At 68.2% G+C, this 55,221-nt stretch carries 53 protein-coding genes (1 of these 53 cut by a window edge); 24 read left to right on the forward strand and 29 right to left on the reverse strand.

The annotated features are described in order from the left end of the window. The first annotated feature begins 5 nt into the window (after nt 1-5). Nucleotides 6-902: a polysaccharide deacetylase family protein gene (locus ACREYQ_RS25465; protein WP_432260757.1), complete on the forward strand. Its 897-nt coding sequence runs from the start codon at nt 6-8 to the stop codon at nt 900-902. 195 nt (nt 903-1,097) lie between these two features. Here ACREYQ_RS25465 and ACREYQ_RS25470 read toward each other — a convergent pair whose 3' ends face one another. The 4 genes from ACREYQ_RS25470 to ACREYQ_RS25485 form a co-directional block, all read right to left on the reverse strand. Then, entirely contained in the window at nt 1,098-3,491 is a 2,394-nt protein-coding gene (locus ACREYQ_RS25470; RefSeq protein WP_432260758.1) for a heavy metal translocating P-type ATPase, read from the reverse strand. A 107-nt stretch (nt 3,492-3,598) separates the two neighbouring features. Further along, on the reverse strand, nt 3,599-4,009 hold the full coding sequence (locus tag ACREYQ_RS25475) for a VOC family protein (RefSeq protein ID WP_432260759.1): 411 nt from the start codon (nt 4,007-4,009) through the stop codon (nt 3,599-3,601). A gap of 129 nt (nt 4,010-4,138) precedes the next feature. Then, the gene (locus tag ACREYQ_RS25480; RefSeq protein ID WP_432260760.1) at nt 4,139-5,590 is read right to left on the reverse strand and encodes a heavy metal sensor histidine kinase; all 1,452 of its coding nucleotides are present in this window, start codon (nt 5,588-5,590) and stop codon (nt 4,139-4,141) included. Continuing rightward, the gene (locus tag ACREYQ_RS25485) at nt 5,587-6,276 is read right to left on the reverse strand and encodes a heavy metal response regulator transcription factor (RefSeq protein WP_432260761.1); all 690 of its coding nucleotides are present in this window, start codon (nt 6,274-6,276) and stop codon (nt 5,587-5,589) included. The genes ACREYQ_RS25480 and ACREYQ_RS25485 overlap by 4 nt, the downstream gene beginning before the upstream one ends. Before the next feature lie 199 nt (nt 6,277-6,475). Here ACREYQ_RS25485 and ACREYQ_RS25490 point away from each other — a divergent pair, with 199 nt between their 5' ends. After that, entirely contained in the window at nt 6,476-6,925 is a 450-nt protein-coding gene (locus ACREYQ_RS25490) for a hypothetical protein (RefSeq protein ID WP_432260762.1), read from the forward strand. Nucleotides 6,926-7,137: 212 nt separating this feature from the next. Here ACREYQ_RS25490 and ACREYQ_RS25495 read toward each other — a convergent pair whose 3' ends face one another. Beyond that, complete coding sequence (locus ACREYQ_RS25495; protein WP_432260763.1) at nt 7,138-7,464, reverse strand: H-NS family nucleoid-associated regulatory protein; 327 nt, start codon at nt 7,462-7,464, stop codon at nt 7,138-7,140. A 271-nt stretch (nt 7,465-7,735) separates the two neighbouring features. Between ACREYQ_RS25495 and ACREYQ_RS25500 the strand changes: the two genes are divergently transcribed. Then, on the forward strand, nt 7,736-8,011 hold the full coding sequence (locus ACREYQ_RS25500) for a hydroxyquinol 1,2-dioxygenase (RefSeq protein ID WP_432260764.1): 276 nt from the start codon (nt 7,736-7,738) through the stop codon (nt 8,009-8,011). Between the two features lie 24 nt (nt 8,012-8,035). On the opposite strand, the gene ACREYQ_RS25505 is transcribed toward ACREYQ_RS25500, so the two are convergent. Beyond that, entirely contained in the window at nt 8,036-8,899 is an 864-nt protein-coding gene (locus tag ACREYQ_RS25505) for a 3-keto-5-aminohexanoate cleavage protein (protein WP_432260765.1), read from the reverse strand. Next, nucleotides 8,896-9,039 (reverse strand): hypothetical protein, encoded by a 144-nt coding sequence (locus tag ACREYQ_RS25510; RefSeq protein ID WP_432262696.1) that lies wholly within the window; start codon nt 9,037-9,039, stop codon nt 8,896-8,898. Before ACREYQ_RS25510 ends, ACREYQ_RS25505 begins: the two co-directional genes overlap by 4 nt. A gap of 71 nt (nt 9,040-9,110) precedes the next feature. Between ACREYQ_RS25510 and ACREYQ_RS25515 the strand changes: the two genes are divergently transcribed. Together ACREYQ_RS25515 and ACREYQ_RS25520 are read left to right on the forward strand one after the other, a co-directional pair. Beyond that, nucleotides 9,111-10,049 carry a LysR substrate-binding domain-containing protein gene (locus ACREYQ_RS25515; RefSeq protein ID WP_432260766.1) on the forward strand — a complete coding sequence of 313 codons (939 nt, stop codon included), beginning with the start codon at nt 9,111-9,113 and terminating at the stop codon, nt 10,047-10,049. Continuing rightward, nucleotides 10,046-12,280 (forward strand): cation:proton antiporter, encoded by a 2,235-nt coding sequence (locus ACREYQ_RS25520; RefSeq protein WP_432260767.1) that lies wholly within the window; start codon nt 10,046-10,048, stop codon nt 12,278-12,280. Before ACREYQ_RS25515 ends, ACREYQ_RS25520 begins: the two co-directional genes overlap by 4 nt. A gap of 196 nt (nt 12,281-12,476) precedes the next feature. Here ACREYQ_RS25520 and ACREYQ_RS25525 read toward each other — a convergent pair whose 3' ends face one another. Together ACREYQ_RS25525 and ACREYQ_RS25530 are read right to left on the reverse strand one after the other, a co-directional pair. Then, nucleotides 12,477-13,826: a type II toxin-antitoxin system HipA family toxin gene (locus ACREYQ_RS25525; protein ID WP_432260768.1), complete on the reverse strand. Its 1,350-nt coding sequence runs from the start codon at nt 13,824-13,826 to the stop codon at nt 12,477-12,479. 2 nt (nt 13,827-13,828) lie between these two features. After that, nucleotides 13,829-14,080: a helix-turn-helix domain-containing protein gene (locus ACREYQ_RS25530; protein ID WP_432260769.1), complete on the reverse strand. Its 252-nt coding sequence runs from the start codon at nt 14,078-14,080 to the stop codon at nt 13,829-13,831. A gap of 297 nt (nt 14,081-14,377) precedes the next feature. Here ACREYQ_RS25530 and ACREYQ_RS25535 point away from each other — a divergent pair, with 297 nt between their 5' ends. Together ACREYQ_RS25535 and ACREYQ_RS25540 are read left to right on the forward strand one after the other, a co-directional pair. Next, complete coding sequence (locus ACREYQ_RS25535) at nt 14,378-15,256, forward strand: NAD(P)-dependent oxidoreductase (RefSeq protein WP_432260770.1); 879 nt, start codon at nt 14,378-14,380, stop codon at nt 15,254-15,256. A gap of 145 nt (nt 15,257-15,401) precedes the next feature. Then, complete coding sequence (locus tag ACREYQ_RS25540; protein WP_432260771.1) at nt 15,402-15,578, forward strand: glycine zipper 2TM domain-containing protein; 177 nt, start codon at nt 15,402-15,404, stop codon at nt 15,576-15,578. Nucleotides 15,579-15,643: 65 nt separating this feature from the next. Here the strand turns inward: ACREYQ_RS25540 and ACREYQ_RS25545 are convergent, their stop codons facing one another. Together ACREYQ_RS25545 and ACREYQ_RS25550 are read right to left on the reverse strand one after the other, a co-directional pair. Then, nucleotides 15,644-16,477 (reverse strand): glycosyltransferase family 2 protein, encoded by an 834-nt coding sequence (locus ACREYQ_RS25545; protein WP_432260772.1) that lies wholly within the window; start codon nt 16,475-16,477, stop codon nt 15,644-15,646. Nucleotides 16,478-16,528: 51 nt separating this feature from the next. Continuing rightward, nucleotides 16,529-16,789, reverse strand: coding sequence for a phosphopantetheine-binding protein (locus ACREYQ_RS25550; RefSeq protein WP_078200395.1), 261 nt, complete (start codon nt 16,787-16,789; stop codon nt 16,529-16,531). 292 nt (nt 16,790-17,081) lie between these two features. Between ACREYQ_RS25550 and ACREYQ_RS25555 the strand changes: the two genes are divergently transcribed. The 9 genes from ACREYQ_RS25555 to ACREYQ_RS25595 all read left to right on the forward strand — a co-directional run bounded on the left by ACREYQ_RS25555 (nt 17,082) and on the right by ACREYQ_RS25595 (nt 26,973). Next, on the forward strand, nt 17,082-17,819 hold the full coding sequence (locus ACREYQ_RS25555) for an acyl carrier protein (RefSeq protein ID WP_432260773.1): 738 nt from the start codon (nt 17,082-17,084) through the stop codon (nt 17,817-17,819). Between the two features lie 49 nt (nt 17,820-17,868). Further along, entirely contained in the window at nt 17,869-19,584 is a 1,716-nt protein-coding gene (locus tag ACREYQ_RS25560) for an AMP-binding protein (RefSeq protein WP_432260774.1), read from the forward strand. Further along, complete coding sequence (locus ACREYQ_RS25565; RefSeq protein ID WP_432260775.1) at nt 19,578-20,552, forward strand: acyl-CoA synthetase; 975 nt, start codon at nt 19,578-19,580, stop codon at nt 20,550-20,552. Before ACREYQ_RS25560 ends, ACREYQ_RS25565 begins: the two co-directional genes overlap by 7 nt. 17 nt (nt 20,553-20,569) lie before the next feature. After that, a complete protein-coding gene (locus ACREYQ_RS25570; RefSeq protein WP_432260776.1) occupies nt 20,570-21,187 on the forward strand; it encodes a LolA-related protein in 618 nt (205 codons plus the stop codon). Then, nucleotides 21,184-23,589, forward strand: coding sequence for an MMPL family transporter (locus ACREYQ_RS25575; protein WP_432260777.1), 2,406 nt, complete (start codon nt 21,184-21,186; stop codon nt 23,587-23,589). Before ACREYQ_RS25570 ends, ACREYQ_RS25575 begins: the two co-directional genes overlap by 4 nt. Continuing rightward, nucleotides 23,586-24,425, forward strand: a complete 840-nt coding sequence (locus ACREYQ_RS25580) for a polysaccharide deacetylase family protein (protein ID WP_432260778.1) — start codon at nt 23,586-23,588, stop codon at nt 24,423-24,425. Before ACREYQ_RS25575 ends, ACREYQ_RS25580 begins: the two co-directional genes overlap by 4 nt. A gap of 66 nt (nt 24,426-24,491) precedes the next feature. Next, complete coding sequence (locus ACREYQ_RS25585; RefSeq protein ID WP_432260779.1) at nt 24,492-25,694, forward strand: beta-ketoacyl-[acyl-carrier-protein] synthase family protein; 1,203 nt, start codon at nt 24,492-24,494, stop codon at nt 25,692-25,694. A 9-nt stretch (nt 25,695-25,703) separates the two neighbouring features. Beyond that, nucleotides 25,704-26,516, forward strand: coding sequence for a beta-ketoacyl synthase chain length factor (locus tag ACREYQ_RS25590; protein WP_432260780.1), 813 nt, complete (start codon nt 25,704-25,706; stop codon nt 26,514-26,516). Next, complete coding sequence (locus ACREYQ_RS25595) at nt 26,509-26,973, forward strand: hydroxymyristoyl-ACP dehydratase (RefSeq protein ID WP_432260781.1); 465 nt, start codon at nt 26,509-26,511, stop codon at nt 26,971-26,973. Before ACREYQ_RS25590 ends, ACREYQ_RS25595 begins: the two co-directional genes overlap by 8 nt. 6 nt (nt 26,974-26,979) lie before the next feature. On the opposite strand, the gene fahA is transcribed toward ACREYQ_RS25595, so the two are convergent. The 3 genes from fahA to ACREYQ_RS25610 form a co-directional block, all read right to left on the reverse strand. Continuing rightward, nucleotides 26,980-28,242 carry a fumarylacetoacetase gene (gene fahA, locus ACREYQ_RS25600; RefSeq protein ID WP_432260782.1) on the reverse strand — a complete coding sequence of 421 codons (1,263 nt, stop codon included), beginning with the start codon at nt 28,240-28,242 and terminating at the stop codon, nt 26,980-26,982. Between the two features lie 142 nt (nt 28,243-28,384). Then, a complete protein-coding gene (gene hmgA, locus ACREYQ_RS25605; protein WP_432260783.1) occupies nt 28,385-29,704 on the reverse strand; it encodes a homogentisate 1,2-dioxygenase in 1,320 nt (439 codons plus the stop codon). A 456-nt stretch (nt 29,705-30,160) separates the two neighbouring features. Then, nucleotides 30,161-30,544, reverse strand: coding sequence for a helix-turn-helix domain-containing protein (locus tag ACREYQ_RS25610; RefSeq protein ID WP_432260784.1), 384 nt, complete (start codon nt 30,542-30,544; stop codon nt 30,161-30,163). Between the two features lie 338 nt (nt 30,545-30,882). Here ACREYQ_RS25610 and ACREYQ_RS25615 point away from each other — a divergent pair, with 338 nt between their 5' ends. From ACREYQ_RS25615 to ACREYQ_RS25625, 3 genes are all read left to right on the forward strand, one after another. After that, nucleotides 30,883-31,488, forward strand: coding sequence for a TetR/AcrR family transcriptional regulator (locus tag ACREYQ_RS25615; protein WP_432260785.1), 606 nt, complete (start codon nt 30,883-30,885; stop codon nt 31,486-31,488). Nucleotides 31,489-31,664: 176 nt separating this feature from the next. Further along, on the forward strand, nt 31,665-32,651 hold the full coding sequence (locus ACREYQ_RS25620) for an alpha/beta fold hydrolase (protein WP_432260786.1): 987 nt from the start codon (nt 31,665-31,667) through the stop codon (nt 32,649-32,651). A gap of 14 nt (nt 32,652-32,665) precedes the next feature. Next, on the forward strand, nt 32,666-32,998 hold the full coding sequence (locus ACREYQ_RS25625) for a DUF2917 domain-containing protein (RefSeq protein WP_432260787.1): 333 nt from the start codon (nt 32,666-32,668) through the stop codon (nt 32,996-32,998). Nucleotides 32,999-33,123: 125 nt separating this feature from the next. Here ACREYQ_RS25625 and ACREYQ_RS25630 read toward each other — a convergent pair whose 3' ends face one another. From ACREYQ_RS25630 to ACREYQ_RS25645, 4 genes are all read right to left on the reverse strand, one after another. Further along, nucleotides 33,124-33,465 (reverse strand): DUF3325 domain-containing protein, encoded by a 342-nt coding sequence (locus tag ACREYQ_RS25630; protein ID WP_432260788.1) that lies wholly within the window; start codon nt 33,463-33,465, stop codon nt 33,124-33,126. Beyond that, nucleotides 33,449-35,086: a PepSY-associated TM helix domain-containing protein gene (locus tag ACREYQ_RS25635; protein ID WP_432260789.1), complete on the reverse strand. Its 1,638-nt coding sequence runs from the start codon at nt 35,084-35,086 to the stop codon at nt 33,449-33,451. The genes ACREYQ_RS25630 and ACREYQ_RS25635 overlap by 17 nt, the downstream gene beginning before the upstream one ends. Further along, the gene (locus ACREYQ_RS25640; RefSeq protein WP_432260790.1) at nt 35,083-35,406 is read right to left on the reverse strand and encodes an iron uptake protein; all 324 of its coding nucleotides are present in this window, start codon (nt 35,404-35,406) and stop codon (nt 35,083-35,085) included. The genes ACREYQ_RS25635 and ACREYQ_RS25640 overlap by 4 nt, the downstream gene beginning before the upstream one ends. A gap of 70 nt (nt 35,407-35,476) precedes the next feature. After that, the gene (locus tag ACREYQ_RS25645) at nt 35,477-37,759 is read right to left on the reverse strand and encodes a TonB-dependent siderophore receptor (protein WP_432260791.1); all 2,283 of its coding nucleotides are present in this window, start codon (nt 37,757-37,759) and stop codon (nt 35,477-35,479) included. A gap of 276 nt (nt 37,760-38,035) precedes the next feature. Here ACREYQ_RS25645 and ACREYQ_RS25650 point away from each other — a divergent pair, with 276 nt between their 5' ends. Further along, a complete protein-coding gene (locus ACREYQ_RS25650; protein WP_432260792.1) occupies nt 38,036-38,464 on the forward strand; it encodes a hypothetical protein in 429 nt (142 codons plus the stop codon). A gap of 54 nt (nt 38,465-38,518) precedes the next feature. Here ACREYQ_RS25650 and aliA read toward each other — a convergent pair whose 3' ends face one another. The 4 genes from aliA to badH are packed head-to-tail and all read right to left on the reverse strand — an operon-like array spanning nt 38,519 to nt 42,964. Then, nucleotides 38,519-40,162 (reverse strand): cyclohexanecarboxylate-CoA ligase, encoded by a 1,644-nt coding sequence (gene aliA, locus ACREYQ_RS25655; RefSeq protein ID WP_432260793.1) that lies wholly within the window; start codon nt 40,160-40,162, stop codon nt 38,519-38,521. 42 nt (nt 40,163-40,204) lie between these two features. Further along, nucleotides 40,205-41,356 (reverse strand): cyclohexanecarboxyl-CoA dehydrogenase, encoded by a 1,152-nt coding sequence (aliB, locus tag ACREYQ_RS25660; RefSeq protein ID WP_432260794.1) that lies wholly within the window; start codon nt 41,354-41,356, stop codon nt 40,205-40,207. Between the two features lie 23 nt (nt 41,357-41,379). Beyond that, a complete protein-coding gene (badI, locus tag ACREYQ_RS25665; protein ID WP_432260795.1) occupies nt 41,380-42,162 on the reverse strand; it encodes a 2-ketocyclohexanecarboxyl-CoA hydrolase in 783 nt (260 codons plus the stop codon). Nucleotides 42,163-42,196: 34 nt separating this feature from the next. Continuing rightward, a complete protein-coding gene (badH, locus tag ACREYQ_RS25670; RefSeq protein ID WP_432260796.1) occupies nt 42,197-42,964 on the reverse strand; it encodes a 2-hydroxycyclohexanecarboxyl-CoA dehydrogenase in 768 nt (255 codons plus the stop codon). A gap of 139 nt (nt 42,965-43,103) precedes the next feature. Between badH and ACREYQ_RS25675 the strand changes: the two genes are divergently transcribed. After that, a complete protein-coding gene (locus ACREYQ_RS25675) occupies nt 43,104-43,622 on the forward strand; it encodes a MarR family winged helix-turn-helix transcriptional regulator (RefSeq protein ID WP_432260797.1) in 519 nt (172 codons plus the stop codon). 20 nt (nt 43,623-43,642) lie between these two features. On the opposite strand, the gene ACREYQ_RS25680 is transcribed toward ACREYQ_RS25675, so the two are convergent. Both ACREYQ_RS25680 and ACREYQ_RS25685 read right to left on the reverse strand, forming a co-directional pair. Further along, nucleotides 43,643-44,245, reverse strand: coding sequence for a nucleotidyl transferase AbiEii/AbiGii toxin family protein (locus ACREYQ_RS25680; RefSeq protein WP_432260798.1), 603 nt, complete (start codon nt 44,243-44,245; stop codon nt 43,643-43,645). A 55-nt stretch (nt 44,246-44,300) separates the two neighbouring features. Continuing rightward, nucleotides 44,301-44,804 (reverse strand): helix-turn-helix transcriptional regulator, encoded by a 504-nt coding sequence (locus tag ACREYQ_RS25685; RefSeq protein WP_432260799.1) that lies wholly within the window; start codon nt 44,802-44,804, stop codon nt 44,301-44,303. Nucleotides 44,805-45,148: 344 nt separating this feature from the next. On the opposite strand from ACREYQ_RS25685, the gene ACREYQ_RS25690 reads away from it, so the two are divergent. Then, nucleotides 45,149-45,442 (forward strand): GYD domain-containing protein, encoded by a 294-nt coding sequence (locus ACREYQ_RS25690; RefSeq protein WP_432260800.1) that lies wholly within the window; start codon nt 45,149-45,151, stop codon nt 45,440-45,442. A 96-nt stretch (nt 45,443-45,538) separates the two neighbouring features. On the opposite strand, the gene fdhF is transcribed toward ACREYQ_RS25690, so the two are convergent. The 5 genes from fdhF to ACREYQ_RS25715 all read right to left on the reverse strand — a co-directional run bounded on the left by fdhF (nt 45,539) and on the right by ACREYQ_RS25715 (nt 53,561). Continuing rightward, the gene (gene fdhF, locus ACREYQ_RS25695; protein WP_432260801.1) at nt 45,539-48,352 is read right to left on the reverse strand and encodes a formate dehydrogenase subunit alpha; all 2,814 of its coding nucleotides are present in this window, start codon (nt 48,350-48,352) and stop codon (nt 45,539-45,541) included. 26 nt (nt 48,353-48,378) lie between these two features. Beyond that, complete coding sequence (locus ACREYQ_RS25700; RefSeq protein ID WP_432260802.1) at nt 48,379-50,088, reverse strand: NADH-ubiquinone oxidoreductase-F iron-sulfur binding region domain-containing protein; 1,710 nt, start codon at nt 50,086-50,088, stop codon at nt 48,379-48,381. Between the two features lie 180 nt (nt 50,089-50,268). Then, nucleotides 50,269-51,588, reverse strand: a complete 1,320-nt coding sequence (gene oxlT / locus ACREYQ_RS25705; RefSeq protein WP_432260803.1) for an oxalate/formate MFS antiporter — start codon at nt 51,586-51,588, stop codon at nt 50,269-50,271. Nucleotides 51,589-52,282: 694 nt separating this feature from the next. Then, nucleotides 52,283-52,501 carry a hypothetical protein gene (locus ACREYQ_RS25710; protein WP_432260804.1) on the reverse strand — a complete coding sequence of 73 codons (219 nt, stop codon included), beginning with the start codon at nt 52,499-52,501 and terminating at the stop codon, nt 52,283-52,285. Between the two features lie 136 nt (nt 52,502-52,637). Further along, nucleotides 52,638-53,561 (reverse strand): LysR family transcriptional regulator, encoded by a 924-nt coding sequence (locus ACREYQ_RS25715; protein ID WP_432260805.1) that lies wholly within the window; start codon nt 53,559-53,561, stop codon nt 52,638-52,640. A 324-nt stretch (nt 53,562-53,885) separates the two neighbouring features. Between ACREYQ_RS25715 and ACREYQ_RS25720 the strand changes: the two genes are divergently transcribed. Beyond that, nucleotides 53,886-54,827: a LysR family transcriptional regulator gene (locus ACREYQ_RS25720; RefSeq protein WP_432260806.1), complete on the forward strand. Its 942-nt coding sequence runs from the start codon at nt 53,886-53,888 to the stop codon at nt 54,825-54,827. Nucleotides 54,828-54,931: 104 nt separating this feature from the next. Continuing rightward, nucleotides 54,932-55,221 carry the 5' portion of a LysR family transcriptional regulator gene (locus tag ACREYQ_RS25725; protein ID WP_432260807.1) on the forward strand. 16 nt of this gene lie beyond the right edge of the window, so only the first 290 of its 306 coding nucleotides appear in the window; it begins with the start codon at nt 54,932-54,934; its stop codon lies off the right edge, out of view.

Raw genomic sequence — 55,221 nt, forward strand, 5'->3', positions numbered from 1 at the left:
CGCAGATGGCACGCATTGCCCTGAAGGTCGACGTCGACACGCTGCGCGGCACGCGCGAAGGCGTGCCGAAGCTGCTGTCGATGCTGGCCGCCGCGCAGGCACAGGCCACCTTCCTGTTCAGCCTGGGGCCCGACCATACCGGCTGGGCGCTGCGGCGCGTGTTCCGGCCTGGCTTCCTGAAGAAGGTGTCGCGCACCTCGGTGGTGTCCAACTATGGTTTGCGCACGCTGATGTATGGCGTGCTGCTGCCGGGGCCGGATATCGGCCGCAAGGGCGCCGCCGCGATGCGCACGGCGCGCGCGGCCGGCCATGAGTGCGGCATCCACACCTGGGACCACGTCTACTGGCAGGACAACGTGCGCGAGCGCGATGCCGCTTGGACGCGCCGGCAGATGCAGCAGGCCTTCGCGCGCTACCGCGAGATCTTCGGCGAAGCGCCCGCTACGCATGGCGCCGCCGGCTGGCAGATGAATGAAGACGCGTTCCGGCAGATCGATGACTGGGGCATGGCCTATGCGTCCGACGGGCGCGGCACTGCACCCTATATCCCCACCATCGATGGCATTGCCTGCCGTCACGTGCAGATGCCGACCACGCTGCCGACGCTGGACGAACTGATCGGCACCGACGACCTGACCGAGGACAACGTCCACACCGCGCTGCTGAAGCTGACCGAGGGCACGCGTGACCATGTGTTCACGCTGCACACCGAGCTGGAAGGCGGCAAGCTGGCGCCGGTGTTTGAACGGCTGCTGGCGGGCTGGCGTGCGCAAGGGCACGAGCTGGTATCGATGGCGACGTGGTATCGCGGGCTGGACCGGCAGGGACTGCCGGAGTTGCCGGTGACGTGGGGAGAGATCCCGGGTCGCAGTGGCGAGTTGATCGTGCAGCCGCAGGGCTGACGGTAGTTCCGACTGCTGAGTTTCCAGATTGCCGACGGGGGGCTCCCTCTCCCGCTTGCGGGAGAGGGTTGGGGAGAGGGCCGGAGTATCGACGAAGTAAGGCGTGTCGGTCTGCCAGTGCCTGCCCTCTCCCCCGGCCCCTCTCCCGCAGGCGGGAGAGGGGAGCAAACCGAGCGGGTTTCGTGACACGGTAGCCTACCCCCCGCGCCGCCCGGCCCCCACCCGCAGCCCGTTGAACACCACCAGCAGGCTCGCGCCCATATCGGCGAACACCGCCATCCACATCGTTCCCATCCCCAGCACCGTCAGCACCAGGAACACGGCCTTGATGCCTAGCGCCAGCGCGATATTCTGCTTGAGGATGCCGGAGGTGCGGCGCGACAGCCGCACAAAGGCCGGGATCTTGCGCAGGTCGTCGTCCATCAGCGCCACGTCGGCGGTTTCGATGGCGGTATCGGTGCCGGCGGCGCCCATGGCGAAGCCGACATCGGCACGCGCCAGCGCCGGCGCATCGTTGATGCCGTCGCCCACCATGCCGATGCGGCCGCCGCGCGCATGGGCGGCGTCGGACAATGCCGCGATCGCGTCGGCCTTGTCTTGCGGCAGCTGGTTGCCGCGGGCCTCGTCGATGCTGACCTGCGCGGCGATGGCCTGCACCGTGTGCGGGTTATCGCCCGACAGCATCAGCGTCTTCACGCCAAGTTCATGCAGCTCGGCAATGGCCAGCCGGCTGGTTTCGCGCACGGTGTCGGCCACGGCAAACAGCGCCAGCGCAGTGGCCGCGCCCTTGCTGTCCACGCGTGCCAGCAGCACCACGGTCTTGCCTTCGCGCTCGAGCGCTTCGAGGCGCGCTTCCAGTGCCGGCGAGCAGGCGCCCATCTCGTGCACCAGGCGATGGTTGCCCAGGCGGTATTCCACGCCCTGCACCGTGCCGCGCGTGCCGCGGCCCGCCAGGGCCTCGAACGCATCCACCGGCAGCGTGGCGATGCCGTCGGCGACAGCCGCCGTGGCCACCGCGCGCGAGACCGGATGGTCCGAGCGCGCCGCCAGGCTGGCGGCAATGGCGCGCGCGTGCGGTGCATCGTCGGCCAGCAGCGCATGGTCGGTCTGCGCCGGCTTGCCATGCGTGATGGTGCCGGTCTTGTCCAGCGCCACCCAGGCCAGTTGCCGGCCCTGCTCCAGGTACACCCCGCCCTTGACCAGGATGCCGCGCCGCGCGGCCTCGGCCAGGCCGCTGACAATGGTCACCGGCGTGGAGATCACCAGCGCGCACGGGCAGGCGATCACGAGCAGCACCAGCGCCTTGTAGATCCAGCCGACCCAGCCGCCGCCGGTCAGCAGCGGCGGCACCACCGCAACCGCCAGGGCCATCGCAAACACCGTGGGCGTATAGATGCGCGCGAACTGGTCGACAAAGCGCTGCGTGGGGGCGCGGCTGCCTTGCGCGGCTTCCACGGCGTGGATGATGCGCGCCAGCGTCGAATCGCTGGCGGGTGCGGTCACAGTGTATTCAAGTTCGCCTGACTGGTTGATCGAGCCCGCGTAGAGCGCATCGCCTTCGGCCTTGTCGACTGGCACGCTTTCGCCGGTGATGGGGGCCTGATCCAGCGCGGACTGGCCGCGCACGACCTTGCCGTCGAGCGCGACGCGCTCGCCTGGCCGCAGCCGCACCAGCGTGCCCACGGCAACGCCGGCGGCGGGCACGGCCTCCCAGCTGCCATCGGCACGCCGCACCGTGGCCTGTTCCGGCGCCATCGCCATCAGGCCCCGGATGGCATTGCGCGCGCGGTCCAGCGACGCCGCCTCGATGCGCTCGGCCAGTGCGAACAGCACCATCACCATCGCCGCTTCGGGCCACTCGCGCAGCAGCAGCGCACCGGTGACGGCGATGCTCATCAACGCGTTGATATTCAGGTTGCCGTTGCGCAGCGCGATCCAGCCCTTGCGGTAGGTGGTCAGGCCACCCAGCGCCACCGCCGCCAGCGCCAGCACGGCGGGCAGCCACGGCAGCCCGAGGCCCAGCCATTCCGCTGCTTCTGCCCCTGCCGCGACCACGCCGGCCAGCGCGAGCGGCCACCAGGGCTTGCGCGCGGCGGTTTCCGGCACGACTTGCTGCGCGGCCTCGGGGCTCAGCGGCACCGGCTGCATGCCCAGGCTTTCGATCGCCCTGGCCAGCGGCCGCGGCGACGGCAGCGTGTGGTGCACCGTCAGCACCCGCTGGATCAGGTTGAATTCCAGCGCGGCCACGCCCGCCATGCCGCCCAGCTTGTTGCGGATCAGCGTTTCCTCGGTCGGGCAGTCCATCGCGTCGATGCGCCACACGGCGGTGCTGGCCCCCGCAGGGATGTCGACCGGTGCCGCGGGCGCCAGCGCAATGGTGGACGAGCAGCCGCCGCCGCAACAGGCATCAGCCGCCGGCGCGTGGGATGCGGCCGGTGCGTCGGCATGGTCATGCCCATGGTGTTGGTCATGGCCGTGGCCGTGATGGTGATGTGCGTGATCGTGACCGCCATGCCCTTGGCCGGCGCCATCGTGCGCCCGGGCGGCGTGATCGGGAGGAAGAGCATCTTCCGGTGACGTGCGAGCCATGTCTTGTTGTTCCCGCTGATTTGACCTGATGACATTGAAGACCCTGTAGCGGCTACAGAGTCAAGCGGCATGGCAGCACCATGCGTCTGCCATGCCGCACCGGCGGGTCAATGCTCGCAGTTGACCATCCACGACATGCCGAAGCGGTCCACCAGCATGCCGAAGCCTTCGGCCCAGAAGGTCTTCTGGTATGGCACCACGACCTGGCCGCCTTCGCTCAGGCCATTGAAGATGCGCTGGCCTTCGTCCTTGCCGACCGCGCCCACCGACAGGCTGAAGCCGCTGAACGCCGGACGCTCGCCGCGCCGGCCGTCGGATGCCATCACCTGGTTCTCGCCGAACTGGATATTGGCGTGCATCACCTTGTCCTTCCAGTCATCGGGAACCTCCATGCCCTGGCCCTGCGGCGCATCCTTGTAACGCATGGCAAACGTGACCTGCGCGCCCAGCACCTTGCCGTAGAAGGCCATGGCTTCATCGAAGCGGCCGCCGAAATCCAGATAGGGTTGCACTTGCATGTCGCTCTCCTCGTGGGTTGTCCATCGGGTTGCATTGCATGGCAGATGGCCGGACGCCCGGGTACGGGCGCGGCCGGCACGCGCGCCATTATGCGCGCGTGCCAGGCGCGCGCAAGTGACCGGACGGGCTCAGGCAACGCTGGCGGCGGATGGCACCGCAGGGGCCACGCTCGCCCCGGCGGGGAACTTCAGCGTGAACACGGTCATGCCTTCGGTGCTGCGAACCGTCACGCTGCCGCCGTGCAGCCGCATGATGGAGTCGACGATGGCCAGCCCCAGCCCCGTCGACGCCGCCGAATTGCGCCGCGACGGATCGGCCCGGTAGAAGCGCCCGAAGATGTGCGGCAGCGTCTCCGGCGCAATCGCCGGCCCGGCGTTGCTCACGCGGATGCTTGTGCAGGCGCCGCCCACGGCCGGCGCGCCTCCGACGCCGACCTGCACCAGGCTGCCCGCCGGAGCATGCCGCAGCGCGTTGTCCAGCAGGTTGGTGACCGCGCGCCGCAGCAGCGTCTGGTCGGCCTGCACCGGCGCCGAGCCGATGACCGTCAGCGTGACCTCGCGGTCAGCCGCCACGGCCTCGAAGTACTCGGCCATCTTGTCCAGTTCTTCGCGCGCGTCCAGCGTACGCACGTCCAGCGCCACCTGTGCATGGTCGGCGCGCGCCAGGAACAGCATGTTTTCGATCATGCGCGCGAGGCGCTCGTACTCTTCCAGGTTGGATTCAAGCAGCGCTTCATACTCGGCCGTCGCGCGGCTTTGCGCCAGCGTGACCTGGGTCTGGCCGATCAGGTTGCTGATCGGCGTGCGGAAGTCGTGGGCCAGGTCGGCCGAGAATTCCGAGAGCCGCGAAAAGCTGTCCTGCAGCCGCGCCAGCATGTCGTTGAGCGCCCCCGCCAGCTCGCGCAGTTCGGCCGGCGCGCGGCCCACGTCGAGCCGCGTGGCGAGGCGGCTGGTGGTGACCGCGGCGGCATCGGCCGCCATGCGCCGCAGCGGCCGCAGCGCGCGGCGCGCCAGCACAAAGCCCAGCCCCGCGGCCACCGCCGCGCCGCACAGCGTGGCCCACAGCACCTGGTGCCGGTACTCGCGGACCAGCGCCACGCGATAGCCCGCATCGCGCAGCACCACGATCTCCACCGCCTTGTCCGAGTCGCCCAGCTGGCCCAGCGCGGCAATCCCCCGCGAAGGCACGCCGTTCTTCGGACGCCAAGTCTGCAGCAGGCGTTTCTCTGGCTGGGCGGTGGCGGGCAAGACCCGCAGCGGCGGCACGGTCTCGTTGCGCGGATTGAGCGTGACCAGCGGCTCGCCCTGGCGCGTGCGCACCACCAGGATCAGGCCCTCGTGGCCCATCGCGATATCGGCAAAACGATGCGTATCGGCGCGGATCTCGGCCTCGCTGCGCACTTCGCGCAACAGGTGGCGCACCAGCAGCACCTCGCCGACCAGCTCGCTTTCATCGCGCCCTTCGAGCTGGGTCGACAGCGCGCTCGACAGGTAGGCAGCCACGCCGGCCAGGATCGCCGCAGTGGCCAGCCCGTACGCCAGCGCCAGCCGCGTGGTGAGCGAAGATGGCAGCCGCATCATGCGTCGCGCACCCTGTCCTCGCCGTCGTCCAGCACGTAGCCCATGCCGCGGCGCGTATGGATCAGCTTGCGCGGAAACGGGTCATCGACCTTGGCGCGCAGGCGCCGGATTGACACATCGACCACATTGGTGTTGCTGTCGAAATTGACATCCCACACCTGCGAGGCGATCAGCGAGCGCGACAGCACCTCGCCGCGCCGGCGCGCCAGCAGGTACAGCAGCGCAAACTCCTTGGAGGTCAGGTCGATCTTCTGGCCGGCGCGCGCCACGCGGCGGCGGATGGCGTCGATCTGCAGGTCGGCCACTTCAATGAACTCGCTCTCGCGCAATGGGCCGCGCCGCAGGATGGTGCGGATGCGCAGCACCAGCTCGGCAAAGGCGAAGGGCTTGACCATGTAGTCGTCGGCGCCGAGCTCCAGGCCCTTGAGGCGGTCCGACAGTTCGTCGCGCGCGGTCAGGAACAGCACCGGGGTGTCGCGCTCGCGGCGCAGCTCGCGCAGCACCTGCCAGCCGTCCAGGCCCGGCAGCATCACGTCCAGCACGATCAGGTCATAGGGATGCTCGCGCGCATGGGCCAGGCCGTCCGCGCCGTCGCGCGCCAGGTCCACCACGAAGCCGGATTCGGTCAGGCCCTTGTGCAGGTAGTCGCCTGCCTTGGGTTCGTCCTCGACAATCAGGATACGCATGATTCAGTCACTTTCCGGCGGCACCAGCACCGCCATGGCGTAACGCTAGCCGAGGATGACGGCAAATGGGCAAAGATTGCAGAAATGTCATCACCGTGCCGGATCATGACAGGGGCAAACCCCGGTAAAATGCGCGCTCACTCCCGGGCGCCGCCGTTGGTGCGCGCCCGCATTGCCCCCATTCTGCCTGTTCCCCCTGATGAAACGCTTGCCGAACTGCCTGTTGCTGTCCCTTGCCATGCTTGCGTTGCCCGCCTCCGGCGCCGCGGCGGCAGTGACCACGGTGTGCAGCGCGGTGCAGGCGGCCGGCCTGTCGCTGCCGGAGCGGCATGTGGCGGCCAAGCTGGAAGCGGAAGCGGCGCTCGATGGCGCCGGCCAGGGGACCTGCCGCGCCAGCGCGGTGCAGGTGATGGCCGAGCCCGGCGGCAGCGGGGAGCCGCTGCACCTGCACGACGCCAATGCGCCGCAGGCCACCGGCGCGGTCGCCACGCCGCAGGAAGCGCAGCCTGCCGTCACCGGGGCGCTGCAGGAACTGCCGGAGGAGGTGTTCGCGCACTGGGCGCACGCGGCGCCCATGGCGACGCCGGCGGCGTTCACCGGCATCCTGCCGCTGCTGCCCGTCGTACGGCTGCTGCCGGCGCGCTGCTGAGCGAGCCTTCAGCCCGAGCGCGTTAAGCGCGGATTCAAGGCGAAATGCCGTTCAGTTAAGGTATCAAATGCTACCGTCATTCCCGCGCAGGCGGGCATCCAGCGTCTTGCACGTCCCCTTTGGGGCAGAAGTCACTGGGTTCCCGCCTGCGCGGGAACGACAGTCACTAAGTGACCGGCATTAGGATTCAAGGCGCCATTACCAGGCGCGCTTTATCCGACGCGGAAGAATTCGATCGACTGCCCGGCGTTGACGGCGCGTTGCAGCCAGTCGGGATACTCGCCCTGGCCGTCCCAGCTCTGGCCAAGGGCATTGCGATAGAGCGGGCGGGCGCCCGCAGCGGCATTTGGGGCAACAGCGCGGGCAACTTCGGCCCCGGCAGAGGGCGCGACATCGGCTTGCGCAGGCTGCACCGCAGCAGTGGAAACCGTGTCGAAGCATCCGGCGGCGACGAGATCGTCGATCGTCAGGGCATGACGGTCCATTTGCTCGCGGATCCACGCCACCGCAGCGAGTTTGGCTGAATCAGACTCGGACATGACTCTCGTGAGAGGCCCGCTGCATTTCTGCGGGCAATGAAAAACCGGCGATGGAACCGCAGGCCGGTCGGACAGGCGTGATTCTACAGCTTTTGTCCGCCCGCCAGCGTCTCCCTCTTGCGTGCGCGGGCAATTGCCGCGCGCTTGCCCAGGACGCAGCGCCGGGATGACGGCAATGTCATGTGCCGGTCATGCTCGCGTGGGTGCGCGCTGCCTAGACTTGCCACACCGCCGCCCATCCCGGGCCGGCACTCTTACGGAGCAGCGATCCATGCAAGCACTCAGGCGAATCTTCGTCGCCACCGCCCTTATTGCCGGCGTTGCCGGCGCCGCGCAAGCCGCGCCGCGCAGCGCCGATCCCTTCAGCGACGGCGCGCGCAGCGTCACCAGCGCCCGCAGCCCGTTCACCGACGGCTCCCACAGCGCCACCGGCACCCGCAGCGCCTTCACCGATGGCTCGCGCACGGCGACCGGCGCGCGCGACCCCTTCACCGACGGCGCGCACAACCCCAACGCCCCGCGCGACAGCTTCACCGATGGTGCCTGACGCCGGCCCGGCCGGCCCCGTGCCTCAGCGCACCTCGCCGTAGATGCGGCGCGCATCGGCCGCATCCGCAATGGGCCGGCCCAGCGTCAGCCCGCCCTGCACCGCCTGCGCCACCAGCGCGTGGTTGCCGGGCGCGCGGCTGCCGTCGCGCAGCAGCAGGTTGTTCTCAAAGCCCACCCGCACATGGCCGCCGAACGCGGCGGCCGCCGTCACGCAGGCATTTTCCTGGCGCCCGAAGGCGCAGATGGCCCACGGCAGCGCGTCGCCGGCATCGCCAGCGGCCTGCAGGAACGGCAGCAGGTCGTGCGGCGACGACACCTGCCCCGCCGAATAGCGCCCCAGCACAAACAGCACCGACCACGCGCCCGGCGGCACCATGCCGCGCGCGCGCATCGACTGCCAGCGCTGCACGTCGGCCACGTCATACAGGATCACCTGCGTCATCACGCGCTCGCGCGCCAGCCAGGCAAAGAACGCCGCCAGCTCGCTGTCCGGGATCTCCGGCACGGCCACTTCACGCAGGCCGACCGAGACCGCCTCGGGACGCAGCGCGCGCACCATCGCCATCTGCTCGGCAGCCTTGTAGAGGCCTGCGGCCTCGCTGGTGACCTGCACCAGCAGCGCTTGGCCGACGGCCTCCTTCACTGCCGCCAGCGCCTCGCGGTAGGTCTGCACATCGAGCGAATGGCGGCCCTCGGCATCGCGCACATGCATGTGCATCATGGCCGCGCCGGCATCCCGGCAGGCGCGCGCTTCCGCGGCCAGCGCCGCCGCGGTCAGCGGCACCGCGGGATGATCGCTGGCACGCTTGTAGGCACCGTTGGGCGCCACGGTGACGATCAGCGGCGAGTCGGCCAGCGGCACGCGTTGTGGGGTAGTCTGGGTCATGGCTGGATCTCGGGCAGTTCGGGCGCGATCAGCGCCAGGCCGGCGCGCAGCAGGTGGTCATAGCGCGCGCTCGGCGGCAATGATTCGCAGGAATCCCGGCAGTGTAGTGAACTTGCTTTGATTGAAGAAGTCGATTCCATGGATAAAATGATCCATAAATCAGATCAATCGTAATGTTCGGGCCGGCCAGCGCGCCGGCCGCCAGCCGCAAATGAAGATCAACCTGTCAATGCGCGACGTCGAAACCACGCTGTTGCTTGGCCGCACACTGAACTTCCGCCAGGCCGCCAGCCAGCTGCACCTGTCGCAATCCGCCCTGTCCACCCAGCTCCTGCGCATCGAGGAATCCCTTGGCGTGCGCCTCTTTGACCGCACCACCCGCAGCGTGCGGCTGACCGCCGCCGGCCGGGTCTTCATGCAGCAGGCCGCGCTGCTGCAGGCGGCCTTCCGCGGCGCCATCGACGCCGTGACCGGCATTGCCAGCGCCGAGCGCGGCCAGGTGGCCGTGGCGGCACTGCCCTCGCTGGCGGCGCGCATGCTGCCGCGCGTGCTGATGGCCTACCACCAGGCGCGCCCGGAAGTGGCGCTGAAGGTGCTCGACACCCTGTCCGGCCCGGCATTCGACCTGGTGCGCGCCGGCGAGGTGGATTTTGCTCTGACCGCCGCCGACCCCCAGCAGGCGAACTTGCAGTATGAGCCGCTGCTGTCGGACCGCTTCGTGCTGCTGATCCCCTCGGCGCACCCGATGGCGCGCAGCGCCGGCCCGCTGCGCTGGGCGGATACCGCCGGCGCTGCGCACGTGTCGATGACCCATCCGAGCAGCGTGCGCCAGTATGCCGAATGGGCCTTCCTGCAGAACCGCATCCGCTTTCAGCCGGTGTTCGAGGCCGAACGCCTGGCCACCATCGCGGCCATGGTCGAATGCGGCTTCGGCGTGGCCGCCCTGCCGGAGATCGCCGCCGGCACAGTGCGCCAGCCGGGCATTGTCGAGCGGCTGCTGACTGACCCGGTCACCGAGCGCTCGATCGGGCTGGTGACCTCGCGCAACCGCAGCCTGTCGCCGGCGGCTGCCGAACTGGCCGCCGCGGTGCGCATGCAGCTGGCGAGCCCGCCAGTGCGCGCCACCGCCGACACCGAGGCCGGCGCATGAGCATCATCGTCGATATCCTGATCCTGGCCGGCGTGCTGCTGGCCATCGTCGCCGTGGTGCAGGTGGCCGCCGCGCGGCTGGTGTTGCCCGAGTCCACCCTGCTGTCGGCCATCGGCATCGCCATCGGCGCGGGCTACGTGGCCATCGACGCCGCCCACCCGGACTTTGCCCGGCACTTCCTGCATCCGCTGATCGACCCCGCGCTGCCGCCCGAGGCCTACCTGTGGATCTTCCTGCCGCCGCTGCTGTTCCATGCGGCGCTGACCGCCGACGTGCGCAGCATGCTGCCGGATGCGGCGCCGATCCTGCTGCTGGCGGTGGTCGCCGTGGTGGTGGCCACCGGCGTGATCGGCGTGGCCACGGAGGCGGCAAGCGGCATGCCACTGGCGGTCTGCCTGCTGCTGGGGGCGGTGGTCGCCACCACCGACCCCGCCGCGGTGATCGCGATCTTCCGCGACGTGGGCGCGCCGGCCCGGCTGATCCGGCTGGTGGAAGGCGAAAGCCTGCTCAACGACGCCGCGGCCATCGCCATCGTCGGCGTGCTGGTGGCCATGCTGACCGGGCACGGCGCGCAGGCCACGCTGGCAGCGGGCCTGCGCGAGCTGGCCTGGTCGTTTATCGGCGGCATGCTGTGCGGCGCGCTGGCCGGGCGCCTGGTATCGGACCTGCTGCCACGCCTGGCCGGCCTGGCCATGGCCGAAAGCGCGCTGACGCTGGCACTGCCCTACCCGCTCTACCTGCTGGCCGAGCAACTGCTGGGCGTGTCGGGCGTGGTCGCCGTGGTGTGCGCGGGCCTGATGGTCAGCGCGCTCGGCCCCACGCGCCTGACTCCGCCGAACTGGCGCCACCTGCGCATGATCTGGGAACAGTTCGCGGGCATCGCCGGGGCTGTGGTGTTCCTGCTGGCCGCGGTGCGCGTGCCGTCGATGCTGGCGGGCGTGACCAGGCATCATGCCTGGCTGCTGCTGACCCTGGTCGCCGCGGCCCTGGCAGCGCGCCTGGTGACGCTGTTCGGCCTGCTGCCGCTGCTGTCCTGGCTGCGGCTGAGCGCGCCCATCAACAACGCCTTCAAGCTGGCGATCGCCTGGGGCGGGCTGCGCGGAGCGGTCACGCTGGTGCTGGCGCTGGGCATCGCCGAGAACGCCAGCCTGCCTCACGAAACGCGCCATTTCGTCGCCATCCTGGCCACCGGCTTCGTGCTGGTCAGCCTGCTGCTCAACGGCACCACGCTGCGCAGCCTGATCCACCGGCTCGGCCTGGACCAGCTCTCGCCGCAGGAACGCGCGCTGCAGCAGCAGGCGATCCGGCTCTCCACCGAGGAAGTCGAAGCCATGCTCGCGCGCGTGGCCGACTCGTTCGACCTGCCCCCCGCCGCGGCGCGCGAAGCCGCGCAGAAGTACCGGCACGGCATCGAACTGGGTTCGGCGGAATTCGACTTTGACACGGCCCTGTCCGAGCGCGACCGCCTGAGCATCGGCCTGGTCACGCTGGCCACGCGCGAACGCGAACTGATCCCCGAATACGGCGACGGCGTGATCTCGGTGGCCAACCTCGACGCGATGATGCGCAACACCTCGCAGATGATCGACGCGGCGCGCGAACAGGGCCGCATCGGCTACAACCGGGCCGCGCGGCATATCCTGGACTATCACCTCGGCTTCAAGGCGGCGCTGTTCCTGCACCGCCGGCTGGGGATCGACCGGCCGCTGGCGCGCGCCCTGGCCGACCGCTTCGAACTGCTGATCTGCCGCCAGACCGTGCTGGACCGGCTGCGCAGCTACAACCGCTCGATGCTCACGCCGGTATTTGGCGCGCGCATGGCGACAGTGCTCGACGGCGTGCTGGAAGACCGAACCAGGGCCGCCGAGGAGGGGCTGGCCGAAATGCGCGGCAAGTTCGGCGACTACACCGTGGCGCTGGAACGGCGGCTGCTGATGCTGTTCGCCTTGCGCAAGGGCCGGCTGTCGCTGGAGACCATGCGCCAAGAGGCCGTGATCTCCAAGGAGGCGTTCAAGCAGATTGCCCAGGTGATCCAGCAGGCCTGGCAGGCCAGCCTGGTGCGCCCGCCGCTGCGCGGCGTCACAAACAAGAGCGAACCCGGCACGGCATGGGGCCCGCAGACTTCAGGAAGGGTCCTTGGTGCGGGTCCGCGAGACCGCCGCCATGATGCCGATACCGAGCACGATCAGGCAGGCGATGCCGATATAGACGGACGCGAGCCCGGCCGTTGACATGCCCCAGGCAATGCCGCCGACCAGGACCAGCAGGCCGATGATGTATAGCGCGAAAGACATGAGTCCGCTCCTTGCGGTGGTGCTGAGTTCAATGTAGGCAGGGGGTGCTGCGCAAGGGATAGGACAGGAGCGGATGCTGGCGTAGGCGGGTTCTGACTCGGTAGTGACCTGGAAGGCCCCACCGCCTCGCCGCTCAGCCAAACGCCGGCATTTCTCCCAGACGCCGCACTGAAGTCCGCAACCCCTCCAGGATCGTGTCGGCCACTCTCTGCGGAAACCCTGCCGGCAACGTCGCGCCGACCGCTGCAATCACTGCCGGTGTCTGCGCGATGACGCGCCTGATCAGTGCCTCGGCATCGCCCCCCAGGAAACACCGCGGCGCCATCGCATTGAAGTGGCGCCGCTGGATATCGCGCAGGCCATAATGCCGGCTGCGTCCGGCGACAGCCATGGCCAGCTTGGCCTTATGCCTGGAGAATTGGTTGGCGCCCTGGCCCACCACCGGCCAGATCGACATCACGTCGTACAGCGGCGTCATGCGGTAGCGCCCGCCGGCCAGCAGGCGAATGCTGAAATTCTTGGCGTGCCCATCCGGCGCGGCGAGCAGCCAGAACAGCAACTGCGCGGTCATCAGCGTCTGCAGGTCGTCGGCCTGCGCCACGGAATTGCGCAGCACAGTGGCAAGCTCAATCATGCCGGGTCCGCCATCGACCTCATATTTTTGCAGCGAACTCAAGCCGAACACCTGGCAGAAATCCTCCTGCAGCAGCCGCAGCAACCATTGGCCTGACGGATGCAGCTGGCGGTCAAAACGCGTGACGCTCAGCACTTTGCGGCGGCCGAACGTCAGCATGTCGCATTCGGCCACCGGCAAGCCGTAGGCAGCGAGAATCTTCAGGCATAGCCATTCGTTCTCCACCGATGTACTCAGGTCGGCCTTGCGGTTGCCCACCAGCCCCAGGGGCAGTTTGAAAATGTGCGTGGTCGGCGTGGCGCCGTGCGGCCGCAGCCATTGACCATGATGGCGCAGCAACGCCGTCTTCTCTTGCGCGCCTGCGATGGCAATGCGGAAGTCGTCGTCGTACTCATGCCGGCCCGGTGCGGGGGTGACGACGAGATCGTCGAGCCAGCGTTCAATCTGCTCGTCTGAGAGCGGCTCGCCCTCGATTCGGTCGATGGCCGCGGGCGCTTCGTCTTCCGCCAGGATCTGCACCGCGCCCACACAATCGCGGCCGATTGCCGCCAGCAGTTCGAAGGCCTCGACCGAGCCAGTCTGGAAGCGCAGCGCCAACCGACGCCGGATGGCGTCGCTGTCTGGCAGCAGGTTGTCAAAGTAGTTGCGCACGGCATCGCCTCGCACCACGCGCCGGCTGCCCAGCCCGTACCCAAGGGACAGCGACAGCGGCCGCCCCGTCTCCGAGCGGATCCAGTCCTCCTCGTATTCCAGTTCCATGGCGGCGCCCGACGGCTGACGCCAATTGCCGACGCGCTGACCGTTGACCCAAACCGACAGGGCCGGCGTGCGTGACCTGCGTGCGGCCATGGCTACCACTCTACGGCGGCTGATTCGGCCGCCCCGGCGGCCCTATCCTGGATCACCAGTTCCAGCCCCAGCGTGCCAATCAGGGCCAGCAACTGGTCGACACTGATGCTGTCGGGGTTCAGTTCCATATGTGACATCCGGCTCTGGCTGATGTTCAGCCGGGCCGCGGCTTCGGTCTGGTTCAGTCCGGCGGCTTTGCGTGCTGCCTGCAGGATCTGGCCGAGTTGCCAGGGAGTGGAGACGATCTGCTTCATCTTTTCAAAACACCAATAAAACGGGTATTTTCATATTACCAACCACATAGGTATTTTTCAAATAACTATGACATGGGTATTCATGTATGACGATGTAGCGGATATTTGTGCCGCGAACGTCATGCTGTCATGCACCATCCTGCGCGTCTCTGTATCTGTCCGCTCCCGCGCCACCCCCGTATACTCCCGAAACCGGACGCGGCCCGCCGCTGCGCCCATGCGGTTCCCCGGCGGACGCCATACCAACAGGGCCGCGCCTCACCGATCCCGAACATAAACAAGCAACGGAGCAGCAACATGCGTGTCGCATTCCTCGGACTGGGCGTCATGGGTTTCCATATGGCCGGCCACCTCGCGGCCAAGGGCCACGAGGTCACGGTGTATAACCGCACCGCCGCCAGGGCGCAGGCCTGGGTCGGGCAGTTCGGCGGCAAGTCCGCCCCTACCCCGGCGCAGGCCGTGCGCGATGCACAGGTGGTCTGCTCCTGCGTGGGCAACGACGACGACCTGCGCTCGGTGCTGACCGGGCATGACGGCGCCTTCTTCAGCGCGCCCAGCGGCTGCATCTTTGTCGATCACACCACCGCCAGCGCCAATGTCGCGCGCGAGCTCAGCGCGGCCGCCGGCGAACGCGGCCTGCACTTTATCGACGGCCCGGTGTCCGGCGGCGAAGTCGGCGCGGAAAAAGGCATCCTGACCATCATGTGCGGCGGCGATGCCGAGGCCTATGCGCGCGCCGAGCCGGTCATTGCCGCGTACGCGCGCGCCGTGACCCGCATCGGCGAATCCGGTGCCGGCCAACTGGCCAAGATGGTCAACCAGATCAGCATCGCCGGCCTGATCCAGGGCCTGTCCGAGGCCATCGCCTTTGGCGAGCGCGCCGGCCTGGACATGCGCCTGGTGCTGGACGTGATCAGCAAGGGTGCGGCCGGCTCCTGGCAGCTCGAGAACCGCGGCCCCGCCATGATCGACAACAAGTTCGACTTCGGCTTCGCGGTGGACTGGATGCGCAAGGACCTGGGCCTGTGCCTGGACGAGGCGCGCCGCAACGGCGCCGGCCTGCCGGTCACCGCGCTGGTGGACCAGTTCTATGCCGACCTCCAGCAGATGGGCTGTGGCCGCGCCGATACCTCGTCGCTGATCAAGCGCCTGCGCCAGCACAGCCAGGACGCCTGAGGCCACTGCCGCGCCACCTGCCGTCGTCCGATTCCTACAGTGCAATCGGCGCTCCTCGGAAAGGCCGCGGACGGCCACACGCCTAAGCTTGACGCATCAGGGCCAGTTGCTCGCGGCCGGCCCGGCAACCAGGCAGGAGACCATCATGTGGAAACTCGCAGGAGCGCTTCTGGCAAGCGCAAGCATGGCGCTGGCCGGCTGTACGGCGGCGGGCGCAGTGGCCGGCGGCGTGGCCGGGCATGAGCTGACCCACGACAGCACGGCAGGGACCATCGGCGGCGCCGTGGTGGGCGGCGTGGTTGGCCACGAACTGGGCAAGTAGGCAGCCCCCTGGCCAACAATGAGCAAGGCCGCTTCGCGCGGCCTTGCTGCTTTTCTGCCTTGTGCCTACGCCGTGTGCCTTGACGATGTGCCGTCAGGCGGCCGCCGCAAGCGCTGCAACACCAGCATCGGCAGCCGCAACACGAACCCGGCCAGCAGCCGCAGGTGCATCCCCGTCAGCAGCAGGTTGTCGCGCAAATAGCGGAAATGCGATACCCCGCCCTCGCGCTGGCTGAAATAGCGCACCGGCGCGTCGACGTTGAAAGGCCGCACGCCCCGCCAGCACAGGCGCACGGCGACTTCCGGATCAAAGTCGAAACGCCGCATCCAGCGGCTTTCCTGCATGACCGCGCGCAGCGGCGCGATCGGGTAGACGCGGAAGCCGTAGAGGGAATCGCCGATGCCCGCCCACAGCGTTTCCACATCGACCCAGAAGTTGGACATGCGCCGCCAGTAAACCCGCTCGCGCGGCGCACTGGCGTCGAACACCGGCCGACCCAGCACCATCGCCTCAGGCTCGCGCTGCGATACCGCCATGAATTGCGGGATCAGGTGGGCCGGATGCTGGCCGTCGGAATCCATCGCCAGCACATGCGTAAAGCCCGCCGCGGCGGCCGCATCGATGCCATGCAGCACCGCAGCGCCCTTGCCCTGGTTGCGCGGCAGCACCAGCACGCGCAGTCCGGGGTCGGTGGCCGCCTGTGCCTGCAGCCACTGCACGCTGCCGTCGGTGCTGCCGTCGACCACCACCCACACCGGCGTCCAGGCGGCACGGGCGGCGCGCAGCACCTCGTGCAGGCGCACGCCCGGGTTGTAGCTGGGGATCAGCACCAGGTGTGTGGCGGAAGGCGCGGCACGGCCGTTCACCAGCGCCGGCGCGGGCGTGGCTTGCTGCGGCATATCGTGCTCCTGTCCTGGCTGGCGAGAGTGAGAGTGCGGGGAGCCTGGCGGCTAGCGCGTGCGTTGTTCCGCCAGGTAGGCGGCCAGGCTGCCCAGCGAGGCAAAGATGGTCTTGTTGTCGGGGTTGTCCGAGCGCAGTTCCACGCCATACTTGCGCGATACCAGCAGGGCGATCTCGAGGATGTCGATGGAGTCCAGGCCAAAGCCGTCGCCATACAGCGGCGTGGCGGCATTGACGTCCTCCAGCCGCAATTCGGCGATGTCGAGTTCGTCGATGATCAGGCGGGCAAGTTCGGTTTCGAGTTCGGTCATGTTGCTCAATGGCTGGAACGCCTGGCTGGAAAGCCGTTGCGGCACACGTCCGGGAAGGTTGCCCCGGTGCGCGCGTCGGGCACCCGATGCTATCAAATGGGGCAATCCCGGGCCAGTTGAGAGAAGTTTAGTAACAACATCAACACCCCTTTCGGGAATCATCATCGCGTCCGGAGGGTCTTTTGGGGTATAAAGCGTTCGCTTCGCCTGCCTCGCGACCGCCATTCTAGGCTATGTGCCGGACCAGGCGCCCAAGCCAAGCGACTTGCGCAACACACAACAACTCCCCCTGATGCCTTCGAGCCAGTCTTTTGACCGCCCTTCTCTGCCCGCCGCAACGCCAGTGGCCACCCGGCAGGACGCAACCGTCCAGGCAGGACGGCGCCATGCCTGGATTGGCGCAGTAGCTGGCTTTGTCGTCTACGAATCCGCCTTGCATCGCGCGGCACAGCAGCCGGGCGCCGAGGTGGCCGCGCTGTTTCTGGGCGCGGCACCGTTCCTGGTGATCGGCTTCCTGGCCTGCCGCCGCGCTGTGGGGCGTACCCCCGCCCTGGTTGGCCTGCTGGCCGCCTGCGCCGCGCTGTGGATCTGGCGCGCGCCGCTGGCCGCGCATTTCGGCTGGACCTATTACCTGCAGCACGCGGGCATCAACACCGCGCTGGGCGCGATGTTCGCACTGAGCCTGCGCCGCGGCAGCACCCCCCTGTGCACCCAGATCGCGACGGCGATCCATGGCCCGCTGTCCGCCGCGCACGCGCGCTACACCGTGCGCGTGACCCAGGCCTGGACGCTGTTCTTTGCCGCGATGGTGGGCGTGTCGACGCTGCTGTTCGTGCTGGCCCCGGTCGCGGCCTGGTCCAGCTTTGCCAACCTTGCCACGCCGCTGCTGATCGCCCTGATGTTCGTGGTCGAGGCCGTGTGCCGCCGCATCGCCTTTCCAGGCATGCGCCATGGCGGCCTGCTGGACGCGGTGCATGGCTACCGCGCCGTCATGGCTGCCCGTGCGGGCCGGCCCGGCCTGCCGCGATGACGCGGCGCAACCCGGCTCCTACACTGGCAACAGGCCGAGGCTCCGTCCCATGACCACGCTCCCCATCGTCGCGCACGCCTCGCCCGAAGACATCATCGCCTGGGCGCATGGGCGGCCCGTCACGGTGCGGCAGTTCCTGGCTGACGCAGCCAGCCTGGCCGCCGCGCTGCCGGCGGGCGGCCACGTGTTCAATGCCTGCGCCGACCGCTACCGCTTCACCGTCGGCCTCTGCGCCGCGCTGCTGGCGGGCAAGGCCACGCTGCTGCCGCCGTCGCACACGCCCGAGATGGTGCGCCAGCTGCTTGCCTTCGCCCCAGACGCCTTCTGCCTGCACGACCAGCCCGATGCGGCATTCGACATGCCGGCCGTCCACTATCGCGACGGCCTGGCCGGCACGGTATCGAATGGCCCGGCCGACATTCCCCGGATTCCGGCAGCGCAGGTCATGGCCTATGTGTTCACGTCGGGCTCGACCGGCACGCCGGTGCCGCATCGCAAGACCTGGGGCGCGATGGCACGCTGCGCGCGCGCGGCGGCGCAACGGCTTGGCCTGCTCGACGGGCGTGCCTGGACGCTGGCGGGCACGGTGCCGCCGCAGCATATGTTCGGACTGGAAGCCACGGTCATGCTGGTGCTGCAGGGCCGCGCGGCCCTGGTGGCGGCGCCGGCCTTCTATCCGGCCGATGTCAGCGATGCGCTGGCCTCGGTGCCGGCCCCGCGTGCGCTGGTCAGCTCGCCCGTGCACCTGCGCACCCTGGTGCAGTCAGACCTGGCAATGCCCGCTGCGGACCTGGTGCTGTGCGCCACGGCGCCGCTCGGCCGCCTACTGGCAACCGAGGCCGAGGCACTGTTCCGCGCTCCGCTGTGCGAGATCTACGGCAGCACCGAGACCGGCCAGCTCGCCACGCGCCGCACCGCCCAAACCGACGCCTGGACGCTGGTGCCAGGCGTGCGGCTGCAAGCGCGCCCGAATGCCGCCGGCGACGATACCGAAACCTGGGCCGAAGGCGGCCATATCGAACAGCCGGTGCCGCTGGGCGACGCCATCGCCCAGATCGATGACGAACGGTTCGTGCTCCATGGCCGCAAGGCCGACATGCTCAATATCGCCGGCAAACGCACCTCGCTGGGTTACCTGAACCACCAGCTCACGGCCATCGACGGCGTGCACGACGGCGCGTTCTTCATGCCCGATGACGCCCACGAAGGCGATACGCATGGCCACGTGGTGCGGCTGGTTGCGGTGGTGGTCGCGCCGGGCATTGCGCCTGCAAGGCTGCAGCAGGCGCTGCGCGCGCGGATCGATCCTGCCTTCATGCCGCGGCCGCTGTACTTTGCCGACAGCCTGCCGCGCAATGCCGCCGGCAAGCTGCCGCGCGAAGCGCTGGCAGCGCTGGTCGCAAGGCTTGCCGCGGGGCAACCCCGCGATCGCATGCCCGGTTTTGTCATCGACGCCGGCCACCCGGCCATCGCCGGCCACTTCCCGGGGCATCCCATCGTGCCGGGCGTGGTGCTGCTGGACCATGCCGTGCTTGCACTCGGCGCGGCCCTGGGCCGCCCGCTCGCGGTGACGCAGGCCGGCATGCTCAAGTTCCTGAGCCCGGTGCGCCCGGGCGAGCGCGTGGAGATCGCGCACCAGGCCGACGCGGCAGCCAATGGCGGCGAGACCATCCGCTTCACGCTGCGCAGCGCCGGGCGCGATGTTGCCAGCGGCACGCTGCAGGTGCGCGGCGCCGCGCCGCAGGCGGGGGCATCGCCATGCTGAGCTGGCTGTGGCGGCGGCAGGTGCCGCTGGACGCCGAATGGTCCCGCCGCAAGGAGCGCGGCAACCTCACCCTGCTGCGCGTCATGACCTGGATCTCGCTGGCGCTCGGACGCCCCGCCGGGCGCGTGGTGCTGCGGGGGATCGCGGCCTACTTCATGCTGTTCGCGCCGGCGGCGCGCCATGCGTCGCGGGCGTACATGGACCGCGCGCTCGGACGCAAGGCCAACTGGAGCGATGGCTACCGGCATGTGTTCACGTTCGCCTCAACCATCCACGACCGCATCTACCTGCTCAACGGCCGCTTCGACTTGTTCGATATCCGCCTGCACGGCGAGGGGCTGCTGGAAGCCGCGATGGCACGCGGGCGCGGGGCCATCCTGCTGGGTGCGCACCTGGGCAGCTTCGAGGTGGTGCGCGCGCTCGGACGGCGCCATCCGGACATGGAAGTCGCGATCACCATGTATGAGGAGAACGCGCACAAGCTCAACGACGTGCTGCAGTCGATCAACCCGGCGATGCGCCAGGACGTGATTGCGCTGGGCCGCTTCGACACCATGCTGCGGGTGCGCGACTATCTTGACCGGGGCTACATGATCGGCATGCTGGCCGACCGCACGCTGTCGCAGCGCGCCACCGACCCGGTGCAGCAGTGCAGCTTCCTCGGCACGCCCACCGGCTTCCCCACCGGCCCGCTGCGCATGGCGGCGATGCTGCGCCGGCCGGTGTTCTTCATCACCGGCCTGTACCGCGGCGGCAACCGCTACGATGTCCACTTCGTGCCATTGGCGGACTTCTCGGAGACCGCGCGCGGCCAGCGCGAAGCGGCCGTGCAGACCGCGCTGTCGGATTACGTGCGGCTGCTGGAGCGGTTCTGCCGCAGCGCCCCGTACAACTGGTTCAACTTCTACGATTTCTGGCACGCCGGGCCGCCGCTGTCCGAGCAGCCGCCGCCGGGGAACGAGCCCTAACCCGTGAGCTGCGATTGATGCTTCTTTCCACGCGCCCTTTCCGTTGCCTGCTGCCAATGCTGCTGGCGAGCGCCACGCTTGCACTCGCGACGCCGTCCGGCGCCGCCGCGCCCGCCGGCTCTGCCGCGTTCGGCGTCGATCAGCTGATGTCCACGCTGGCGCAACGCAAGTCAGGGCGCGTGCTGTTTACCGAAACCAAGTACCTGGCGATCCTGGACAAGCCGGTGCAGTCGTCGGGCGAACTGCGGTTCACGGCGCCCGACCACCTGGAAAAGCGCACGCTGTCGCCCAAGCCCGAAAACCTGGTGCTCGACGGCGACATGCTGACGGTCGAGCGCGACGGCAAGCGCTACACCATGCCGCTGCAGAACTACCCTGAAATCGCGGCTTTTATCGAAAGCATCCGCGGCACGCTGGCGGGCAACCGGGATACGCTGGAGCGCTACTACAAGCTTGGCCTGGAGGGCCGCGCCAGCCGCTGGACCCTGACGCTGACGCCGGCGGACTCGCGCATGGCCGCGGCCGTCAGCCAGGTGCGCATCGACGGCAGGCAGGACGCGCTGGACCAGGTCGAGATCCGGCAGGCCGACGGCGACCGCTCGGTGATGAAGATCCGGCCGGCCGGCAGCCGATGAGCGCAGCACCGCGCCGCCTGGCACTGGCGCTCTGGGTCTTCGCCCTGCTTGCGTGCGCCGCCGTGATCAGCCGCACCACCTTCACCGCCGACCTCTCCGCCTTCCTGCCGCGGCTGCCCAGCGCCGAACAGCAACTGCTGGTGAGCCAGTTGCGCGACGGGCTGGTATCGCGCCTGATCCTGGTGGGAATCGAGGGCGGCAATGCCGACGGCCGCGCCGCGGTTTCGCGCGCGATGGCGGCACAGCTGCGCGGCGACCGGCGTTTCACCGCGATCCAGAACGGCGAACCGGTCAACCAGGGGGCCGACCAGGACTACGTCTTCGCGCATCGCTACCTGCTGAGTCCCGAGGTCACACCAGAGCGCTTCAGTGAACGCGGCCTGGCCCAGGCGGTGAACGAATCGTTCGAACTGCTGGCGTCATCCGCCGGGCTCTTCACCAAGTCATTGCTGCCGCGCGACCCCACCGGTGAAGTGGCGGCGATGATGGCGCAGCTCGATGCCGGGCAGCGCGTGCCGATGCACGCGGGCGCCTGGGCCTCGCGCGATGGCAGGCGCGCGGTGTTGCTGGCGCAGACGGCCAGCGCCGGCGCCGATACCGATGCGCAGGCGCAGGCCATGGACGCCGTGCGCGAAGCGTTTGCCAGGGCCTCGGCAGCCGGCCCTTACAAGCTGGTGATGACGGGCCCCGGCGTGTTCTCGGTCAATGCACGCGACACCATCCGGCATGATGTCGAGCGCCTGTCGACCATCGGCCTGGCCATCATCGTCACGCTGCTGCTGGTGGTCTACCGCTCGCTGCCGCTGCTGGTGCTTGGGCTGGTGCCCGTGCTCAGCGGGGCGCTGGCGGGCATCGCCGCGGTCAGCCTGGGTTTTGGCGGCTCGGTGCACGGGCTGACGCTCGGCTTCGGCACCACGCTGATCGGCGAGGCGGTCGACTATTCGATCTACCTGTTCGTGCAGTCCGCGCAATACACGCGCGACGGCCGGCGCGACGAACGCGCCTGGCTGGGTGGCTTCTGGCCCACGGTGCGCCTGGGCGTGCTGACTTCAGTGTGCGGCTTTGCCTCGCTGCTGCTGTCGGGCTTTCCGGGGCTGGCGCAGCTGGGCTTGTATTCGATCGCGGGGCTGGCGGCCGCGGCGCTGGTGACGCGCTTCGTGCTGCCGCAACTGGTGCCGGCCACGCTGCACCTGCGCGAGGTGGCGCCGCTGGGCCGCAAGCTGCAGTGGCTGGCGGCGCGCGCGCACCGGGTGCGCTGGCTGGTGGCGCTGCTGGTGGTGGCGGCCTGCACCGTGCTGGCCATGCACCGCGGCACGCTGTGGGGGCGCGAGCTGCAGGCGCTGAGCCCGGTGTCTGCCAGCGACCAGGCACTCGACGCGTCGCTGCGCGAAGACCTGGGCGCACCCGACGTGCGCTACCTGGTGGTGCTGTCCGGGCCGGACCAGGAATCCGTGCTGCAGGGCGCGGAGCGCGTGGCGCACGAACTGGACCCGCTGGTGGCGCAGAACTTCATCGGCGGCTACGAGAGCCCGGCGCGCTACCTGCCCAGCGCGGCGACCCAGCGCGAGCGCCAGGCCAGCCTGCCGCCGCCGGATGTGCTGGCGCAGCGTCTGCAGGCCGCGGTCGCCACGCAGCCGGTGCGGGCATCGCTGTTCGCCCCGTTCCTGGCGCAGGCCGAGGCAGCACGCACCGGCGCGCTGCTGCGGCGCGAGGACCTGCGCGGCACCTCGATGGCACTGGCCGTCGATGCGCTGCTGGCGCAGCGCGACGGGCGCTGGAGCGCCACCCTGCCACTGCGCGCGCCCGTCCACACGCCGGGCAGCGCCAGCGCGGCCGACGGCGTCGACAGCGATGCGGTGCGCGCCGCCATCAAGCGGGCCGGCGTGGCCGATACGCTGTTCGTTGACCTCAAGGGCGAGTCGGACCGTCTCTACACCGGCTACCTGCGCGAAGCCCTGCTGCTGTCGCTGGCCGGCCTGCTGGCGATCATCGCCCTGCTGGCCGTGGCGCTGCGCTCGCCGCGGCGCGTGCTGGCCACGGTGCTGCCGCTGGCCGCCGCGGCCCTGGTGGTGCTGGGCGGGCTGGCGGCGCTGGGCCAGCCGCTGACGCTGCTGCACCTGGTGGGCCTGCTGCTGCTGGTGGCGGTGGGCTCCAACTACGCGCTATTCTTCAATGGCCCCGCGGCGGGCAGCCAGGTGGCGCGCGCTTCACCGCACACGCTGGTGTCCCTGCTGCTGGCCAACCTGACCACGGTTGCCGCCTTTGGCCTGCTGGCGCTGTCGAGCCTGCCGCTGCTGAAGGCGTTCGGCCTGACCGTCGGCCCCGGTGCCGTGCTGGCCCTGTGGTTTTCGGCGATCCTGGCGCCCCACGCGGCGTCGGAGACAGCCGGGAGTGCAACATGAATCCGTTACCCGCACCGGGCGTTGCCTTGCCCGACGCTGCCAGCCGCCGTCCCTGGCGGCCCAGCCCGCTGCTTTGCGGCGCCGCCGCCGTGCACGTGGGCGCGATGGTCGCCTACCCCGAGAGCATGGGCGTGGCGCTGGCCGGCATCGGCGCCACCCATGCGGCGATGTGCGCCGCCGGCCTGTGGCCGCGCAGCAACTGGCTCGGCCCCAACCTGCTGCGCCTGCCGCCATCAGCCCACGACTGCGTGGCCCTGACCTTCGACGATGGCCCCAACCCGGCCGTGACACCGCGTGTGCTCGACATGCTGGACCAGCATGGCGCGCGCGCGACCTTCTTCTGCGTCGGCCAACGCGCCGCGGCACATCCTGAACTGCTGCGCGAGATCGTCCGCCGCGGCCACGCCGTGGAAAACCACAGCATGTACCACCGGCTGCACTTCTCGATCTTCGGGCCCGGGCGCATGCAGCGCGATATCGCCGCCGCCCAGCAGGTGCTGGCGGATATCACCGGCCAGGCGCCGCGCTTCTTCCGCGCCCCGGCCGGGCTGCGCAATCCGTTCCTGGAGCCGGTCCTGTGCCGGCTCGGCCTGCGGCTGGCGGCGTGGACCCGGCGCGGCTTCGATACCCGCAGCGGCGACAACGCCGCGCGCGTGGCGCAGCGCCTTGCCGGCAAGCTGGGCGGGCGCGACATCCTGCTGCTGCATGACGGCAATCCCGGCCTGGATGCCGCCGGCAATCCGCACTGCATCACCGTGCTGCCAGGGCTGCTTGCCGCCATCGAGCGGGCCGGCCTGCGCTGCGTGACGCTACGCTCGGTCGTGCCCCCGGTCTGAGGCGCCAGCCGCTTGTTACAATTGGCACTGCCTTCTGAAACTTCTTCCATCCGCCCAATCCAAGCCGTGTCTCCGCTCCTGTTCTCGCATTTCACGGCCACCAGCTGCCTCGGCGCCGGTACCGACGCCACCCTGTCGGCGCTGCGCGCGCAGCGCGGCGGCCTGGCGCCCTGCCGCTTCAGCGACGCCGCGCTCGACACCTTCGTCGGTGAAGTGCCAGGCCTCGACGCCGTGGCCCTGCCAGCCGCACTGGCCGAGTTCGACTGCCGCAATAACCGGCTGGCGCAACTGGCACTGGAGCAGGACGGCTTTGCCGCCCGCGTGCGCGAAGCCGCGGCGCGCTACGGCGCCCACCGGATCGGCGTGTTTCTCGGCACCAGCACCGCAGGCGTGCTGCAGACGGAACTGGGCTACCGCCAGCGCGATCCCGCCAGCGGTGCGCTGCCGCCGGGCTTCCACTACGGCGGCACCCACAATCCCTATTCGCTGCCGGCGTTCCTGCGCCAGTCCCTGGGCCTGGCCGGACCGGCGGCGGCGGTGTCGTCGGCCTGTTCGTCCGGTGCCAAGGTGTTCAGCTCGGCGCGGCGCATGCTGGAGGCGGGGCTGATCGATGCCGCCGTGGTCGGCGGCGTCGACTCGCTGTGCCACACCACGCTATACGGCTTCAATGCGTTGGAACTGCTGTCCCGCCAGCCCTGCCGTCCCTACGACGTGGCGCGCAACGGCATCTCGATCGGCGAGGGGGCGGCCTTCGGCCTGCTCGAACGCGTAAGCGGCACGCCGCAAGACGATGCCATCCTCCTGACCGGCATCGGCGAATCGAGCGACGCGCACCATATGTCGACGCCACACCCGCAGGGGCTGGGCGCGCGCATGGCGATGGAACAGGCACTGGCCAGCGCAGGCATTGCGCCGGCGCAGGTCGGCTACGTCAACCTGCACGGCACGGCCACGCGCAGCAACGACGCCGCCGAAGCCCTGGCCATGGCCGCGGTACTGCCCGGCACGCCGTGCAGTTCCACCAAGGGCGCCACCGGGCATGCGCTGGGCGCAGCCGGTGCGCTCGAGGCCGTGATCTGCGCCCTGGCGCTGCGCCATGGCTTCATGCCTGCCGGCATCAACACCACGCAGGTGGACCCGGCGCTGGACGTGAACTACCAGCTCGCCAACCGGGACGCAGCGCTGCACTATGCGATGAGCAATGCGTTCGGCTTCGGCGGATCCAACTGCAGCCTGCTGTTCGCCCGTGCGGACGCGGTTTCTCACTGAGCCAGCGCCATGCCGCAGCACGTATTCATCGAAAGCATCGGCCTGCTCGGGCCCGGCCTGGCTGGCTGGCAGCAGGCCAGCGAAGTGCTCGCCGGGCGTGCGCCATACGCGCATGCGCCCACCGACCTGCCGCTGCCTGCCGGCCTGCCTCCGGCCGAGCGGCGCCGCACCGGCCCGACCGTGCGGCTGGCGCTCGACGTAGGCCAGCAGGCGGTGGCGGGCAGCGACTGCGATGCCGCGCAACTGCCAACGATCTTTACATCGTCCAGCAGCGACGGCCACAACTTCCACGCGATCTGCGAAGCGCTGGCACAAGCCGATCCGCTGATGTCGCCCACGCGCTTCCACAACTCCGTGCACAACGCGACCGCGGGCTACTGGTCGATCGCCGCGGGCGCGATGCGCACCTCCAACGTGCTGTGCGCCATGGACGGCAGCTTTGGCGCCGGCCTGCTGGAATGCGTGCTGCAGGCCGCCGCCGATGCGGAACCGTGCCTGCTGATCGCCTATGACACGGGCTATCCCGAGCCGCTGCACAGCCATCGCCCGATCCCCGATCCCTTCGGCGTGGCCTTGCTGGTCACGCCCCGGCAAACGGCGCGCTCGCTCGCACGCATCGGCGTGGCGCTGACGCAAGCGCCGGCCACGGCGATGCCGGATGCCGCGCTGGAAGCGCTGCGCACGTCGGCCCCGGCCGCGCGCGTGCTGCCGCTGCTGGCGGCCATCGCCCGCGGCGAAACTGGCGCTGTGGTGCTGGATTACCTGGACACGCTGCAGATCGAAGCCGAGGTGGAAAGCCTTGGCTGTCAGGCCGATGCCTGAGCTCGTCAAGGACCGCGACTGGATCGCGGCGCGCATTCCGCATCACGGCAGCATGTGCCTGCTCGACGGTGTGCTGGATTGGGATGCGGCATCGATCCGCTGCACCGCCACGACCCATACGCGCGCGGACAACCCGCTGCGCGCGCAGGGCCGGCTGGCGGCAGTGTGCGGGATCGAATATGCGGCACAGGCAATGGCCGTGCATGGCGCCCTGCTGGCTGAAGCCGGGCAGGGAAACGATGCCCGGCGCCCGCGCGCGGGCTACCTGGCCAGCGTGCGCAAACTGGTGCTGCACGTGGAGCGGCTCGATGATATCGAGGCGCCGCTGGATGTGGCGGCCGAGCGCGTCAGCGGCGAGGGTGCCACCGTGCTGTACGCGTTCACCGTCAGCGCCGCGGGCCGGCCGCTGCTGTCAGGCCGCGCGGCGGTCATCCTCGATGCCGCCGCGGCCGGCTGAAGCGCTTCAGCGCGCAGGCAGGATCTTGCCCGACACCGCACCGAAGCCGACGCGGTAACCCTCACCCTGGCAGTAGCCAGTCATGATCACGTCGTCGCCATCTTCCAGGAAGCCGCGGCGGCTGCCATCGGCCAGCGTCACCGGCTCAACGCCGTTGCGGGTCAGCTCCAGCATGCTGCCGTAGGAATCCGGCGTGGTGCCGCTGATCGTGCCCGAGCCCATCAGGTCACCCACGCGCACATTGCAGCCCGACACGGTGTGGTGGGCCAGCTGCTGCGCCATGGTCCAGTACATCGCCTTGAAGTTGGTGCGGCAGATGGTGCTGGGTGCGGCTGCGCCCTGCGCCTGCAGCGCGACTTCCAGCGCGATGTCGTAGGCGTTCTTGCCCTGCTGCCGCAGGTACTCCAGCGGCTCGGGCGATTGCTCGGGATTGTCGCGGCGGAACGGCTCGAGCGCTGCCATCGTCACCACCCACGGCGAGATCGAGGTGCCGAAGGTCTTGCTGTTGAACGGTCCCAGCGGCACGTATTCCCATTGCTGGATATCGCGCGCGCTCCAGTCGTTGAGCAGCACCATGCCGAACATATGCTCCGGCGCGGCGGCGGTGCTGACCGGCTCGCCCAGCGCGGTTTCCTTGCCGACGATAAAGCCCATCTCCAGTTCGAAATCCAGCTTGCGGCAGGGGCTGAATACCGGGCGCGCCTCGTTCGGCAGTTTGATCTGGCCGTTGGGGCGATGCAGCGGCGTGCCGCTCACCACCACCGAGCTGGCGCGGCCGTTGTAGCCGATGGGGATTTCCAGCCAGTTCGGCAGCAGCGCGTTGTCCGGGTCGCGGAACATGCGGCCGACGTTGGTGGCGTGTTCCTTCGACGAATAAAAGTCGGTGTAGCCGGGGATCTCCACCGGCAGGTGCAGCGTCGCGGCCGACATCGGCACCAGGGCCTGGTCGCGCAGTGCCGCGTTGTCGCGCAGCGCGGCGTCATCGCCCGACAGCAGCGCCGTCAGGCGCTTGCGGGTTTCGCTCCAGACCGGCTTGCCCAGTGCGATAAAGCGGTTCAGGCTGGCCGCGGCAAACGTGCCCTTGGCTGCGGCCGGCAGCAGGCCGGCCTCATCCAGTGCGGCGAGATCCAGCACCTGGTCGCCGATGGCAACGCCGGCGCGCGGCGCCTGGCCCTTGGTGGAAAACACGCCATACGGCAGGTTCTGCAGAGGGAAATGGGTCTGGCCGTCGTTGGCGGTGGCGATCCAGCTGGTTTGGGGGGCGGTCATTGGGATACTCCGGAAAGTTGGGTGGCACTGCGGCTGGCGCGTGCCGTGACTTGTCGTTCTTGGCTGGCGCCTGCCCTCTCCCCGGCCCCTCTCCCGCAAGCGGGCGAGGGGAGAAAACCGGGCGGGAGGCAGGCGCCCGGGATCAGCGGGCGTTCGGGTTGAAGTGTTTCTTCAGGCCCTGCCAGCACGTGTAGTAGTCCTGCTGCAGCGAGGCCGATTGCGCGGCATACGGCGTCGGGCGGATCACGCCCGGCGTCTCGAACATGAAGGCCATGGTGTCTTCGATGCGATGCGGCTTCGAGGTATCGGCGGCGCTGGCCTTCTCGAAGGTTTCCGCATCCGGGCCATGGCCGCTCATGCAGTTGTGCAGGCTGGCGCCGCCCGGCGCAAAGCCTTCGGCCTTGGCGTCGTAGACACCGGTGATCAGGCCCATGAATTCGCTGGCGATATTGCGGTGGAACCAGGGCGGGCGGAACGAGTCCTGCATCGCCAGCCAGCGCGGCCCGAAGATGACGAAGTCGATGGTGTCCACGCCCGGCGTATCCGACGGCGACTGCAGCACCAGGAAAATCGACGGATCCGGGTGGTCGAAGCTGATCGAGCCGATGGTGTTGAAGCGGCGCAGGTCGTACTTGTACGGCGCGTAGTTGCCGTGCCAGGCCACCACGTCCAGCGGCGAATGGCCGATCCCGGCACGCCACAGGTTGCCCTGGAACTTGGCCACCAGTTCGAAATCGCCCTCGCGGTCTTCATAGCCGGCCACCGGCGACAGGAAGTCGCGCGGGTTGGCCAGGCCGTTGGAGCCGATCACGCCCAGGTCGGGCAGCTTGAACAGCGCGCCGTAGTTCTCGCAGATATAGCCGCGCGCCTCGCCGTCGGGCAACTCTACGCGGAAGCGCACGCCGCGCGGGATCACCGCGATCTCCTGCGGCTCCACTTCCAGCCGGCCCAGCTCGGTCACCATCAGCAGGCGGCCCTGCTGCGGCACGATCAGCATCTCGCCATCGGCGTTGTAGAAGAAGCGGTCCCGCATCGACTGGTTGGCCAAGTACAGGTGGATGCCGCAGCCGGTCATGGCCTCGGGGCCGCCGTTGCCGGCCATGGTGACGATGCCGTCGACAAAGTCGGTCGGCACCGACGGCATTGCCGGCGGGCTCCAGCGCATCTGGTTGGGCGACGGCGGCACCTGGTCGAACCGGCTCAGGAAACGCGACTGCTCGATCTGCGTGAACGGCTTGTGCATGGCCGCCGGGCGGATGCGGTACAGCCATGAGCGGCGATTGTGCGCGCGCGGCGCGGTGAAGGCCGTGCCGGACAGCTGCTCGGCATACAGGCCGTACGGCGCGCGCTGCGGCGAGTTCCTGCCCATGGGCAGCGCCCCGGGCAGTGCCTCGGTGGCAAATTCATTGGCGAAGCCCGACATATAGCCGTGCTCGGCGAGCTGGGTGTGCGTGAGGTTCATGGTGTCGTCAGCGTTTCCGGAAGGTCCATCTGGCGCTGCGCGGGCCGCACGGCGCTTGAATTACGTATTGCGAAATGAATTTACCATATCGTAATAGTCGACGCGAGACGTGTCAAACCGCAGCGGATGCGCATGAGGCATGCGTCGCTTGCATTGCCAGTTGTAGGCCGAAAACCAGAAAAACGGGAGAAAGCCAGGCAGGCGGTTGCCGCGCGTGTCGGGAAAGAGCCCGCGACAGCGCCAACTCAGGTCAACAACAAAAATGGGAACAGGTGTGAAACGCCGGATCAGGCAGCCAGGCCTGCGGCGTCATTGGCGCCCGAAGCCGAAACCGGCTCTCCGGACGACAGCAACCGGCGCGGTGCGGAACGCCCCGTGCCGGTTGTCTTGGGTGGCCTGGAGACCAGCTGCCGGACCGGCCCATGCAGGGACGCGGCCAGCCGGGCAGCGGCTGGATCAGACCGGCTTATGGCCCTCACCGGTCCCGGAGCCGAAGCTGCCCCCGGACGCCGGCGCTGCGGCAGGCGCCGCCGCGCTGCCGGCGGGCTGGCCGGCCATCGAGGCGGCCGTCACACCGCCGTTGCGGCTGGCAATGAACGCGTTGACGTCGGCGGCAAGATGCTGCGGGGCCAGCACGACTTCCAGGCCCAGCGCTTCGCAGGCGGCCAGGAAGGTCGACATGCGGGGGTCGGCCTGACCCGACTCGGCCCGCAGGTAGGCTTCCCGGGAAATCCCCGCTTTACGGGCAACGTCCTCCTGCTTGAGCTTGCGCGCGCGACGCAACGCCCGCAGTTGCCGGAACGGTTCGCTAGCGCCTCTTGGCACGGCTGTACTGTTCATGTCGGTCTCCAGTCACCAGTGAAAAAAAGTGCGCGGACGTGCATTCGAGTATAGAGCACGCAAAGCGTTCCGTATGTAGCCGCGGAAACACTTTGTGCAGATTTCTTGCAAGTCCGTCATCTTGCCCTGGCACCGGCCTTGAGGCGGCCGCCCAAGGGCCGGATCGCGCACAACATCGTCGTGCCGCCCTGACAGTAACGAACCTTCTCAGTTTGCGTTGACGTCACATACATAGCTAAATGACGTTATGGCCTCCCGTTCACAACAACGCAAGTCCGGGCAACTACCATGCATCCGGTTTCGTTGACAAACCGACCGGTCGTGCTATTCTCAACTCCATGCAGAAAGGAAACCTCACCCGCAAAGCCATCATCGAGCAGGCACTGGATGCCGCCGCCAAGGTCGGCTTCGAACAGTTGTCGCTGGCCACGCTGGCCGCCGACACCAATATGTCGAAGAGCGGCCTGTATGCGCACTTCAAGTCCAAGGAGATGCTGCAGCAGGCGGTGCTGGATCTTGCGGTGGATCGCTTCGGCGAGATCGTGATACGCCCGGCGATGCGCCAGCCGCGCGGGATGCCGAGGCTGCAGGCATTGTTCGAGGGTTACCTGGAATGGCTAGGCGGCACGGTGACACAGGGACGCTGCCTGTTTACGGCGCTGGGCCAGGAATACCGCGACCGGCCGGGCTCGATCCGCGACCTGGTGGTGCAGTCGCTGAAGGACTGGCACAGCACCATCGCGCGCGTGGTCGGCGATGCCATCGAAGAAGGCCACTTCGGGCCGGACGTCGACCCGCGGCAGTTCGCCTTCGAGCTTGCCGGCATCGGCATGGCCTTCCAGCAGTCTTTCAAGCTGCTGGGCCGCCAGGATGCGGAAATCATGGCGCGGCGCGCGTTCGGGGCATTGGTGGCGCGTGCCGCCGAGGGCGCGCCCCGCCCCTGAGGCACACAGGACATTGGCGCCGGCACATCCTGCCGGCGGGCAGCAAACCGCTCCGGCGGGCTTTTTTTGCATCTAAAAAAGCACGACTGGTCGGTCTTAAAAACAGCGCGAGACGCCGCCGGCCACGCCGGTCCCGATGACGCGGCGCAATCCAGAATCCATTGGAGGTGCAGGTCGTGACGCAAGCAGTCTCTTCTCCTTCCCCGGTTTCCTCATCGCCCGCCGCTGCCGGCAAGTCCGTGCGCGCCGCCGCAGCCGCCAACGGCGGTCCGCTGCAGCGCGCGCTGGCTGGCTGGCAACGGCTGCGCTGGCAGGCCAGCAGCACCCTGACGCCCGGCGCCGCGGCGCGGGCGCTTGAACGCGCCTGGTTCAGCCCGCCGCGTGCCGCAGCCACGTCGGCGGCACGGCGCGCATTGGATAGCGCGCGGGCCGACTGGGCGCTGGTCACCGGCCACGGCCCCAGCCGGCGCGTGCGCGTCTACCGCTGGGGCAACTCTGGTCCCGTGGTGCTGCTCGCCCACGGTTGGGGCGGCCATGCCGGCCAGTGGCATGCGGTGATCGACGGCCTGCTGGCTGCCGGCATGCGGGTCGTCGCCTTCGACGCGCTTTCGCACGGCGCGTCCGACGCCGGCGCGCGCGGCGCGGCGCAGACCTCGGTGCTGGAAATGTCGCGCTCGCTGCTCGCGGCGGCCTGGCATGCGGGGCCGGTCCATGCCGTGGTGGCGCACTCGCTAGGTGGCGCGGCCACCGCGCTGGCGTTGCGTGAAGGCCTTCCGGCAAGCGCCGCGGTCCTGGTCGGCTCGCCGGCCGACATGGGTGCGGCGTGCGCATCGCTGGCCTGGCAACTGGGTGCCGGCCCCGCGGTCCTGGCACGCATGCAACGCCAGAGCGAACGCTGGCTCGGCATGCCGTGGTCGGCCTTCAACGTGCCCGACGTCGGCCGCACCCGCCCGGTGCCGCCGACGCTGGTAATCCATGACCGCGACGACAAGGAAGTGCGCTGGGAAGACGGCGCCGCCATCGCCGGGGCCTGGCCGGGCGCGCGCCTGGAAACCACCACCGGCCTTGGCCATCGCCGCATCCTGCACGATCCCGCCGTCATCGGCCGGATCGCCGATTTCATCCGGCCGCAGGCCGCTGCGCGCGCGCCTGCCGTGGACTGAGCCTGGAGACCATCATGTTTCTGGTGAGCCATGACATGACCGCCACCCTGCCCGCCCGCACTTCGCTGCGGCTGGTCACCGGTGCTGGCGAACACGTTGCTGTGCGCTGCACCGAAGGCGAGCTCTGGCTGATCCGCGACGGCGACCTGAAAGACACGGTGCTGACAGCCAGTGAATGCTTTACGTTGTCGGACAGCCGCCATATCGAGCTGTATGCCGTCACCACGGCATCGCTGCACGTGACGCGCTGCCGGCAAGAGGCCACGCCGACGACCGGCGTGTGGCGGCAATGGCTGCGGCGCTTGCTGGCACCGCATGGGCGGGGCTACACCGGCGCAGGCCGGTGACGGGTCGGCAGGACACCCCTCGCCCTGCCAGCCCCGGCGCGAATGCGCGCACGCAGTTGCGCTTTATGTTTGGCGGTTAATTGCGTTTCTGGGCCGAGAAGCACGCCCCTCCCGGGGCGCACGCCTCACACACGCAAGACGGCCAGCAGCCCGCAGGCGATCGCCTGCAGCCAGCCGCGCCGCCAGGTCAGCGTGAACGACACCGCCAACGCCCCCGCCATCATCGCAAGCGCCCACAGCAGCACGCCAAAGCCGGTACGGTTGCCCGCGAGCGCGGCCACGGCGCCAAGCACCACCAGCGCCCAGGCTGCGCAGCGCAGCCGCCGCCGGCCACTGGCGGGCAGGTCCGCGCGCTGCCCAGACAGCTCGGTCCAGTGCCGCTCCGTGGCGCAGGCAAACAGCACGAAGGCGCTGTACGCGCACAGCGCCAGGCCCAGCAACAGCAAGTGTTCAAGCGTGGTTGACACGATCCATCTCCTCTAGCGCCTGGCTGCTGGCAGCAGCGCTCCGGGCCAGGCGTGCCGCGTCGACGCGCCGCAGCCGGCGCGCCGCCGCCAGCGCCAGCCCACCCGTCAGCAGCATCACGATGTCGACGCCGGCCACCGCGAGGTGGCCGCGCGCCAGCGCCAACGGCAGCCAGTCACCGGTGCTCAGGCCGTTGAGCACCGGCGCCGCCAGCGCCAGCCCGGCAAGCGCCAGGCAATGCTGCCGCCATGGCACCAGCGTTCGGCTGCCCGGGCGCATTGCCAGGCGCGCATGGATCGCGGTGGCCAGCCAGACCACGAAGAACAGCCCGGCCTCGATGAACTCGCGCGACGGCAGCGTCATGGGCAGCAACCGGTTGGCCGCCATCATCGCCAGCGTGGCGATGACCAGGCCGGTGGTGGTGCCCGCGGTTGCCGCGGCCGCGAGCCGCACGCCCTTCTCGCCATGCCGCGCATGGCGCTTGTCAAGCCAGTACAGCTGCCCGGTGCCAATCAGCACGCACCCCGCCAGCCCGGCCAGGAAATACAGCCAGCGCAACGGCCAGTGGTCGAACGCGATGAAATGCATCCCGGTCAGGAAACGCTGCGTGGCCGCGGCCGGCTGCAACGGCTGGTGATGCAGCAACGCACCGGTGGCGCCGTCAAAGTAGGCGGCGTTGTCGGCCAGGCTGACGCGGTCGCCCACCGAGCGGCTGATCCTGACCACGGCATTGGCATCGCCGGGGTGCCACACCCGGATCGCGGCCGGCGCCGCTCCGCCCCAGCGTGCGCGCGCGGTCTGGACCATCGGCCCAAGCGCGGCCATCGGCGCCGCCACCCCGGCAGGCGCGCGCGAGTAGCCCGACAAGGCCTGGTCGTAGAAGGTGTTCGGCCGCTGGTATAGCGCGCTGATGCCGGCCGGCATCAGGATCATGTAGACGATGCAGATGCCCGAGAACGTGATCACCGCGTGGAACGGCAGCGCCAGCACGCCGGTCAGGTTGTGCAGGTCCAGCAGGCTGCGCTGCAGCTGCTTGCGCGGCCGGAACGTAAAGAAGTCGCGGAAGATGCGGACGTGGACGATCACCCCCGACACGATCGCCGCCAGCATCGCCATCGCTGCCAGGCCCACCAGCCAGTAGCCGATGTTCCAGGCGCGCAGGTGCAGGTTGTAGTGCAGCGGATAGAAGAACGACGACGCGCCCAGCGTGCCCACATCTGGCAGCAGCGTGCCGCTGCGTGGATCGGCCAGCCGGATCTGCCCGCCCGCGGCGGCATAGCGCACGCGCGCGATCATCACCGGGGTGCGCGCCTCTGGCAGCGTCACGGCCCATTCGCGCAAAGGCTTGCCGCCTGCCAGCGCCGCCACGGCGCGCGGCACCACGGTGTCGATGTCGATCGTTGGCGGCGCTGCATCGAGGCGCGTGGCGGGCATCATCCAGCGGTCGACCTCGCGGTCGAACACCGCCACCGAGCCCATGAAGAAGGCCACCATCAGCACACCGCCGAGCAGTACGCCAATCCAGGTGTGGGCCCAGGCCATGGCCTGGCGCAGGCCCCCGGCATGCGCGTCAGCCTTCGGCGCGCCGGAGCGGGCCGCGTCGTTGCGTGCGGATCGCGTCATCCCAGCCTCTCCCCCAGCCACCACGCCACGCCGGTGCCGATAGCCGCGCCGGCCGCCAACACCAGCCACACGCGCAGCAGGTGGCGCGTGACCAGCGCCCACAGCGACATCATCGGAAACAAGAGGAAGGCCAGCATTGAAAACCAGAGCACCGCCTCGCTGCGGGCCAGGCCCAGGTGCCAGCCGAGCGCGGCGCCGCCGGCGGTGAGGCCCCAGACAAAGGCATAGCTGCCCGCCAGCGCGGCCAGCGCGCGTGCGGTCATGACAAGCGCGGGCGGCATGGCGCGGCGCGGCGGCGGGGATGAGGGACTGTCGTTCATTAAAATGCCTGGCAATGCGCGGCCGGCGCGGTGGTGCAATGGCATCGCACCACCACGGAAGCCGCAGCGCTTACATCTTCATGCGCACGGTGAACATGGCCGCGCGCGGCTGGCCCCAGATGTTGCCTTCGCGCGGGTTGTTGATCCGTGAGTAGTAGCTGCGGTCGAACAGGTTGGTCAGGTTCAGGTCCGCCGACACTTGCTTGTTGAAGTCGTAGCCGATCGCCGCATCGAACGTCGCATAGCCGCCGCGGCGCAGCGTGACCGCACCGATCGGCGCCGGGAACAGCGTGGTGTTCTGCACATGGCTCACCGCAGTCATGCCGCCACCGATGCGCCAGCGGTTGAAATCGCCAGGCAGGCGGTACATCGTCCACAGCTTGAACAGGTGCCTGGGCGCAATCGCCGAGAACGGCGTGTTGACCTGGCCGGTGCGGTCCTGCAGGTCCTGCGTGACGTTGAGCGTATAGCCGGCGTAGATGGTCCAGCTCGGCGTGATGCGGCCACTGGCTTCCAGCTCGAAACCCTGGCTCTTGGTCTCACCCTGCGACACGAAGAACGGAGTGCTCGGGTTGGTGGTGTTGATATTGTCGAGCGTGGCGCGGCCGGTCTCGCGCACCTGGAACAGCGCCAGCGAGGTGTTCAGCGCACCCTCGAAGAACTCGCCCTTGACACCGACCTCGTACTGCCTGCCCTTGATCGGATCGACCAGGTCGCCGCTGGCGGTCAGGTACTCATCCTGCGGCTGGAAGATCTCGGCGTAGCTGGCATAGGCCGACCAGTGTTCGGTGAAATCGTAGATCAGGCCGGCAAACGGCGTGAACTTGGCATTGATGTCGTCGCCCCGGGTCACGCTGGCCGTGGTCGTGTACTGGCGCGCGCTGATGTCCCACCAGCTCAGGCGGCCGCCCAGCACCAGCGTCACCGGATCCGCCAGCGAGAAGCGCGCGTCGCCATAGACGCCATACTGCCTGGTCGTGGTGGTCACGCCCGAGCCATTGGGGGTGAAGGTTGGCTTGGCGAAGTCGCTGCGCGGATTGAAGATGTTCACGACTTGCGTGAATGGCGTCGACGAGTATTTCGGGTCGCGCCGTTCCGAGTCAGAGAAGTTGAAGCCAATCAGCGCCTTGTGCCGGCGCCCGAACAGCGAGAACGGCCCGTTGGCGTAGACGTCAAAGCTGGTCTGCTCTTGCGTGTAGGTCTGCTTGGCCGCGAACAGCGCGGTCGTGTTCACGCCCGGAATCACCGGGGTATAGGCATAGGCCTGCTCGCGGTGCAGGCGGTTGTTCAGGTAGCGCAGCGCGCCCTTGACCTGCCAGCCGCTGTCAAACTTGTGCTCCAGTTCGGCGAAGGCCGAGGTGGTGTAGAAGTGATCGCTGTTCCAGTCCGCGCCCAGGTAAGTCGAGCGCGGCACGTCGAGCAGGCTGGCCTGCCGCGTGACCGGATTGTAGAAGGCCGGCAGCGTCCACGGCTGGCGCCCTTCGGCATCCTGGTAGCTCGCCCCGACCGTCACCAGCGTGTTGGGCGTGATATCGTACTCGATCACGCCATAGAGCGCACTGGTGCGCATATTGGTCTTGTCGATGAACGAGTCCTTGTCCTGGAACGCGCCGGTGACGCGCGCGCGCAGCGTGCCGTCGGCATTGAGCGCGCCGCCGGCATCAACCTCGGCGCGGTAGTTGTTCCACGACCCCACCGACAGCGCGCCGTCGATTTGCGTCTCGCGCGTCGGGCGCTTGCGCACAAGGTTGATCGCGCCGCCGGTCTTGCCCGCCCCGGCGAGCAGGCCCGACGGCCCCTTGAGCACTTCCACCCGCTCGATCATCGACAGGTCCGGCTGCACGGTGTTGCGCCAGTCATACTTGGTCGGCACGCCGTCCAGCATGAAGGTATCGATCTCCAGCCCGCGCGAATAGAAAATCGAACGCTCCTGGTCACGCTTCTCGACGAACACACCGGTGGCCTGCATCATCGCGCCTTCCAGCGTGGTCAGGTTCTGCTCGCGGATGCGCTCGGCGTTGACCACGGTGACCGATTGCGGCACCTCGCGCGCGGTCAGCGGCACCTTGCTGCCCGCGGTGGTGGGCGGGTTGACGGGGTTCTCGCGGGCGCCTTTGACCGTCACTGCCGGCAGGGACTGCTCCGCTGGCCGGGCAGGGCGACCCGCGGCGGCTGGCTGCTCTGCCTGCGTTGCTGCCGATGCCGAACCCGTCGCGTTTTCCTGTCCGAAAGCCGACGCGCTGACCACCATGCCGACGGCCGCCGGTATCCAGCGTGTGGCGGTGCGGCACTGCACGGACCCATGCCGTGTTGCCCGCGCGCGTTCGGTCGCGCGACTGTTGCTGTGTTTCATGTCCTTCTTACTCCCGTGCTCGGTTGTGAAAATCCAGGCCGTGGGGAGGGCGAGAGGGGCGCGGCCACGCGAACAATGTCTGCACATCGGATGGAAAACGAGTCTACCGGAATTGTTTGCAAATAGAAATACTACTCATTCGCATTTATATGGGTATCCGATCGTTCCGTTGCCGTCGCGGCGACCACGCCAGCGCCCTGCGCCGGCCCTGCCGACGGCACCGGCCGAGGTCGCGCAAACCGTGGCGTGGCAAGGCCGCGGCACCATGGCTGGCACGTGGCAGTCGACACCGCGGCAGAGCTGTCGGCGCTGTCGACGCTATCGACAAGCAAACGCGTGCGCGCCGCCGCGTTCCGGCAGCCTGCCAATCGCGCCCCCTTCCCCGCGGCCCGCTCGGCCCTGCGCGCGCTGCTGGGCCACTGCCCGGGCGTGCCGCCCGACGCCGTGCCGCTGGTCGCCAACGCTTTCGGCAAGCCGGCGCTTGGCGGTCAGGACGCTACGGCGCTGCAGTTCAACGTCAGCGACAGCGGCGCGCGCACCGTGCAGCGCGAATGCCTGCAGCGCGGACTGATCGTCGAACTGGGCGGGCGCCACGGCGCCACCGTGCGCTTCCTGCCGCCACTGGTCATCGGCGAGGCGGAGATCGACCTGGTGGCGGAGTTATTCGGCGAGGCGGTGCTCGCCGCGCAGGCGCAATGCCGCTGAGCGCCCGCGCGGCGCTGCGCGGTGGCCGGAGTGCCTGCCACCGCTGCGGCAGGTTCAGGCCGGGTCGCCGCGCAGCATCTCGCGCAGCCGGAATTTCTGGATCTTTCCGGCGGGCGTGGCCGGCAGTGCGTCCTGCACCACGAGCTTCTCGGGGATGTACTGCAATGCCATCTTCTGCGCCTTGAGCCAGTCCACCATCGCCGTCTGGTCGAACCGCCGGCCGGCGCGCGGCACGACAAAGGCGCAGGCGCGCTCGCCCAGGCGCTCGTCCGGATAGGCGACGATGGCCACCTGTGCCACAGCGGGATGGCGGTACAGCAGGGTCTCGACTTCCAGCACCGGGATGTTCTCGCCGCCGCGGATGATCACGTCCTTGCTGCGCCCGGCGATGCGCAGGTAGCCATGCGCATCCAGCCGCGCCAGGTCGCCGGTGTCGAACCAGCCGTCGGCATCGGTACTGTTCAGGTGCGGCCGCCTCAGGTAGCCACCGAAGTTGGAACATGCCCGCACCAGCAGGCGGCCTGTCTCCCCTGTGGGCACGTCCGCATCGGCGCCGTCCACCACCCTCACCGCCACGCCCGGCAGCGGGCAGCCGTCGGTGGTCGAAGCACGCGCTTCGGGATCATCCGGCAGTGTGGTGGTGACCGCGCCGTTCTCCGACATGCCCCACGCGGACACGATCGTGGCGCCCAGTGCCAGGCGCGCGCTCTCAACCAGTGCACCCGGGATTGGCGCGCCTGCGCACAGGAAGGTGCGAAGGCTCGGCACGGGCACGCCGGACTCCGCCACCACGCGGGCAAGATCGGTCAGGAACGGTGTCGATCCCATGGTGAAGGTCACGCCTTGCTCGCGGATCAGCGCGGCCGCGCGCGCCGGGTCCCAGATGTCCTGCAGCACCGCATGCGCGCCCAGCATCACCGGCATCAGCAGCCCATACATGAAGCCGGTCTGGTGCGCCATCGGCGAGGCCATCAGCACTACGTCGTCGCCGCTCAGGCGCAGCCGCCCGGCATAGGCAACGATATTGGAGAACAGCGTGTTGGCGGTATGCATCACGCCCTTGGGCTCGCCGGTGGTGCCGGACGTGTAGATCAGTTGCGTGACATCGTCAGGGCCCGGGCGGCTGCGCAGCAGGATGTCCGCCGCGTCTGGCTCATCTTCCCAGCGCGGGCCGCTGAGCAACGCATCGAAGCTGTCCGCGCCATCGCCGCCCGTGACGACGACGTGGCGCAGCGCCGGCAAGACCTCGCGCAAACCCCGCACCATCTGCGCATGCCCGAAGCCCCGGAAACCCTGCGGCACCACCGCCACCTTGCATTGCGCATGCGCCAGCATGAACGACAGCTCGCGCTCGCGGAAGATCGGCATCAGCGGGTTGAGCACCGCACCCAGCCGCGCGCAAGCCAGGTACAACACCGTCAGGTGCCAGCCATTGGGCAGCTGGCAGGACACGACATCCTGCGCGCCGATGCCCAGGCGGCTCAGCCCCACCGCCACCCGGTCGGCCATCCGGGCCAGCTCGGACCACGTGAAGCGGGTCACGGTGCCGCGGTCCAGGCTTACCGCCGTCAGTGCCGGCGCGTCTGGCCGGGCGCTCACGCAGGCGGCAAGGTAGTCGTTGACGGTGCGGTCGTGCCAGTGGCCTGCCGCCACGCTGGCGGCACGGCGGGGCGCAATCAGTACGGCATCGAAATCCATGGCATGTCTCCTCGTTGTGCGATGTCGCGTGCGACCGCTGCTTCAGGCCGGCACGGCTTCGCGCCCGGCGCGCCCGCGGGCAATGATGGTCTTCATGATCTGCGCGGTGCCGTCACCGATCTGGAAGCCGAGCACATCGCGCAGGCGCTGCTCCATCGCGCCGCGGTCATAGCCGCCGTGGCCGAAGGACAGCAGGCACTGGTGCACCACGTCGTAGGCGAGCTTGGGCGCCCACCACTTGCACATCGCCGCTTCGGCGGTGTGCGGCAGGCCATGGTCCTTCAGCCACAGCGTCTGCAGGCACAGCAGGCGGGCCGCGGTCACCTGGGTCTGGAAGTCGGCCAGCGGGTGCGACACCCCCTGGAAGGCCGACAGCGGCTTGCCGAAGGCCTGGCGCTCGGCCACGTAGGCCCAGGTCTCGTCCAGCGCGGCCTGCGCCACTGCCAGCACCTGCAGGCCGATCAGCGCGCGCGAGAAATCGAAGCCCTGCATCACCTGCACAAAGCCCTCGCCCTCCTGGCCCAGCAGGTGGCTGGCCGGCACGCGCACGTTCTCGAAGAAGATCGAGCCGCGGCCGATGGCGCGCTGGCCGTGGCAGTCGAAGCGGTTGCGGGTGATGCCCGGCAGGTCCATCGGCACCAGCATGGCCGAGACGCCGCGCGCGCCGGCATCGACCGGACCGGTGCGGGCAAAGACCACCGCGGCATCGGCCTGGTCGGCGGCGGAGATCGAAGTCTTCTCGCCGTTGAGCACATAGGCGTCGCCGTCGCGCTCCATGCGCAGGCGCAGGTTGGCCGCATCGGAGCCGCCGCGCGGCTCGGTCAGCGCGATCGCCAGCAGCGCCTCGCCGCGCGTGAGCCGCTGCAGCCACGGTCCGCCGATCTCAGGACGCGCGTGCTGCGCCAGGATCTGGCCGTTGAACGAGGCCAGCAGGTTGATATACGACAGACTCAGGTCGGCGCGCGCCACCGCTTCATGGATCACGCCGGCGGCGAGCGAGCCCATGCCCTGCCCGCCGCAGGCCTCGGGCAGTTCGGGCCCGATAAAGCCCATCTCGCCCATCTCGCGCATCAGCGCGCGGTCCAGCACGCGGGTCTGGTCCCGCTCCAGGTAGCCGGGCGCCACGCGCGCATCGGCAAAGCGGCGCGCGTGTTCCGCCAGCACCGTCAGGTCTTCGTCAAGATAGGGATTCATGGATGTCTCCGCCTGGTCCAGGCTTATTTGGCGTACTTGCGGAAGTCGGGCTTGCGCTTTTCCTGGAAGGCCTTCACGCCCTCGCGCGATTCCTCGGTGTCGTAATAGAGCTTGAGCGCGTACATGCCCATGCCGGCGATGCCACTCTGGTGCGCGGTGTCCATGTTGAACGAGCGCTTGGCGATGGCGATGGCGGTCGGGCTCTTGTCCAGGATCTCGTCGCACCATTTCTGCACTTCCGCGTCGAGCTGCGCATGCGGCACCACCGCATTCACCAGCCCCATCGCCAGCGCCTCGGCTGCGGGGTAGCGGCGGCACAGGTACCAGATCTCGCGCGCTTTCTTCTCACCAACGACACGCGCCAGGAAGGCAGTGCCATAGCCCGGGTCGACCGAGCCTACCTTGGGTCCCACCTGGCCGAACACGGCCCTCTCCGAGGCGATGGTGAAATCGCAGATCGTGCACAGCACGTTGCCGCCGCCGATGGCATAGCCCTGCACGCGCGCGATCACCGGCTTGGGCACGTCGCGGATGGCGTTGTGCAGTTCTTCCATCGGCAGGCCGATGGTGCCGCGGCCGTCGTACTGCCCTTCATGCGCGGACTGGTCGCCGCCGGTGCAGAACGCCTTGTCGCCGGCGCCCGCCAGCACGATGGCGCCGACCTCGCGGCTATAGCCGGCACGGTTGATGGCATGGATCAGTTCGTCGCAGGTGCGTCCGCGGAAGGCGTTCATCTTTTCCGGACGATTGATGGTGATCCAGGCGGCGCCATTGCGCACTTCGTACAGGATGTCTTCGTATTGCATGATGGTCTCCGTGAGGTGGTGTTGTCCTGCGGGCTCAGCCGTTCATGGTCAGGCCGCCCGACACGCTCAGCACCTGGCCCGTGATAAAGCCGGCGTCGTCGCCGGCAAAGAACAACACCGCGCCGGGCAGGTCGTCCGGCTGGCCGATGCGGCCGAGCGGGATCGAGCGGGTAAAGGCCTCGACCAGCTTCTCGGGGTTGCCCGCGCCCTGCTTGTAGTCCTCGAACAGCGCGGTCTCGGTCGGCCCCGGGCACACCACGTTGACAGTGATGCCGTGGCGCGCGTGTTCGCGGGCGATGGTCTTGGAGAACGACACCAGCCCGCCCTTGCACGCCGCGTAGACTGCCTCGCCGGACGAGCCCACGCGCGCCGCGTCGGAAGCGATATTGACGATGCGCCCGCGACGGCGCTCGACCATGCCCGGCAGCACCGCGTGGTGCATATGCAGCGCGCCGGTCAGGTTGATGGCGATCAGCCGCTCCCATTGCGCCGGCGCGGTCTTCATGAACGGCTTGAACACGTCCCAGCCGGCGTTGTTGACCAGCACGTCCACCGGGCCCAGGCCCTGCTCCACCCCCGCTACCGCGGCGTCCACGCTGGCGCGGTCGGTGATATCGCAGCGGATCGCCAGGGCGCGCCCGCCGGCCTCGCGGATCTGGCCGGCAACGCGCTCGGCCGCTTCCCGGTTCAGGTCGAGCACGCCCACCGCCGCCCCGGTGCGCGCAAAGCGCAAACAGGTTGCGCCGCCGATACCACCGCCACCACCGGTCACAATGACCGTCTTGCCTTCAAGTCCTTGCACAGCGTTCTCCTTTCAGGGTTCCGGTGCTATCGTGCCGGCCATGACGCCGTCGCATCGCACACTCAATTAGGTAAATATGTTTACCTATAATAGGTGGCAGTTGCCGGCTACGCAAGACGCCGATCCTATGGAAAAGACTATGGTTAACCCCGAAGCAGGAGCAGAATTCCCGACAGCCGCGCGCATGGAACTGGCCAACCGGCTATTCTTCCGGCTGTATCAATGCGCAAATATGTTGCATAAAACGGGATCACGAGCCGTCGAGGCAGAAGGCCTGACGACGCAGCAGTGGGCCGTGCTCGGCGCGCTGTCGCGCCCGGAAGCCGCCGATGGCATGAGCGTGGGCGACCTGGCCCGCTATCTGATGGTGACCCGGCAGAACCTGTCAGGACTGGTCAGCCGGATGGAACGCGACGGCCACGTGACGCTGGCGCCGGACGGCCGCGACCGCCGCTCACGCCTGATACGGATGAGCGAGCCGGGCCGCGAGGTCTGGCTGCACCAGGCGCAGCCGAAGATTCGTGCGTATTACGAGCAGGCGTTGACGGGGTTCTCTACCAATGACCTGACGCATACGCTGCATTACCTGCTCAAGTTGCTGGACAACATGCGTGAGTTGGATGCGGGTGCGGGTGCGGGGGATGAGGAACGCGAATAAGGCGAGGCCGGCCGCCGCGGTTACCGGCCGCTTCCGCCCAATGAGCGGAGAAAATTCCCGGCCAGTAGCACGCATTCATCAAAGCTCCGGTTGAAGCCGATCCGCTGGATCCTGGCAAACTGCTCACGCAGGATAGGGGCGCCCGCCTCCACCTGCGCCAGGAATGCTTGTGAGTGCTTGAGCAAGAACGGGGCAGCATCCGCCAGCGCCCAGGGCTCGCGTTCGACCACGACTGCCAGGTCGAAGAGATTCCGCGCCGTTGCCCGGTCACCCCGGTGAAAGAGCTTTTTGGCCACGATCTCTGCCGCCGTCTCGACCCTGACCGACTGCCCCATGATCCCCCAAGTCTCGAACGGATTGGCGGTCAGGTTGGGCGATGCCACGATATCAATCTCACCGGCTTCGAGCACAAGCTTCACAAAGTTTCCCTGCTCGATGTAGTCGCCCGTAATGGCCTCAGCAGCCTCGCTCAGACGTGGCGTCACGAAGCCCAGATACTGTGGATCCGGCACGAAGAGGTCAATATCGCGGGAGAAGCGATGGTCGTACCGGAGCATCAGCACAGTCCCGCCGCCGAACGTCCAGAACGGCTCGATATCGCCATGCCGCCGGACCTCCTCCATCAGCGTGAACGCGTGAGGAAACAGGCTCTCCCAAACGGCGCCCTGCAGGACAACGTCATGCCCACAGACCTCCTCGCGTCACTGTGAGCGACTGTGCGAGCCTCCTGAGATTCCTCCAGATTTCCGCTGGTTTCCGGTGTTGCCGGGCCGCGACTTCGGCAACCACCTTGGTGACAAGCTGCAGGGGTGCCTCATCCAATACCTGCGCGAGCTGAGGCCGATAATCCGTCGACACCTCCCCCGTGGCCAGCGCACGCTCCAGCTCCTGGGGTGTGAGTTCGCCCGTATAGCTCACATTGGCGCTCTTCGCCGCCATCCAGAGCGCCCGAGTCGGCATGCCCTTGGCCTGGCGGCTGGCGTCAGGGTCGGTCACATCCAGCGCCAGCCCAAGCACGTCCAGCAGGCGACCAAGCGTATCCAGCGTGGCATTGACAGTTCCGTGTTCGATGCCATTGAGCGACTGGCGCGAAAGCTGCGCCATATCGGCCAGCTGCAGCTGGGTCAGGCCCAAGGCGATCCGCTTGCGTTGGATTGCGCTACCGAGAATTGCGGGGTTCATGGCGAAAACCTCCCATCAATTTGTCAAGTATAGACGACAAATTTGAAGGCGCAGAAGCGTATCAGCTATGAAACGCATTGCATCGCGAGCCCCGGACCGGACCATCGTGAATCTCCCAGCAAGCGCGAGCCAACGCCATTGGCTCGCGATATGCGTGGGCCTGGATTTGTTCAGACTCCCGGGCATCTGACGGCAGGAAGTGCAAGGCATCATCGCCTCGACGCCCGGCCGCCCCCCGATTTGACGGCCTGAACCGCCGTCGGCGCTTTCCGCGCGGTGCGGGTCACGGCCCGCGCCACGGGCACGCGCGGACGGCGTCCGATCCATTCAGCCGGAGACGCATCATGACCCGCTACATCGTGCTAGCCAGCTTCACCGACCAGGGCATCCGCACCGTCAAGGACACCACCAAGCGCGCCGCCGCCGTGCGCGAGATGGGTGCGCGCCTGGGGGTGCAGATGAAGGACATCTACTGGACGCTGGGTGAATACGACATCGTGATCACCGTTGAGGCGCCGGACGATGCCACCATGACCAGCTTCGGGCTGACCATTGGCGCCGCCGGCAACGTGCGCACGCAAACCCTGCGCGCCTTCAATACCGATGAGATGCAGGACATTCTCAGCAAGATGGGTTGAGTCTTGCCCGGGAAAAACACAACGCCCGCCGGGACCGTCCCGGCGGGCGTTCGCTGTTATTGACAGACGCCCCGCTCATCAGGGCTTGCCGTTGCCCTATACAGCCAGGATCTGCCCGCCGCCGTAGCTCGACTGCTCCGGCGCGGCGCCGCCCAGCGCCATCTTCACCGCGCAGTACTTGAACTCCGGGATCTTGCCGAAGGGGTCCAGCGCCGCGTTGGTCAGCTTGTTGATCGCCGCCTCGTAGTAGCAGAACGGCACGAACACCGCGCCGCGCGGCGTGCCGGTGTCGGCCCGCGCGTAGAGCGTGACTTCGCCGCGGCGCGATGCCAGCGTGACCACGTCGCCCGGCTTGCCGCCCAGCGCGTCCAGGTCCAGCGGATGCACCAGCGCCACCGGATCGGGCTCGATCGCATCCAGCACGCCGGCGCGCCGCGTCATGCTGCCGGTATGCCAGTGTTCAAGCTGGCGGCCGGTGATCAGTACCATCGGGTAATCGGCGTCAGGCCGCTCGGCGGCCGGGATGATATCGGCCGGCACGAAGCGCCCGCGGCCGGTGGCGGTCGGGAAGCTGTCGATGAAGATCACCGGTTCGCCCGGGTCGCCCTCCTTCGTGCACGGATAGGTCACGGCGTGCTCGCGCTCCAGCCGCTGCCAGGTTACGCCGCCGATGCTGGGCATGGCCCGGCGCATCTCCTCGAAGACCTCGGCCACGCCGGCGTAGTGCCAGTCCAGCCCGAGCTGCGCCGCCATCTGCTGGATGATCCACAGGTCCTGGCGCGCCTGCCCCGGCGGATCCAGCGCCTGGCGGCCGAGCTGCACGGTGCGGTCGGTGTTGGTGAAAGTGCCGGTCTTCTCCGGGAAGGCCGAGGCCGGCAGCACCACGTCGGCCAGGTAGGCGGTCTCGGTCAGGAAGATGTCCTGCACCACCAGGTGGTCGAGCGCGGCCAGCGCCTCGCGCGCGTGCTCGGCGTCGGGGTCGGACATGGCCGGGTTCTCGCCCATGATGTACATGCCGCGCACCTCGCCGCGCTCGATCGCCTGCATCACCTCGACCACGGTCAGGCCGGGCTCGCGGTCCAGCGGCATGCCCCACAGCGCCTCGAAGCTGGCGATCGCCAGCGGATCGTCCACGCGGCGGTAGTCGGGGTACATCATCGGGATCAGGCCGGCGTCGGACGCGCCCTGCACGTTGTTCTGGCCGCGCAGCGGATGCAGGCCGGTGCCGGGGCGGCCGATCTGGCCGGTCATCAGCGCCAGCGCGATCAGGCAGCGCGCGTTGTCGGTGCCATGCACGTGCTGCGACACGCCCATGCCCCACAGGATCATCGAGCTCCTGGACGTTGCATACAGCCGCGCCACTTCGCGGATGACCTCGGCCTCGATGCCGCACACCGGCTCCATCAGCTCCGGGCTGTACGCCGCCACATTGCGCTGCAGTTCGTCAAAGCCGATGGTGCGGCTGTCGATGAAGTCCTGGTCGACCAGGCCCTCGGTGACGATCACATGCATCATCGCGTTGAGCAGCGCCACGTCGGCATCGGGCTTGAACTGCATAAAGCGGTGGGCAAAGCGCGCCAGGTCCGAGCGGCGCGGATCGGCCACGATCAGCTTGGTGCCGTTCTTCACCGCGTTCTTGATCCAGCTGGCCGCCACCGGGTGGTTCACGGTCGGGTTGGCGCCGATCACAATCACGACCTCGGCCTTGTCGACATCCATCACCGGGTTCGACACCGCGCCCGAGCCGATGCCTTCCAGCAGCGCCGCCACGGACGAGGCATGGCACAGCCGCGTGCAGTGGTCAACGTTATTGCTGCCAAAGCCGGTGCGCACCAGCTTCTGGAACAGGTAGGCCTCTTCATTGCTGCCCTTGGCCGAGCCAAACCCCGCCAGCGCACGCTTGCCGTGCGTGTCGCGGATCTGCGCGAGCCTGCCGCCGGCCAGCGCCAGCGCCTCTTCCCAGGTGGCCTCGCGGAACACGTCCATGACGTGGTCCGGATCCATGACGAAGTCGCCCTGCTTGGGCACGCCTTCGCGGCGCACCAGCGGCACCGTCAGCCGCTGCGGATGCTGCACGTAGTCAAAGCCGTAGCGGCCCTTCACGCACAGCCGCTCATGGTTGGCCGGGCCATCGCGCCCTTCCACGAACAGGATGCGGTTGTCCTTGACGTTGTAGGTCAGCTGGCAGCCCACGCCGCAATAAGGACAGACCGAGTCCACCTGCTTGTCCGGCACCGCCAGCGCGGCGTCGCGCGCGGGCATCAGCGCGCCGGTGGGGCACGCCTGCACGCATTCGCCGCAGGCCACGCAGGTGGACGCGCCCATGGGGTCGTCCATGTCGAACACGATGCGGGCCTCGTCGCCGCGCAGCGCCAGGCCGATCACGTCGTTGACCTGCTCGTCGCGGCAGGCGCGCAGGCAGCGCGTGCACTGGATGCAGGCATCCAGGTTGACGGCGATGGCCGGGTGCGACAGATCCGCCGCCACGCGTTGGCGCGGGGCAAAGCGCGGCTTGCCGAGCTCCAGCTTCGCGGCCCACTGGTCCAGCTCGTTTTGGCGGGTGTAGTCGGTCTCGGGCATGTCCGACTGCAGCAGCTCCAGCACCGTGCGCTGGGCGCGGCGGGCGCGGTCGGACTCGGTCTGCACCTGCATGCCTTGCGCGGGATAGCGGCAGCAGGACGGGGCCAGCACGCGTTCGCCCTGGATCTCGACCATGCAGGCGCGGCAGTTGCCGGCCGGCTCCAGGCCGTCCTTGTAGCACAGGTGCGGCACGTCAAAGCCTTCGCGTTGCGCCACCTTCAGCAGGCTCTCGCCGGGCTGCGCACACACCTCACGGCCATTGAGCGTGAAGGTGACGGCTGGCTCCGCGGATTCGACAAGCGCGCGTTCGGCGCGGGTCAGTGCATTCATGTCTGTCTCTCAGGCTCGGGCCGGCATCAGGCCAGTTCTTGCGGGAAATACTTGATCACGCAGTCGACGGGATTGGGCGCGGCTTGCCCCAGGCCGCAGATCGATGCGTCGCGCATCACCGCGGACAGGTCATCCAGCGCCGCCAGGTCCCACTTCGGCTGCCGGATCAGGTCCAGCGCCTTGGCCGTGCCGCTACGGCACGGCGTGCATTGTCCGCACGACTCATGCTTGAAGAAGTGCATCAGGTTGCGCGCGGCCTGGGTGGCACTGTCCTGATCGGACAGGATCACCACCGCGGCCGAGCCGATAAAGCAGCCGTAGGGCTGCAGCGTATCGAAATCCAGCGGGATATTGCCCATCGACGCCGGCAGGATGCCGCCCGACGCGCCGCCCGGCAGGTAGCCGTAGAACGCGTGGCCGTCGAGCATGCCGCCGCAGTATTCGTCGATCAGCTCGCGCACGGTGATGCCCGCCGGCGCAAGGTGCACGCCGGGACGTTTTACCCGGCCTGACACCGAGAACGAACGCAGGCCCTTGCGCCCGTTGCGCCCCTGCGAGGCGAACCACTCGGCGCCCTTCTCGATGATGTCGCGCACCCAGTACAGGGTCTCGAAGTTGTGCTCCAGCGTGGGCCGGCCGAACAAGCCGACCTGCGCCACATAGGGCGGACGCAGCCGCGGCATGCCGCGCTTGCCTTCGATTGATTCGATCATGGCCGACTCTTCGCCGCAGATATAGGCGCCGGCACCGCGGCGCAGTTCGATCTTCGGCAGGCCGGGGATGGGCGGGGCCTGCTGCAGCCGCAGTAGTTCTTCAGTCAGCAGCGCGCGGCACCCGGCATATTCGTCGCGCAGGTAGATATAGATTGCAGACACGTTGACCACGCTCGCCGCAATCAGCATGCCCTCCAGAAACCGGTGCGGATCGCGTTCCAGGTAGACGCGGTCCTTGAAGGTGCCGGGCTCGCCCTCGTCGAGGTTGATCGCCATCAGCCGGGGCGCGGGCTCGTTCTGCACGATGCGCCATTTGCGCCCGGTCGGGAAGCCTGCGCCGCCCAGGCCGCGCAGGCCCGAGTCTTCCATCGTGCACAGCACGGCGGCCGGGTCCAGGCCGCCGCTGGCGAGGGACTTCAGCAAGGCATAGCCGCCGTCCTGCTGGTAAGCGCCGTAATCGATGTAGGGTTCGGGCGCATGGCGCACGGCTTTGGCCTGCACGGCGGCATCGATGGCCTCAGCCGTGGCAGCGTCGACCGGGTTCTGCCCCACCAGCGCCGCTGGCGCCTTCTCGCAGCGGCCGATGCAGGGCGCGGCGACCACGCGCACCTCGGTGCCAAGCAGCGCCGGCAGCTTGCCGATCAGCGCCTGCGCGCCCGCCAGTTCGCAGGCAATGCCTTCGCACACGCGCACGGTCAGCGCGGGCGGCGGCGCGATCTGGCCGTCGGCATCCTCGCGCACCACGTCGAAGTGGTGGTAGAAGGTGGCGACCTCATAGACCTCGGTCATCGACAGCCGCAGTTCGCTGGCCAGCGCCACCAGGTGCGGCATCGCCAACTGGCCGTGGCGGTCGTTGATGCAGTGCAGGTGTTCGATCAGCAGGTCGCGCCGGCGGGGCATGTCGCCCAGCGCCACGCGCACTTCGGCCAGCGCGGCCGCGTCGACCTGCCGGCCCTTGGGCTGGCGGCGCTTGCGCTGCCGGCCAAGCCCCGTCGCCTCGATAGGAATGACAACCTGGTTCATGGCGTGCCTGGATTCTGTTTGTGGGTGTCCGATGTGCGATCAGGAAGGCGCCCGGCGGGCTGCCTTCCTGTCGCTCTTTCTATTTTGGTATTGTGCTACCGGGTGTGGCGCCTGTGCAGGCATCGCAGCCGCCACACCCGGGTCATGCCGGCGCCGGGGGGCACCGTACTGCTTTCTTCATCAGGTCAGGTCTTCCGGCACGGTACGGTAGCCCATCGGTGCCGAGGTATTGGCGCGCACAAACTTGCGGGCATGGGCCTCGCGCATCGGCTTGAGCACGAACAGCGCCATCACCGCAGTCAATGCCGCCATGCCCGAGGCCACCATGAAGACCGCATGCCAGCTGCCGGTGACGGTCGTGATCACGCTGGAGAACGGCACCAGCAGCGCGGCCGTGCCCTTGGCGGTGTACAGCAGGCCCGCGTTGGTGGCGGCAAACTTCGGCCCGAAGGTGTCGCCGCAGGTGGCAGGGAACAGGCTGTAGATCTCGCCCCAGGCAAAGAACACCACGCCTGTCAACACCACGAAGGCAACCGGATGATGGCCGTACTTGGACAACAGCAGGATGCCGATGGCCTCGACCCCGAAGGCAAAGAACATGGTGCGTTCACGGCCGATGTGATCGGAGATCCAGCCGAAGAACGGGCGCGTCAGGCCATTGAGCACGCGGTCGATGGTCAGTGCGAAGGTCAGCGCCGGCAAGGTCAGGCCGAGGATCGAGATCGGCGCGTCGTGCAGGCCGAAGTCCTTGGCGATCGGGCCGAGTTGCGCCGTGGCCATCAGGCCGCCGGCAGCCATCATCACGAACATCGCATACATGACCCAGAAGATCGGCGACTTCAGCACCTCGCGCGGCGAAGCGTTGTAGGTTGCGGCAGCCTTCAGCGTGGACTTCACCTCGCTCAGGATCTTGGCCGACGGCGGGTACAGGGCCATGCCCAGGATGAACACGATCAGGCCCTGGCCAAGACCGAACCACAGGAACGCGGCTTCATAGCCCGAGGTCTTGATCATGTTGGCGATGGGCACCACGGTCAGCGCAGAGCCCGCGCCGAAGCCAGCCGCAGTAATCCCCGCGGCCAGGCCCCGGCGATTGGGGAACCACTTCAGCGCGTTGCCCACGCAAGTGCCATACACCGCGCCCGCGCCAAGGCCGCCGATCGCCGCCGCAAAGTAGAGCATCGGCAGCGAGGACGCCACCGAATTCAGTGCCCAGGCAATGGCGCACAGCAGGCCGCCGCCCACCACCACCGGACGCGGGCCGTACTTGTCGACCAGGTAGCCCTCGATCGGCACCAGCCAGGTTTCCGTCACGACGAAGATGGTGAAAGCCACCTGGATCGCGGTGCGGCCCCAGTGGTACTTGTCATCGATCGGGTTGACAAACAGCGTCCAGCCGTACTGCATATTGGCGATCATCGCCATGCAGATCACGCCGAATACCAGCTGCACCCACGGCGACGCAAAGCGCGACGTGGACTCCCTCTGCTGCAATTCCATGATGTCTCCTTATAGCGGCATGCCGCCAAGGTGGAAGATGGGCGCCTGTAGACGCCTCTGCGTGACTCTCAGTCGAAGAACAGCTGAGCCGTTCTAGTGCTATACGGTATGTGATATATCAGCTAAGTCAAGCGTATTCGTCGCGGCTTTGCAGCATTGGTTTGCGGCGCGCCTCACCCGGCCAACCCGCGCTACTGCCGGACTGGTGCGCCCGCTGCATCAATGACTGCCCCGATAGCATCCGGAGTCCTTGGAAATCAAGCAGTTGCCCTGGGCCGGCACATCAATTGGCCGACCGCAGGCATCCGCAAGAATGCCCGGGGATCGCGCCCTGGGAAAAACCGGGAAAACGGTCGGTTGGGGAAAGTCCCTAGATGCATACATTAATGTCTGGCGACGCATGTATGGACTTTAGAATGATGCCGCAGGGGGATGTTCCAGGCACCGCGGGGGAAGTCGGGACGGGTGGCGCAGGCGAGATTGCGCCCGGCGACCGCTGGCAGCGAACAGCAGGAAGATGTGTGGCGGCCGCAGGTTCGCGCAAACCCTGCCCTGGCGCGCGGCAAACGCCGCAACGCAGGAGCCAACCGTGTGACAGCAAGATGCTGCGTGATACTGCTACAAGGGATGCCGGCCGCTACAACCCTTGCCAGAGGCGCTCTTCAGCGCAAAAGGCGCATGGCGCCCGCGTGCCTTACGCGTAGGCGAGTTCACCTGCAGCGGGCACGATGCTCGACGGGCTGGCACGGCCCACGCCATGGCTTTCCTGGTTCGAACCCAGGCCCGCGAAGCGGCCATGCTCCTGCGCGGTCACCAGCACGTCCACCGGCAGGCGCGTAGCCAGCAGCGTGGTCACGCCGACACCGACAGCAATCAGGCCCAGGCCAAGAGCGAGAAGAAGAGCGACTTCCATTTGAAAACTCCAATAGCGTTGTGATCAGGAGTTTTCATTATATGCTGCGCCGCAGTATGTGTAAATATCCTGTATGTGATATATCAATAGAAGTCCTGCACTAATACAACAACGGATATTCGATGAGATGATGGGATCACACCACAGTGGTTTCGCGGCGGCTGGCAGGCGGCTCGTGGTACTCCAGGCCGCGCAGGGCATCCCAGATAGCTGCAGCATTGGGCTTGAGCGAACGGCTCTTGCGCCGCACCAGCATGACCGTCGAGGTCACCTGCGGGCGCAGCGGCCTCATCACCGCCGCGGGATGCATGCCGCCGGCCTGCGCCCGCGACGGCAGCACGCCGATGCCCAGGCCCAGCGCCACCATGCCGAACACAGCCGCGAAATGGCCGAGCACCTGCAGCGAGCCCGCCCGCACGTGGTAGCTGCTGAGCGCCTTCTCCACCGCTGGCTGCATGCCGCTCTGCTGATCCAGCGTCAGCACGCTGGCATCGCTCAGGTCGCCCCACCCTACCGTGTCGCGCTCGGCCAGCGGGTGCCTGGCGGGCAGCACGGCGTGATAGACGTCGACGCACAGCGGCTCGCAATAAAGGTCGTCACCGGCGCGCGGGTCGGTCGCGATGCCGAAATCCACCTCGCCGCTGCGCACACTCTGCAGCACCGACTCCTGCGAGCGGTCCTTCAGGTGGATGGCTATCGCCGGCCACGCCTGCCGGCAGCCTGCCAGCCACGTCGGCAGCGACATCGAACTGAGCACCGGGTCCGAGGCAATCTGCACCAGGCCCTGGCACGGGCGGCTGGCGCTCTGGCTGTCGCGCAGGGTCTGCTCCACTTCTTCGATCAGGTGGCAGATGCGCTGCGACAGGTGCTGGCCGGCATCGGACAACTCCACCTGGCGCGTGGTCCGGTCGAACAGGCGCTGGTCGATCTCCTCTTCCAGCTCGCGCACGCTGCGGCTGACCGCCGACTGCGTCAGGCCCAGTTCAACCGCCGCGCGCGTAAAGCTCTTGTGCCGCGCCACCGCGGCAAAGGCTTTCAGTTGGGGGAGCGAGATATTCATGGCCTGCCTCCCTGCCCCGCGCCGGCATGGCTGAGGCGAAGCCTGTCTTCAGGCATGGCGTGGGGTCGCGGGTCACGCACCGTTGCATCCAGTCCGGTCACGGTAGTCTCCTTGATTTTTTTCGTGGCTTTCGTAGCTGTAGGCAGCCATCGTTGTTATCGGCCATGCTTGTGGCCAGTGGCGGGCTCCTGCGCAAGCCGGAGTGCCGGATTCGGGCGGGGCATGAGTTTCTGACAATTGATGCTACTTGAATCTAAGATCAGCACTGCATAAAGTTTTTTATCGTTTATATAGTCAATCGTTTATATATCGCACGGGACCAGGATGAAGAACGCCACGCTGCGGCAACTGAAGGTCTTTGAGACCGTTGCCCGCCATATGAGCTTTTCGCGCGCAGCCGAGGAACTGCACCTGACGCAGCCCGCGGTATCGACCCAGGTGCGGCAGCTGGAGCACCATGTGGGACTGCCGCTGTTCGAGCAGCTCGGCAAGAAGATCTACCTGACCCCGGCGGGGCATGAAATGCTGCATTACAGCCGCAGCATCATCCAGCAGTTCCGCGAGGCCGAAGACGCCATGTCGCAGCTCAAAGGCATCTCTGGCGGCCGGCTCAATGTCGCGGTGATCAGCGCCGGCGACTACTTCTTTCCGCGCCTGCTGGCCGAATTCATGGACCGCCATGAAGGCGTGACGCTGAACCTGGCTGTGCACAACCGCGAGGAACTGCTGCACCAGCTGGCCGGCAACCTTACCGACCTGGCAGTGATGGTGCGCCCGCCCGAGGGCATGGACACCATCAACGAGGCCTTTGCCCCCCACCCCTATGTCATTGTCGCCGCGCCCAGCCATCCGCTGGTGGGCCAGCCCAATATCCCGCTTGCCGAGCTGGCGGATGAAGCGTTCGTCTCGCGCGAGAAGGGCTCGGATACCTGGAACTCGATGCAGGAAGGCTTTGCCGGCCGGCTGTCGAACATGCGTATCGCCATGGAGATCAAGAGTACCGAGACCATCAAGCAGGCCGTGATCGCCAATATGGGCATCGCCTTCCTGTCCGCGCATACCGTCGGCCTGGAGTTGCAGGCCGGCAAGCTTGTGGTGCTGGACATCGAAGGCTTCCCGGTCATGCTCAACTGGTATGTGGTGCACCGCAAGAACAAGCGGCTGCCGCCGGTGGCGCTGGCGTTCAAGCAGTTCCTGATGGAGGAAGGAGCCGGACTGATCGAGCGGATCACGGGCGTGGAAGGACTGATCCGTCTCAATGTATAAACGATTGATTATGGTTTTGCTATGAAACTTTAATTATCGTAAATCATTCGATTTCCCTATGCTTGTCTCAACCCAACCGCCAGCGCGCATTCGAGGAGACCAGCATGAACCAAGTCCAGCAGGAAAGCCGCCACGCCGCCATCACCGTCGGCTCCGACAACCAACCCATTGCGCGCGAAACCCAGCTCGCCGCCTACAACGCTGCCTTTATCGAACTGGGCCTGCGCTTCCGCTGGGACGCCGAGATGTATGAATGGCTGTGCGGCATCGAATGCGAGAAGGCGCGCGTGGCCCGCTATATCGAGGAACATCACGCACACCTGCTGGCCGCCTATGACGCCGCCTTCCTGAGCGGACTGATCTTCGAGAAGAAGAACGAATACCTGCGCGCGGT

The sequence above is a fragment of the Cupriavidus sp. TMH.W2 genome (genome assembly GCF_050847365.1).
GTDB lineage: Bacteria > Pseudomonadota > Gammaproteobacteria > Burkholderiales > Burkholderiaceae > Cupriavidus.

Bases quoted from the DNA above. Each gene is read 5' to 3' on its own strand.
- ACREYQ_RS25465 (WP_432260757.1), top strand. From the start codon at position 6: ATGGCACGCATTGCCCTGAAGGTCGACGTCGACACGCTGCGCGGCACG.
- ACREYQ_RS25470 (WP_432260758.1), bottom strand. From the start codon at position 3,491: ATGGCTCGCACGTCACCGGAAGATGCTCTTCCTCCCGATCACGCCGCC.
- ACREYQ_RS25475 (WP_432260759.1), bottom strand. From the start codon at position 4,009: ATGCAAGTGCAACCCTATCTGGATTTCGGCGGCCGCTTCGATGAAGCC.
- ACREYQ_RS25480 (WP_432260760.1), bottom strand. From the start codon at position 5,590: ATGATGCGGCTGCCATCTTCGCTCACCACGCGGCTGGCGCTGGCGTAC.
- ACREYQ_RS25485 (WP_432260761.1), bottom strand. From the start codon at position 6,276: ATGCGTATCCTGATTGTCGAGGACGAACCCAAGGCAGGCGACTACCTG.
- ACREYQ_RS25490 (WP_432260762.1), top strand. From the start codon at position 6,476: ATGAAACGCTTGCCGAACTGCCTGTTGCTGTCCCTTGCCATGCTTGCG.
- ACREYQ_RS25495 (WP_432260763.1), bottom strand. From the start codon at position 7,464: ATGTCCGAGTCTGATTCAGCCAAACTCGCTGCGGTGGCGTGGATCCGC.
- ACREYQ_RS25500 (WP_432260764.1), top strand. From the start codon at position 7,736: ATGCAAGCACTCAGGCGAATCTTCGTCGCCACCGCCCTTATTGCCGGC.
- ACREYQ_RS25505 (WP_432260765.1), bottom strand. From the start codon at position 8,899: ATGACCCAGACTACCCCACAACGCGTGCCGCTGGCCGACTCGCCGCTG.
- ACREYQ_RS25510 (WP_432262696.1), bottom strand. From the start codon at position 9,039: ATGGAATCGACTTCTTCAATCAAAGCAAGTTCACTACACTGCCGGGAT.
- ACREYQ_RS25515 (WP_432260766.1), top strand. From the start codon at position 9,111: ATGAAGATCAACCTGTCAATGCGCGACGTCGAAACCACGCTGTTGCTT.
- ACREYQ_RS25520 (WP_432260767.1), top strand. From the start codon at position 10,046: ATGAGCATCATCGTCGATATCCTGATCCTGGCCGGCGTGCTGCTGGCC.
- ACREYQ_RS25525 (WP_432260768.1), bottom strand. From the start codon at position 13,826: ATGGCCGCACGCAGGTCACGCACGCCGGCCCTGTCGGTTTGGGTCAAC.
- ACREYQ_RS25530 (WP_432260769.1), bottom strand. From the start codon at position 14,080: ATGAAGCAGATCGTCTCCACTCCCTGGCAACTCGGCCAGATCCTGCAG.
- ACREYQ_RS25535 (WP_432260770.1), top strand. From the start codon at position 14,378: ATGCGTGTCGCATTCCTCGGACTGGGCGTCATGGGTTTCCATATGGCC.
- ACREYQ_RS25540 (WP_432260771.1), top strand. From the start codon at position 15,402: ATGTGGAAACTCGCAGGAGCGCTTCTGGCAAGCGCAAGCATGGCGCTG.
- ACREYQ_RS25545 (WP_432260772.1), bottom strand. From the start codon at position 16,477: ATGCCGCAGCAAGCCACGCCCGCGCCGGCGCTGGTGAACGGCCGTGCC.
- ACREYQ_RS25550 (WP_078200395.1), bottom strand. From the start codon at position 16,789: ATGACCGAACTCGAAACCGAACTTGCCCGCCTGATCATCGACGAACTC.
- ACREYQ_RS25555 (WP_432260773.1), top strand. From the start codon at position 17,082: ATGCCTTCGAGCCAGTCTTTTGACCGCCCTTCTCTGCCCGCCGCAACG.
- ACREYQ_RS25560 (WP_432260774.1), top strand. From the start codon at position 17,869: ATGACCACGCTCCCCATCGTCGCGCACGCCTCGCCCGAAGACATCATC.
- ACREYQ_RS25565 (WP_432260775.1), top strand. From the start codon at position 19,578: ATGCTGAGCTGGCTGTGGCGGCGGCAGGTGCCGCTGGACGCCGAATGG.
- ACREYQ_RS25570 (WP_432260776.1), top strand. From the start codon at position 20,570: ATGCTTCTTTCCACGCGCCCTTTCCGTTGCCTGCTGCCAATGCTGCTG.
- ACREYQ_RS25575 (WP_432260777.1), top strand. From the start codon at position 21,184: ATGAGCGCAGCACCGCGCCGCCTGGCACTGGCGCTCTGGGTCTTCGCC.
- ACREYQ_RS25580 (WP_432260778.1), top strand. From the start codon at position 23,586: ATGAATCCGTTACCCGCACCGGGCGTTGCCTTGCCCGACGCTGCCAGC.
- ACREYQ_RS25590 (WP_432260780.1), top strand. From the start codon at position 25,704: ATGCCGCAGCACGTATTCATCGAAAGCATCGGCCTGCTCGGGCCCGGC.
- ACREYQ_RS25595 (WP_432260781.1), top strand. From the start codon at position 26,509: ATGCCTGAGCTCGTCAAGGACCGCGACTGGATCGCGGCGCGCATTCCG.
- fahA (WP_432260782.1), bottom strand. From the start codon at position 28,242: ATGACCGCCCCCCAAACCAGCTGGATCGCCACCGCCAACGACGGCCAG.
- hmgA (WP_432260783.1), bottom strand. From the start codon at position 29,704: ATGAACCTCACGCACACCCAGCTCGCCGAGCACGGCTATATGTCGGGC.
- ACREYQ_RS25610 (WP_432260784.1), bottom strand. From the start codon at position 30,544: ATGAACAGTACAGCCGTGCCAAGAGGCGCTAGCGAACCGTTCCGGCAA.
- ACREYQ_RS25615 (WP_432260785.1), top strand. From the start codon at position 30,883: ATGCAGAAAGGAAACCTCACCCGCAAAGCCATCATCGAGCAGGCACTG.
- ACREYQ_RS25625 (WP_432260787.1), top strand. From the start codon at position 32,666: ATGTTTCTGGTGAGCCATGACATGACCGCCACCCTGCCCGCCCGCACT.
- ACREYQ_RS25635 (WP_432260789.1), bottom strand. From the start codon at position 35,086: ATGACGCGATCCGCACGCAACGACGCGGCCCGCTCCGGCGCGCCGAAG.
- ACREYQ_RS25640 (WP_432260790.1), bottom strand. From the start codon at position 35,406: ATGAACGACAGTCCCTCATCCCCGCCGCCGCGCCGCGCCATGCCGCCC.
- ACREYQ_RS25645 (WP_432260791.1), bottom strand. From the start codon at position 37,759: ATGAAACACAGCAACAGTCGCGCGACCGAACGCGCGCGGGCAACACGG.
- aliA (WP_432260793.1), bottom strand. From the start codon at position 40,162: ATGGATTTCGATGCCGTACTGATTGCGCCCCGCCGTGCCGCCAGCGTG.
- aliB (WP_432260794.1), bottom strand. From the start codon at position 41,356: ATGAATCCCTATCTTGACGAAGACCTGACGGTGCTGGCGGAACACGCG.
- badI (WP_432260795.1), bottom strand. From the start codon at position 42,162: ATGCAATACGAAGACATCCTGTACGAAGTGCGCAATGGCGCCGCCTGG.
- ACREYQ_RS25675 (WP_432260797.1), top strand. From the start codon at position 43,104: ATGGTTAACCCCGAAGCAGGAGCAGAATTCCCGACAGCCGCGCGCATG.
- ACREYQ_RS25680 (WP_432260798.1), bottom strand. From the start codon at position 44,245: ATGGAGGAGGTCCGGCGGCATGGCGATATCGAGCCGTTCTGGACGTTC.
- ACREYQ_RS25685 (WP_432260799.1), bottom strand. From the start codon at position 44,804: ATGAACCCCGCAATTCTCGGTAGCGCAATCCAACGCAAGCGGATCGCC.
- ACREYQ_RS25690 (WP_432260800.1), top strand. From the start codon at position 45,149: ATGACCCGCTACATCGTGCTAGCCAGCTTCACCGACCAGGGCATCCGC.
- fdhF (WP_432260801.1), bottom strand. From the start codon at position 48,352: ATGAATGCACTGACCCGCGCCGAACGCGCGCTTGTCGAATCCGCGGAG.
- ACREYQ_RS25700 (WP_432260802.1), bottom strand. From the start codon at position 50,088: ATGAACCAGGTTGTCATTCCTATCGAGGCGACGGGGCTTGGCCGGCAG.
- oxlT (WP_432260803.1), bottom strand. From the start codon at position 51,588: ATGGAATTGCAGCAGAGGGAGTCCACGTCGCGCTTTGCGTCGCCGTGG.
- ACREYQ_RS25710 (WP_432260804.1), bottom strand. From the start codon at position 52,501: ATGGAAGTCGCTCTTCTTCTCGCTCTTGGCCTGGGCCTGATTGCTGTC.
- ACREYQ_RS25715 (WP_432260805.1), bottom strand. From the start codon at position 53,561: ATGAATATCTCGCTCCCCCAACTGAAAGCCTTTGCCGCGGTGGCGCGG.
- ACREYQ_RS25720 (WP_432260806.1), top strand. From the start codon at position 53,886: ATGAAGAACGCCACGCTGCGGCAACTGAAGGTCTTTGAGACCGTTGCC.